46 protein-coding genes are annotated in these 52,069 nt (G+C 57.0%); 15 read left to right on the top strand and 31 right to left on the bottom strand.

What is annotated here, in order from left to right; genetic code table 11:
• Positions 1 to 154: 154 nt before the first annotated feature.
• Positions 155 to 403, top strand: coding sequence for a hypothetical protein (locus BLV85_RS01055; RefSeq protein WP_090411194.1), 249 nt, complete (start codon positions 155 to 157; stop codon positions 401 to 403).
• 77 nt (positions 404 to 480) lie between these two features.
• Here BLV85_RS01055 and BLV85_RS01050 read toward each other — a convergent pair whose 3' ends face one another.
• Entirely contained in the window at positions 481 to 768 is a 288-nt protein-coding gene (locus BLV85_RS01050) for a PepSY domain-containing protein (RefSeq protein ID WP_090411192.1), read from the bottom strand.
• 156 nt (positions 769 to 924) lie between these two features.
• Here BLV85_RS01050 and BLV85_RS01045 point away from each other — a divergent pair, with 156 nt between their 5' ends.
• Complete coding sequence (locus BLV85_RS01045; RefSeq protein WP_245725029.1) at positions 925 to 2,460, top strand: protein adenylyltransferase SelO; 1,536 nt, start codon at positions 925 to 927, stop codon at positions 2,458 to 2,460.
• A 1-nt stretch (position 2,461) separates the two neighbouring features.
• Here the strand turns inward: BLV85_RS01045 and BLV85_RS01040 are convergent, their stop codons facing one another.
• The 5 genes from BLV85_RS01040 to BLV85_RS01020 form a co-directional block, all read right to left on the bottom strand.
• The gene (locus BLV85_RS01040) at positions 2,462 to 3,925 is read right to left on the bottom strand and encodes a porin (protein WP_090411233.1); all 1,464 of its coding nucleotides are present in this window, start codon (positions 3,923 to 3,925) and stop codon (positions 2,462 to 2,464) included.
• 188 nt (positions 3,926 to 4,113) lie between these two features.
• Positions 4,114 to 5,592 (bottom strand): potassium/proton antiporter, encoded by a 1,479-nt coding sequence (locus BLV85_RS01035; RefSeq protein ID WP_176973881.1) that lies wholly within the window; start codon positions 5,590 to 5,592, stop codon positions 4,114 to 4,116.
• Positions 5,593 to 5,937: 345 nt separating this feature from the next.
• The gene (locus BLV85_RS01030; RefSeq protein ID WP_176973880.1) at positions 5,938 to 8,052 is read right to left on the bottom strand and encodes an ABC transporter permease; all 2,115 of its coding nucleotides are present in this window, start codon (positions 8,050 to 8,052) and stop codon (positions 5,938 to 5,940) included.
• A gap of 31 nt (positions 8,053 to 8,083) precedes the next feature.
• On the bottom strand, positions 8,084 to 8,830 hold the full coding sequence (locus tag BLV85_RS01025; protein WP_090411186.1) for an ABC transporter ATP-binding protein: 747 nt from the start codon (positions 8,828 to 8,830) through the stop codon (positions 8,084 to 8,086).
• A gap of 454 nt (positions 8,831 to 9,284) precedes the next feature.
• A complete protein-coding gene (locus BLV85_RS01020; protein ID WP_090411184.1) occupies positions 9,285 to 10,793 on the bottom strand; it encodes an alkaline phosphatase PhoX in 1,509 nt (502 codons plus the stop codon).
• Positions 10,794 to 11,107: 314 nt separating this feature from the next.
• On the opposite strand from BLV85_RS01020, the gene BLV85_RS01015 reads away from it, so the two are divergent.
• The 5 genes from BLV85_RS01015 to BLV85_RS00995 all read left to right on the top strand — a co-directional run bounded on the left by BLV85_RS01015 (position 11,108) and on the right by BLV85_RS00995 (position 16,411).
• Positions 11,108 to 11,716 carry a TetR/AcrR family transcriptional regulator gene (locus BLV85_RS01015; protein ID WP_090411182.1) on the top strand — a complete coding sequence of 203 codons (609 nt, stop codon included), beginning with the start codon at positions 11,108 to 11,110 and terminating at the stop codon, positions 11,714 to 11,716.
• Positions 11,713 to 12,864, top strand: a complete 1,152-nt coding sequence (locus BLV85_RS01010) for an efflux RND transporter periplasmic adaptor subunit (protein ID WP_090411229.1) — start codon at positions 11,713 to 11,715, stop codon at positions 12,862 to 12,864. Before BLV85_RS01015 ends, BLV85_RS01010 begins: the two co-directional genes overlap by 4 nt.
• Positions 12,861 to 14,063 carry an ABC transporter permease gene (locus BLV85_RS01005; RefSeq protein WP_090411180.1) on the top strand — a complete coding sequence of 401 codons (1,203 nt, stop codon included), beginning with the start codon at positions 12,861 to 12,863 and terminating at the stop codon, positions 14,061 to 14,063. Before BLV85_RS01010 ends, BLV85_RS01005 begins: the two co-directional genes overlap by 4 nt.
• A gap of 1 nt (position 14,064) precedes the next feature.
• The gene (locus tag BLV85_RS01000; protein ID WP_090411178.1) at positions 14,065 to 14,775 is read left to right on the top strand and encodes an ABC transporter ATP-binding protein; all 711 of its coding nucleotides are present in this window, start codon (positions 14,065 to 14,067) and stop codon (positions 14,773 to 14,775) included.
• A 190-nt stretch (positions 14,776 to 14,965) separates the two neighbouring features.
• Positions 14,966 to 16,411 (top strand): efflux transporter outer membrane subunit, encoded by a 1,446-nt coding sequence (locus BLV85_RS00995; protein WP_245725028.1) that lies wholly within the window; start codon positions 14,966 to 14,968, stop codon positions 16,409 to 16,411.
• A gap of 192 nt (positions 16,412 to 16,603) precedes the next feature.
• Here the strand turns inward: BLV85_RS00995 and BLV85_RS00990 are convergent, their stop codons facing one another.
• The gene (locus BLV85_RS00990) at positions 16,604 to 17,221 is read right to left on the bottom strand and encodes a TetR/AcrR family transcriptional regulator (RefSeq protein ID WP_090411173.1); all 618 of its coding nucleotides are present in this window, start codon (positions 17,219 to 17,221) and stop codon (positions 16,604 to 16,606) included.
• A 69-nt stretch (positions 17,222 to 17,290) separates the two neighbouring features.
• Here BLV85_RS00990 and BLV85_RS00985 point away from each other — a divergent pair, with 69 nt between their 5' ends.
• A complete protein-coding gene (locus BLV85_RS00985; protein ID WP_218132749.1) occupies positions 17,291 to 18,337 on the top strand; it encodes an efflux RND transporter periplasmic adaptor subunit in 1,047 nt (348 codons plus the stop codon).
• 2 nt (positions 18,338 to 18,339) lie between these two features.
• Positions 18,340 to 21,393, top strand: coding sequence for an efflux RND transporter permease subunit (locus BLV85_RS00980; RefSeq protein ID WP_090411171.1), 3,054 nt, complete (start codon positions 18,340 to 18,342; stop codon positions 21,391 to 21,393).
• Positions 21,394 to 21,544: 151 nt separating this feature from the next.
• Here BLV85_RS00980 and BLV85_RS00975 read toward each other — a convergent pair whose 3' ends face one another.
• Positions 21,545 to 23,458, bottom strand: coding sequence for an SWIM zinc finger family protein (locus BLV85_RS00975; protein ID WP_090411170.1), 1,914 nt, complete (start codon positions 23,456 to 23,458; stop codon positions 21,545 to 21,547).
• 137 nt (positions 23,459 to 23,595) lie between these two features.
• On the opposite strand from BLV85_RS00975, the gene BLV85_RS00970 reads away from it, so the two are divergent.
• Entirely contained in the window at positions 23,596 to 23,982 is a 387-nt protein-coding gene (locus tag BLV85_RS00970) for a VOC family protein (protein WP_090411224.1), read from the top strand.
• Between the two features lie 22 nt (positions 23,983 to 24,004).
• Here BLV85_RS00970 and BLV85_RS00965 read toward each other — a convergent pair whose 3' ends face one another.
• Complete coding sequence (locus BLV85_RS00965; RefSeq protein WP_090411168.1) at positions 24,005 to 24,661, bottom strand: thiopurine S-methyltransferase; 657 nt, start codon at positions 24,659 to 24,661, stop codon at positions 24,005 to 24,007.
• A 312-nt stretch (positions 24,662 to 24,973) separates the two neighbouring features.
• Here BLV85_RS00965 and earP point away from each other — a divergent pair, with 312 nt between their 5' ends.
• Both earP and efp read left to right on the top strand, forming a co-directional pair.
• Positions 24,974 to 26,200, top strand: coding sequence for an elongation factor P maturation arginine rhamnosyltransferase EarP (gene earP / locus BLV85_RS00955; RefSeq protein ID WP_342706984.1), 1,227 nt, complete (start codon positions 24,974 to 24,976; stop codon positions 26,198 to 26,200).
• A gap of 108 nt (positions 26,201 to 26,308) precedes the next feature.
• The gene (gene efp / locus BLV85_RS00950) at positions 26,309 to 26,866 is read left to right on the top strand and encodes an elongation factor P (RefSeq protein WP_090411164.1); all 558 of its coding nucleotides are present in this window, start codon (positions 26,309 to 26,311) and stop codon (positions 26,864 to 26,866) included.
• 369 nt (positions 26,867 to 27,235) lie between these two features.
• Here the strand turns inward: efp and msrB are convergent, their stop codons facing one another.
• Positions 27,236 to 27,754, bottom strand: coding sequence for a peptide-methionine (R)-S-oxide reductase MsrB (gene msrB / locus BLV85_RS00945; protein WP_090411162.1), 519 nt, complete (start codon positions 27,752 to 27,754; stop codon positions 27,236 to 27,238).
• A 354-nt stretch (positions 27,755 to 28,108) separates the two neighbouring features.
• Here msrB and BLV85_RS00940 point away from each other — a divergent pair, with 354 nt between their 5' ends.
• Positions 28,109 to 29,608: a carboxypeptidase M32 gene (locus BLV85_RS00940; RefSeq protein ID WP_090411160.1), complete on the top strand. Its 1,500-nt coding sequence runs from the start codon at positions 28,109 to 28,111 to the stop codon at positions 29,606 to 29,608.
• Between the two features lie 50 nt (positions 29,609 to 29,658).
• On the opposite strand, the gene BLV85_RS00935 is transcribed toward BLV85_RS00940, so the two are convergent.
• The 21 genes from BLV85_RS00935 to BLV85_RS15400 all read right to left on the bottom strand — a co-directional run bounded on the left by BLV85_RS00935 (position 29,659) and on the right by BLV85_RS15400 (position 50,014).
• A complete protein-coding gene (locus BLV85_RS00935; protein ID WP_090411158.1) occupies positions 29,659 to 33,408 on the bottom strand; it encodes an AAA family ATPase in 3,750 nt (1,249 codons plus the stop codon).
• A gap of 11 nt (positions 33,409 to 33,419) precedes the next feature.
• A complete protein-coding gene (locus BLV85_RS00930) occupies positions 33,420 to 34,712 on the bottom strand; it encodes an exonuclease SbcCD subunit D C-terminal domain-containing protein (RefSeq protein ID WP_090411156.1) in 1,293 nt (430 codons plus the stop codon).
• 100 nt (positions 34,713 to 34,812) lie between these two features.
• Positions 34,813 to 35,049, bottom strand: a complete 237-nt coding sequence (locus tag BLV85_RS00925; RefSeq protein WP_090411154.1) for a restriction endonuclease subunit S domain-containing protein — start codon at positions 35,047 to 35,049, stop codon at positions 34,813 to 34,815.
• A complete protein-coding gene (locus tag BLV85_RS00920; RefSeq protein WP_090411152.1) occupies positions 35,046 to 35,624 on the bottom strand; it encodes a transposase in 579 nt (192 codons plus the stop codon). The genes BLV85_RS00925 and BLV85_RS00920 overlap by 4 nt, the downstream gene beginning before the upstream one ends.
• Positions 35,621 to 35,833 carry a hypothetical protein gene (locus BLV85_RS00915; protein ID WP_090411150.1) on the bottom strand — a complete coding sequence of 71 codons (213 nt, stop codon included), beginning with the start codon at positions 35,831 to 35,833 and terminating at the stop codon, positions 35,621 to 35,623. Before BLV85_RS00915 ends, BLV85_RS00920 begins: the two co-directional genes overlap by 4 nt.
• Positions 35,834 to 35,858: 25 nt before the next feature.
• On the bottom strand, positions 35,859 to 36,926 hold the full coding sequence (locus BLV85_RS00910) for a Fic family protein (protein WP_090411148.1): 1,068 nt from the start codon (positions 36,924 to 36,926) through the stop codon (positions 35,859 to 35,861).
• Positions 36,927 to 37,528: 602 nt separating this feature from the next.
• The gene (locus BLV85_RS00900; RefSeq protein ID WP_090411144.1) at positions 37,529 to 37,786 is read right to left on the bottom strand and encodes a hypothetical protein; all 258 of its coding nucleotides are present in this window, start codon (positions 37,784 to 37,786) and stop codon (positions 37,529 to 37,531) included.
• A gap of 8 nt (positions 37,787 to 37,794) precedes the next feature.
• Positions 37,795 to 37,980, bottom strand: a complete 186-nt coding sequence (locus BLV85_RS00895; protein WP_090411142.1) for a hypothetical protein — start codon at positions 37,978 to 37,980, stop codon at positions 37,795 to 37,797.
• A gap of 4 nt (positions 37,981 to 37,984) precedes the next feature.
• Positions 37,985 to 38,158, bottom strand: a complete 174-nt coding sequence (locus BLV85_RS15035; RefSeq protein ID WP_176973879.1) for a hypothetical protein — start codon at positions 38,156 to 38,158, stop codon at positions 37,985 to 37,987.
• 279 nt (positions 38,159 to 38,437) lie between these two features.
• On the bottom strand, positions 38,438 to 38,560 hold the full coding sequence (locus tag BLV85_RS15770; RefSeq protein ID WP_281245699.1) for a hypothetical protein: 123 nt from the start codon (positions 38,558 to 38,560) through the stop codon (positions 38,438 to 38,440).
• Between the two features lies 1 nt (position 38,561).
• Positions 38,562 to 39,023 carry a transposase gene (locus BLV85_RS00885; protein ID WP_218132748.1) on the bottom strand — a complete coding sequence of 154 codons (462 nt, stop codon included), beginning with the start codon at positions 39,021 to 39,023 and terminating at the stop codon, positions 38,562 to 38,564.
• A 40-nt stretch (positions 39,024 to 39,063) separates the two neighbouring features.
• Positions 39,064 to 40,092, bottom strand: coding sequence for a Fic family protein (locus tag BLV85_RS00880; RefSeq protein ID WP_090411140.1), 1,029 nt, complete (start codon positions 40,090 to 40,092; stop codon positions 39,064 to 39,066).
• Positions 40,089 to 41,978 (bottom strand): ATP-dependent nuclease, encoded by a 1,890-nt coding sequence (locus BLV85_RS00875; protein WP_090411138.1) that lies wholly within the window; start codon positions 41,976 to 41,978, stop codon positions 40,089 to 40,091. The genes BLV85_RS00880 and BLV85_RS00875 overlap by 4 nt, the downstream gene beginning before the upstream one ends.
• Positions 41,979 to 41,986: 8 nt before the next feature.
• The gene (locus BLV85_RS00870) at positions 41,987 to 43,741 is read right to left on the bottom strand and encodes a restriction endonuclease subunit S (RefSeq protein ID WP_090411136.1); all 1,755 of its coding nucleotides are present in this window, start codon (positions 43,739 to 43,741) and stop codon (positions 41,987 to 41,989) included.
• 216 nt (positions 43,742 to 43,957) lie between these two features.
• Positions 43,958 to 45,070: a PDDEXK nuclease domain-containing protein gene (locus BLV85_RS00865; RefSeq protein WP_090411133.1), complete on the bottom strand. Its 1,113-nt coding sequence runs from the start codon at positions 45,068 to 45,070 to the stop codon at positions 43,958 to 43,960.
• Positions 45,067 to 46,533, bottom strand: a complete 1,467-nt coding sequence (locus BLV85_RS00860; RefSeq protein ID WP_090411220.1) for a type I restriction-modification system subunit M — start codon at positions 46,531 to 46,533, stop codon at positions 45,067 to 45,069. The genes BLV85_RS00865 and BLV85_RS00860 overlap by 4 nt, the downstream gene beginning before the upstream one ends.
• Before the next feature lie 51 nt (positions 46,534 to 46,584).
• A complete protein-coding gene (locus BLV85_RS00855; protein ID WP_090411131.1) occupies positions 46,585 to 46,872 on the bottom strand; it encodes a GIY-YIG nuclease family protein in 288 nt (95 codons plus the stop codon).
• A 1-nt stretch (position 46,873) separates the two neighbouring features.
• Entirely contained in the window at positions 46,874 to 49,324 is a 2,451-nt protein-coding gene (gene hsdR / locus BLV85_RS00850; protein WP_090411129.1) for an EcoAI/FtnUII family type I restriction enzme subunit R, read from the bottom strand.
• The gene (locus BLV85_RS00845) at positions 49,321 to 49,536 is read right to left on the bottom strand and encodes a helix-turn-helix domain-containing protein (protein WP_245725027.1); all 216 of its coding nucleotides are present in this window, start codon (positions 49,534 to 49,536) and stop codon (positions 49,321 to 49,323) included. Before BLV85_RS00845 ends, hsdR begins: the two co-directional genes overlap by 4 nt.
• Positions 49,527 to 49,784 carry a hypothetical protein gene (locus BLV85_RS00840; RefSeq protein WP_176973878.1) on the bottom strand — a complete coding sequence of 86 codons (258 nt, stop codon included), beginning with the start codon at positions 49,782 to 49,784 and terminating at the stop codon, positions 49,527 to 49,529. The genes BLV85_RS00845 and BLV85_RS00840 overlap by 10 nt, the downstream gene beginning before the upstream one ends.
• Positions 49,781 to 50,014, bottom strand: a complete 234-nt coding sequence (locus BLV85_RS15400) for a nucleotidyltransferase family protein (protein WP_090411127.1) — start codon at positions 50,012 to 50,014, stop codon at positions 49,781 to 49,783. The genes BLV85_RS00840 and BLV85_RS15400 overlap by 4 nt, the downstream gene beginning before the upstream one ends.
• A gap of 578 nt (positions 50,015 to 50,592) precedes the next feature.
• On the opposite strand from BLV85_RS15400, the gene BLV85_RS15765 reads away from it, so the two are divergent.
• Both BLV85_RS15765 and BLV85_RS00825 read left to right on the top strand, forming a co-directional pair.
• On the top strand, positions 50,593 to 50,718 hold the full coding sequence (locus tag BLV85_RS15765; RefSeq protein WP_281245698.1) for a DUF4172 domain-containing protein: 126 nt from the start codon (positions 50,593 to 50,595) through the stop codon (positions 50,716 to 50,718).
• Between the two features lie 122 nt (positions 50,719 to 50,840).
• The gene (locus BLV85_RS00825) at positions 50,841 to 51,974 is read left to right on the top strand and encodes a Fic family protein (RefSeq protein WP_245725026.1); all 1,134 of its coding nucleotides are present in this window, start codon (positions 50,841 to 50,843) and stop codon (positions 51,972 to 51,974) included.
• The last annotated feature ends 95 nt before the right edge of the window (positions 51,975 to 52,069 follow it).

The raw sequence follows: 52,069 nt of genomic DNA, 5'->3' as shown, positions 1-52,069 counted from the left end.
GGAAACGAAAGCAGCCCGGCCCTGGATGGAAGTCGGAGGGGTCCATAAGACCGCTTGAGGTGGAGGGACAACACAACCCCCGCCGAGGAAAGGGACCCTGCTTTGTTCACGCAACCGAAGGGCGAAGAGGAAAAAGGGGACGCTACCCTTTTTCTTGGGTATTGTGTCAGCGGTCATCGTCGATATCTTTCGCTTGATTGTCTACAGCATGGCCTTCATGGCCAGTCATTTTGCCGTTTCCCGTGAACTGGCCGCACCCGTGATCGTCGGCTCGCTCTGTGCCTTCATCGGGGCGTTTGCTGGCAAGCGGATACTGCACAAGATTACGCTGCACACTGTGCGGCAGGTGGTGGCGGGTGCTATGTTTGTGATCGGATCAGGGTTGATGCTCGGTATCGTCTGATGAACAACCGGTCTGGCTGAACCCACTGGCTGCCAGCCAGTGGGCAAGTGTCGTTTAGATTGGATGGGCTGGAGCGCTCAATCATCCTCGATTTCGATCAAGGTGCCGTCTTCTTCAACTTCGATCTCGATTTTTCTACCGTCGGGCATTCTTACCTTGGCTTCGTAAACAATGATTTTTTTCTTTTTGGTTTCACGCTCGATCTTTTCAATGGTGCCGCCTTGCGCATGCTGCGTGATGGTTTGCTGCACTTTTTCCGGGACTTGAGACCATTCGACTTTCTTGTTACCGAACGGGCCAGCCAGGCTGGCCGTGACAAAGAGTGCTGTGATCAATGAAACCAGCAGGCGTAGTTTGATGTCCATCTTGACTCTCCTGTTAAGATTGCAGAGCAAAAATGCTGGTGAGCAAATCGAATACCGTCGACATTCTGGTATCCGCGATCTATCCTACGCAATAGGAAAAGATCATGCAACATCAGCGGGTTGGAATATATTGCCGGACACGCCGCATTCCTTGAAATGGATTCAAAACAATTCCCTAGCCAGATGAAAAACCATACCGAAACTTGTTCTGTTGCGCTGCCACCTGCGCCCGCTTTGTTCCGATTCGATAATTCCTATGCGCGTCTGCCTGATCGCTTCTACGCACGCCTGCATCCTACCCCGGTACAGCATCCACGCCTGATCAAGCTCAATCGATCGTTGGCCGAGGCACTCGGTATCGATCTGGCCCGGGTCGATGATGCGACTGCGGCGGCAATCTTTTCCGGCAACCGCATCCCGCCGGGTGCGGAGCCGATCGCGATGGCTTATGCCGGTCACCAGTTCGGCCATTTGGTGCCACAACTGGGTGACGGGCGGGCGATCTTGCTGGGTGAGGTGATCGGGGCCGATCATAAACGCTGGGATCTGCACTTGAAAGGATCTGGGCAAACGCCTTTCTCGCGCCGCGGCGACGGCCGCGCCGCGCTCGGGCCGGTCATGCGCGAATACCTCATCAGCGATGCGATGCATGCGCTTGGCATCCCCACCACGCGCAGCTTGGCCATTGTCGCCAGCGGTGAGCCGGTCTACCGTGAGACGGTGCTGCCAGGCGCGATTCTGACGCGCGTCGCTGCAAGCCATATTCGAATAGGAACCTTCCAGTATTTTGCGCTGCGCGACGATACCGAGGGGCTGAAACTATTGGCCGACTATGCGATTGAGCGTCACTATCCCGAAATCAAAGCCGCATCGAATCCCTATAGCGCCTTACTGGAAAGAGTGCTGGAAGCGCAAGCGATGCTGGTCGCTCGCTGGATGCAGATCGGCTTTATCCATGGTGTCATGAATACCGACAATATGACGATCTCGGGCGAGACCATCGATTACGGCCCATGCGCATTCATCGACAGCTACGATCCGGACAAGGTTTTCAGCTCGATCGACACCTATGGCCGTTATGCATTCGGCAATCAGCCCCGCATTGCACAATGGAATCTGGCCCGCCTGGCCGAGTGCCTGCTGCCGTTGCTGCACGATCAGCAAGACCAGGCGCTTGCGCTTGCCCAGGCACTCATCGGCCGTTACCCAGACCGCTATGCATGGCACTGGCTCGACGGCATGCGCCGCAAGCTGGGACTGTTCACTGCCCAGGATCAGGACCAGGCGCTGATCAGCGCACTGCTGGCGCTCATGCACCGCCACCAGGCCGATTACACGAACACCTTCCGGGCTTTGTGCGACAAGGTGGAAAAACCCGCTGCGCAGGGGCTGTTGCCCGATACGCCCGATTTCACTGACTGGCTGGCACAATGGCAAGCCCGCCTGGCCCAGGAAGCGATCGATCCCGCGCAGCGCGCCGACGCGATGCGGCAAGTCAATCCGGCTTATATTCCGCGCAATCACCGTGTCGAGCAGGCGTTGCAGGCCGCGATCGAGCAGCAGGACTTTTCAAGATTCGAGGTGCTGCTCGAAGTGCTCAGCCGGCCTTATGACGAGCAGCCGCAATGGCGCGAGTACCGGTTGCCGCCCAAACCGGAGGAATGCGTGCAGCGCACTTTTTGCGGCACCTGATTCAGAACGAGATATCCCATTGCAGCCTGACTCTTTGTTCGGATTGTTCGATCAGAAGGAGCGGGTCTTCGACTGACAAATGGCTGAAATCCAGGGTCAGCTTGTTGGCATGGCCGCTGAAGAACCAGTTGATCGCGGCGGATATTTCCCGTTGCTGGTCTTTGGGCCGTTCGATATCCGGATCGACAAACGCATAGCGCAATGCCAGCTCGAGCTGCTTGGGCACGGCTGGGATCGAATAATGTGGGAAGTAGCCCGCCTGGACATAAGCACCCAGAAGGTGAGTTGATTTTATGGGATCATCGCTGGCTTTGAGCGTATCGATCACCTGTTTCCAATGCAGTTCGTTTTGCAGTGAAAATCCCCGCCATTTGAGGCGGAATTCCTGCATGGCCTGGTTGATCCGGAACTGGCCAGCCTGACCGATGCCAAATCCCGGCAAGGCACGGCAGCTTGTCTTGTCGGTTTCGAAGGCAGTACACTTGCTGCGATTGGTGGCGGCGGCAAAGGCCAGACTGGCCGCCGGTTTCTCATGAAATTCAAGATCCGACTGCGAAAAATCCAGCGCTTCTCCAAGAAAATTCCATTGCAACCTGCCTGCATACATCAGGTTGTTGTCATCATTGCTGCGTTCTCCGACACCCAGGCCAGTGAACACGCCCGCAGCATAGTTGAAATCGTACCATCGGCCAGGAAAGACCCGCCCAAGAAGTTGCAGGCCTTGTTGCCGGTCGACGGTGAAGATGTCGTTGACGATCGAGCGGTTGGCAAATTGCTGCCGGCCAGAGGAAGTCACCCGTTCATCATTCCATATGACCTTGCCGCGGCCGATGCGCAGTTGGGCCCAGGGAAACCGGGCGATATCCAGATAAAAATCACGCAGCACCGGTTGGCTCCAGTCGTACTGCATGGTGTATCCGAGCCACGGTCTGAAAGCGTGTCCATTTAATCGGAAACGTGCGCGGCGGACCATGAAAGCCGCCTGGTCTCGCTGCAAATCCTGCAGCGAGCGGGGATCGGTATCGAACGGGTTGACATAGCGAAACTGCAGCCGGTTCTGGACGCGAAGCGCAAAATTGCCATCCTCGGTACTGAACATCAGCCCCCGGTCGCTGTAGCTGGCGGAGACAGGGCGCTTGCTGGCAGATTGGGCAGTTGTGGAGCTAATCGGGGGTTCGGCTTTTTGCGTCTGGGCGGCCGGCATATCTACCGGCGGTGCGGTAACCGCAGTGGATTCCAATTGCTCGAGTCGCTGTAATTTTTCATCCAGGGCCTTGAGCTTGGCGTCCAGTCGATTTTCGATTGTCAGCAGCTCCTGCTTTTTTCTTTCGAGGCTTTCCAGAGACGGTGAGGTATTCAGCCTTATCCTGTTGTGGCCGGGCTCGGTGACGATTTGTCTGCTGTCCGGATCATAGTACAGCGCTACATTGTGGCCATCATCGGCCAGGACATATGATGTATGCATACAGCATGCCAAGCTGAACAAGATGCCCTGCAATACCGATCCTGTTGCAGTCGTGGCATGCTTTGCACAACAGTGTGCTATCAACTTTATCGTGTAGTTCATCATATGGATCCAGGGCATGATTTGCAGCTGCTTGCTGATTCATGCCTGGAGCCCCTTTTGTTAACGATCAATCGCAGGTTTCAGACTCAATGCTGAGGCAATTTGAGACCTACCAGGCTGATATCTGTGCCCTTGATTTCGCGGACCACGATTTCCGCATGGCCAAGGCTTACCTTGTCGCCGACGATCGGGGGGCGGCGCAATTCGGACGTCAGCCAATGGCCGAGCGTCTGGTCCGGTTCCTCCGGCAGTGGCAAATCGTAGAAACCGCACACTTGCTCCATCGTGATGCGCCCATCGAGCACAAAATCGCCGAACACTCGCCGCCAGTTCTGGCTATCGGCCTTCTCCGGCAGGATCAGATCCATGCGACGCGCGAGCCAGGCCAGCGTCGAGCCCTGCAGCAACAGTGAGGTGACAACCACGACAAACGCGGCATTGAAGAGCGCTTCCGCTCCCGTGACGCCTGCCATTAACGGGAAGATGGCCAGCACAATCGGCACCGCGCCTCGCAGACCGACCCAGGCGATAAAGGCGAATTCCTTGGCCGTAAAGTGAAAGGGCAGCAAGCACAGCCAGACAGACAGTGGGCGCGCGACCAGCATCAGGAACAAGGCGATGCCGAGTGCAGGCACCAGGTCGGCCACAATTTCATTGGGTGTGACCAACAGGCCGAGAATCAGAAACATGCAGGCCTGTGCCAGCCAGGCGAAACCATCCATGGCCGAGAGTGCCTGCCGAACCGCTTTCCGGCCCTGGTTGCCGACAATCACCCCGAAAATATAAGCTGCCAGAAATCCGGAGCCCTCCAGCCAGGTGGTCAGGCCGAACACACCGATTCCCGCCGACATCAGCAAGAGTGCCAGGATTCCGGAACCGCTGTCGAGCAGACTGCGCAGACTGTTCATCAGCGCCGCGATGGCGTAGCCCGCCCCGGCGCCCAGCAGCCCGCCAACCACGAACTGAGTGGCGAAATTGCCGAGTGTATCCAGCCAGTCCATCGTTTCGCTGCCGTCGTGCATGACCAGGGTCAGGCTGATGAAGGTGAGCGTCAGAAATACCGCCATCGGGTCGTTCATGCCGGACTCGATTTCGAGCGTGGCCGCGACCCGCTCATTGAGCCGCAATCCGGAGGACTTCAGCAATGAAAATACCACGGCGGCATCGGTCGAGCCGACAATGGCCCCCATCAGCAAGGCCAGCGGCCAGTCCAGATTCAGTAGCCAGATACCCGCCACGGCTGTAAACCCGGCAGATAAAATTACCCCCAACGTTGCGAGCAGCAGTGACGGTCTGAGACCGGTGCGGAAAGTGGAAAATTCGGTGCGCAAGCCGCCATCGAGCAGAATCACCGCCAGGGCGATGTTGCCCACCCAGAAGCTCAGGCTGAAATCATCAAAAACGATACCACCGGGACCGTCGGCACCTGCCAGGGTACCTACCAGCAAAAAGACCAGCAGAAACGGGAAACCGATTCGGGATGAAATAATGCCACCCAATACCGCTACAAAAACCAGGGTGGCAGCGGCCATCAGGGGTAAAGCGAGAAAATCCAGCGAGAGCATGATCCTCCTAGTCTGTTGAAAATGGGGAAAACAAGCGTTTCCGACGTGAAAGGCTTGCTCAGGGATGTTTCGGTACGGACTGATCCTGGATTGGGCCGGGTCCGGGGCATATAGCATCCATATGGTCCCAGACAAATTCTATCCGAACCTGGTGCATTATTATGCGACATTATTGCGGTGCGTTTTATGCCGTGTCAGCGGCGATGACCGTCAGCCTGAGTATTTACCCCAATCCATCCACAGTTACAGTTCGGGAAGGGCAAAACAGTGGCTATCGCGGCAAACAATCTGAATGCATTCGGTATCACTTCAGTATAGCGTACTTGCCAGAATTGCCGACAGCTCCTATTCGTAATGCAAAGATTCGGCAGATGACACCCGGTTGGCAACCAGGGCCGGGTACAATGCGGCCAGCGTGCAGGCCAGCAGGGCCAGGCCGCTGATCGCCAGTGACGCGCTGGGAGAGAGAACCAGCGTGTACTCAAACAGTGTAAACCGATCCAGAAAAGCCACGCTGACCGCACCGACCGTATGCCCCAGAACCAGGGCTAGCAAGGCACCGACCGTGCCGATCACGGCCCCTTCGACCAGCAACAGGCGTACGATCTGCGCACGCGAGATGCCGAGCGTGCGCAGCACGGCGAATTCACGCTCACGGGCGTGGACCTGAATCAGCATGGTGTTGGTCACGCCGATGGTTGCCAGCAGTACCGTCATCGCCAGCACGAAGTCGAAAATCAGAAAATCGCGGCCAATTTCGCGTATCTGCCAATAGGCCTGGAACGCACCGCGCCGATCCAGTACATAGGGATACAGGGCTTGCAATGCGTCCTCGGACACCCAGCTGCCATCGCGTTTGCGTACCACCAGATAGTCGCCCAGCGTGTGCTCCAGGTTGTCCGCAAACAGCGGATTGCCATCCGAGAACAGGGCATAGGACTTAATGTCCACATACTGCCCGTCATAGGCGTAGTAGCCGACCTCATCGGTTACCTCGATGACCTTGAAACGGTGTTGGGCCGCGCCGGTGTCCACCACCAGCCGATCCCCCGCAGTCACATCGAAACGCGCGGCCAGGGTCCGCGACAAGATTACCCCGCCGGGCAACAAGAGCGGTTTGCCCTGGGCGTGGCGCAGGGGATTGATATCCATTGCCGCGACCAAACGTACCGGCAATTCTCCCCCCGCCTTGTGCGACAGGCGCAGCGGCAGCAGCCCGTGCCGGGCCAAGGCACGCGCAAAGGTTTGCGGGTCGGGTACTGCGCTGGGCACCCGCTTCAAGAAAACATTCGGATACAACGCTGCTTCAGCCCAGGTGTGGATCTCATGTTTCAGGGCGCGGGTGATGTCATGCAAGGCGGTGAGCAGCGCAAACACAAGGGTCACCGCAGCGACCGTGAATACCAGCTTGTGACTGGTCAAGGCCATGCGTTTACCCGCCAGCTGTGCATCCAGTGGCGACACGATGCGCAGACCGGCCTCAACCAGGCGGATCGCACCGCGCAACAAAGGCCGCACCCACCACAGTGCAAGCATTGCCACCCCGACCACGACCACGGCTTCGACCAGGAAGAACTGCACCACTGACAGCCAGGATTGTACGAAAGGGCGCACGGCCAGCCAGCTTGCGCCCAGCACGGCGGGCAGCAACCACGCGAACCCTGCCGGCTGGCGCTGCCTCAGCGCCGTTTTCGTCAGAAAACGCGGCTGCAGGATATCGACCACCGGCAAACGCCAGAGCCAGCGCACCGGACCGATCACGCCCAGCAAAGCAATCAGCACCCCCAGATTGCCAATGGCAAACAGCTCCAGCCAGGGAATCACGAGCTCGGCCGAAGGCGTGCGCCCGGTGGTGGATATGCCTGCGCCCAGCAAACCGAGCGCGGCCGGCAAAGCCAGCGCCAGCCCGAGCGCGGTGCCGAGGACGCCCATTATCAGCACTTCCATTATGAGTGACCCGGCCACGTTGTGCCGCGCCTCTCCCAGGCAGCGCAGCAGGCTCAGTTCGCGCGCGCGGGAGGCCACCGAGAAGCGCATGGTGTAGAAAACGATCACTGCGCCGACCGCAAAGGCCAGCACAGCCGACAAGCGCACCGCCAGGCGCATGGCCTGATAGTCCGCCTCCCCACGTGGCGGGGGCGGCGCCGCCACTGACAGCCCCTCGCGCACAGCGCCCTGCTGGGTTGGCACAAGGCTTCGCGCCGCTCGCGGTGCCTCGCTGGCACGCTCTATCCAGACCTGCGGCTGGTGTTCTTCGCCGGTTGCCGGGTCCAGCGCAAGCGGGCCAAGATCCAGCGTCTGCATCCTTGGCAGGGGGGATTCGCTGCTGTTCGCATCCACGATCAGGATGGTCGCGATGACCAGCATCGCCAGGGCAATGCCGAGCACTGTCGCGGCAGCGACCGTGGGGTGGCGGCGCAGGCTGCGCAAGGCCAGATAAACAGCCAGGCGCCCGTTCATCGCTTTCCCCTGTGGTGCAGTGCGTTTGTCCTCATATCCCCAAAGCCAGCAGGCGCGCGTGAATCGGTGCCGGAGCATCTGCCTGCCCCTTGTGCAGCAGTTCAGACGCAATGATCCCATCCTTCAGAAAACATACCCGGTCTGCCCAGGCTGCATGCTCGGGGCTGTGCGTCACCATCAACACCCCGCTGCCCTGGCGGCGCGCAGTGTCACGCAGAATACGCATGATCGAGCGGCCCACCTGCGGGTTGACGTTGCCGGTCGGTTCGTCGGCGAGCAGCAGATCCGGCCCATGCACCAGGGCGCGTGCGATCGAGACCAGCTGCATTTCTCCCCCGGAAAGTTGAAACGGCAGGTGATCCCGGCGCTCGCTCATCCCCACCAGGGCGAGCATTTCACGCACTCTTTTGCCGTCCCTATGGCGCCTATCACGGTCGATCAAGAGTGGCAAGCCGACATTTTCGGCCACGGTCAATGTTGGGATAAGATTGAAAAACTGGAATACCTGGCCGATCCGTTTTCTGCGCAAAAGGGTGCGTGCGCGCTCGTCACGATAATCAATCCTATCGCCAGCGACCGTCACCGTCCCACTTTGCGGGGCATCGATTCCGCACAGGCAATTGAGCAAGGTGGTCTTGCCCGACCCGCTCGGCCCCATGATCGCGACCATTTCGCCTTGCGCCACATGCAAGCTCAAGCCGCGCAAAACTTCAATCGACTGCCGGCCCAGGCGATAACCCTTGACCAAAGCATCAACATGTAACAAGGCTGCGTGCATGGGTAATATGATAGGAAGTCAGTTCAGACAGCAGGCAAAGGCGCGCAGCGCCCGCCGCAAATACAAATCTTGAAAGCGCTGTACTCACCAAGCCGGTGGCAACCGAGTGCCATCCAAGCCTTACACCATAGGAAAGTACTGAAGATTGAATGGGTTGTCAAACGCAAGCACGCCGAGCTTAGGAGCCGTGAAGGAATAAGTGTGACAATTGGGCGCGTCTGGCGTCATTCGTTTGCGCTGTCGCGGCGGACGGGTGTTGGATGGTGTGAAAAGGTGATGCGGGATGGGCACAACCGGGTGGGTGCATTCAAGGCCGATTGATTGACAACCAACCCCCGGCATTGCACCGGGGGTTGTTGCGGAGGCTACCAGACAATTTTCAGCGGGATGGACTTCATGTGCCGTGCTGAAATTGGAAACAGCCTAGGGTTTGATGTGAGGATACCCGGCGTGATCAGGCTTGGGCATTGAGCTTGATGGGGCGATGATCATTGCGGAAGATGGCGAAGGTTGCGCCGAACGACATGACATTGACAAACATGAAGCGGCCATCGGGCGAGAAGCAAGCGCCTGCAAACTCGCTGGTGTTGTAGTTGTTTCTGGCGAAGGGGAACAGATTGCCCTGTTGGTCGACGCCAACCACGAATTGCTCGCCAGAACCGTCTTCACACAGGTAGAGTGCGCCATCTGGGCCGACGGTAATGTTGTCCGGCCTGTCCAGTACCCCTTGATCTGTTGATTCAACCAGCAATGTGACGGTTTCCTGCTTCGGATTGTAGGCCCATACTTGGCCGCGACCGATGTCTCCGCCGCTGGTGGCGACAAAATAAACCAGTCCGTCGCTGTTGCTGTACCACATCCCTTCGCCGCGCGCGAATACCGCCGCACCTTTGGCCTGGCCCTCGAAGCGCAGGGTATCGGCCGCTGGATTGACATCCTCCAGCTTGACCCATTTGACAGGCAGGGGCTGGCCGAGGAAGGATTGCACGTTGCGGCGGGTATCGACACTGTCATGAGCGTTCAGTACTGGCAGAACCGATCCGTCGCAAACCGCATTGGTCTGGGCATCGATTACCATGGCATAGAGTTCACCGCCCTGCTGCAAATCGCCGAAATGGCGGGGCTGTCTGACATGTGGCACAAAGCGGTAAAACAGGCTGTCGCCACGGTCTTCTGTTTGGTAGATATAGCCGGTTCTGGGATCGCAGGCGACTGCTTCATGGTTGAAACGGCCCATATCGATCAGTGGTATTGGATCGACCGCCTGCCCGAGCAGGGCGGGAACTTCGAAATTGTAGCCATGCATTTTGGTATTGGCAGCAGCTGACAAAGTTGACACATCTTCCTCGCAGCTGATCCAGGAGCCCCATGGTGTCGGACCGCCAGCGCAGTTCCTGATGGTGCCGCCGAGCGAAATGTAGTCCATGACCAATTGGCCCTGGCGATCGATGATCAGCGTGCTGGTGCCGCCGCCGCCCTGACCTTCCGGCAAATTGAACGGATCGTAGACTTTTCCATTGGGGGGCTGACAGCCGGTTCGGTTGCCGTATTTGTTTTGGCCTCTGCTGAGCTCATGGTTGCGCACCAGCACATAATCGCCATTCTGGCCCATAAAACAGGCCATGCCGTCATGGTCACCCGGTACGATCGAGCCATCACCCATTATTTGACCGGTGATCGAAAGCGCCGTATAGGAAAAATTTTCTGGTAATTCCAGCAAGTGCGCCTGACTCAAATTGCCTACCACCGTATCGGTCAAATCGGCAGCATTGAGCGGCAATTTTGGAACGATCGGCCCGAAGCCCTGGCTTACGCCATTGGCGATGCACACCCCCGGTGTTGGCTGACCGAAAATGCCCTGCGGAAAACTTCTTGCGTAAAGATTGCCCAATGGCGCTACTGCGGTGCCCGCTGTCGCGGCGGATAGCATTGCCAGGAATTTGCGTCGATTCAAAGCAGTCATATATATGCTCCTGTTGGTTTCGTTGGATATCCTTAATTCAGGATCACAAAGCAGTGTGGCCAGCCTGTACCGGCGGCGCACGCTTGGCCCAGACATGCGAATTGAACGGCAATGCCTGTTCGTCGCAACTGGATCAGGCTCGAAGGTTAAACAGGCAAGATGACGTGTTAATGACGGTTGTATGAAGGTTGGGCGATGGGCGTGATCAGGTCAGCGGTCTGTATCGCCATCAAATACCAAGAAGAAAATCTGCTTGCAGTTGTTATTTTACATGATAAGATAGTAACTAATTACTATCTTTAGGGGGTATTGTTTTGGACATTCACACTAAGCATCTTTCCGCCGACGAGCGCCGGGCCGTAACCGTCGAAGCCGTGGTCGAACTTGCCGCTTCGCAAAATCCGAGTGAAATTACAACCTCGGCTATCGCCAAGCATATGAAATTGACCCAGGGTGCCTTGTTTCGTCATTTCCCGACCAAGGATGCCATTTGGCAGGCGGTTATGGCATGGGTGGCAGAACGCCTGCTGACACGTATCGATCAGGCTGCGGCTGGAATTGATTCGCCATTGGCGGCAATGGAGGCCATGTTTATGAGTCATGTCGAGTTTGTCGTCGCACATCCAGGCGTACCCAGGATGATGTTAAGTGAATTGCAACGTGCAGAGCCGACTCCTGCCAAACGGATGGTGCAAACGCTGATTCAACGTTATGGTGAGCGCTTGCATGTACTCATTGAGCAGGGCAAGGCTTGTGGTGAATTGTCTGCCACCCTGGATACTGAAGCGGCAGTCACCTTGTTTATCGGAAGCATCCAGGGTTTGGTCATGCAGTCACTGTTGGCGGGTGATGTACACCAAATGCGCCATATTGCGCCCAGGGTTTTCTCGATTTACCAATGTGGTATCGGTTACCGGCCATGAAGCGGCAGCCATTGCAACGGCGTACCTTGGCAGTACTTGTGGTAATCATTCCATTGTTTGCCCTATTCGTATATGTCGCTCTAAGTTCTGGCCCATTGGCGCCGGTATCGGTGACTGTTGAAACAGTCAAGGCACGATCGATACATCCGGTTCTTTTTGGCATCGGCACCATCGAGGCGCGCTACACCTATAAAATCGGCCCTATTACTACTGGCCGTATCCAAAGCCTGGCGGTGCATGTCGGCGACCGGGTGACGGCCGGGCAAGTGCTCGGTGAGATGGATCCAGTTGATTTTGAAGCGCGTATTCGCTCGCGGGAAGCAACGCTTAAGCATGCGCAGGCGATATTGCGCGAGGCCAGGGCCCGGCAGGCCTACGCACAGACCCAGGCGCATCGCTATGAGCAATTGCTGGCGGCTCGCTCGACCAGTGAGGAAATTGCTTCCACCAAACGGCAGGAATTACAGATTGCCAATGCGGCGTTGTCGGCTGCACAGGAAGATCTCAGCCGGGCCCAGGCTGACCTTGCGGCAACGGTTGTGCAACGGGAAAATCTACGTTTCGTTGCACCGGCCGAGGGCTTGGTGGCAGTGCGTGACGCCGATCCCGGCACGACGGTGGCAGCAGGGCGGGCTGTACTGGAAATAATCGATCCAAAGAGCTTATGGATCCATACACGCTTCGATCAGATCAGTGCTTCAGGCCTCACGGCTGGCCTGCCGGCGCACATCGCCTTACGCTCTCGGAGCGGCCAATCGTTGACCGGACATGTTTTCCGGGTAGAACCACGGGCCGATGCGGTGACAGAGGAGATGCTTGCCAAAGTGGTTTTTGATTCTCAGCCTTTGTTATTGCCGCCGGTGGGCGAATTGGCCGAAGTTACGATTGATTTGCCCGCTCTTCCTCTTGCTCCAGTGATTCCCAATGCCGCTGTCCATCATCATGATGGCAGGATAGGGGTTTGGCGAATCGAAGCTGGGGCGCTGCGCTTTACCCCTGTCAGGCTAGGGGCTGCCGACCTCTCTGGCCAGGTGCAAGTTCTTGTCGGGCTGAAGGCAGGTGACCAGGTGGTGGTATACAGTGAGCAGGCATTGCATGCATATAGCCGCTTCCGCTTGGTCGAACATATTCCTGGATTGGCACAATGATCAGTCTCGCCGGACGCGATATTCTGCACGCCTGGGGCAAATTCATTTTCACCGGTATAGGTCTTGGGCTGCTGATTGGTGTGACCTTGACCATGGCTGGCGTTTATCGAGGCATGGTGGACGATGGCAAAGTGTTGCTGGACAACAGCGGCGCCGATCTGTGGGTAGTGCAAAAGAATACACTTGGACCCTATGCGGAGTCTTCCAGCCTTTACGATGATAGCTATCGCGGCATTCTTGCCCTGCCGGGTGTCGCGCAGGCTGCCAATGTCACTTATTTGACCATGCAAATTCGTCAAGGCGAGAACGATGTTCGAGCAATGGTAGTCGGTATTGCGCCTGGTGGCGCGGGCATACCCGGGTGGCCACCCTATCTTGTGGCCGGACGCCAGATCACCCGTAGCCACTACGAAGCGGTAGCTGATATGGCTACAGGTTTCAAGTTGGATGATCGCATCCAGATTCGACGCAATGACTATACCGTGGTGGGATTAACCCGGCGGATGGTATCCTCCAGTGGTGATCCGATGGTATTCATTCCCCTCAAGGATGCACAGGAGGCACAGTTTCTCAAGGATAACGATGCTATTCTGCAGAATCGCCGCCGCATCGCTGAAAATCCAGCCTTTAACCGCCCAGCCATACCCGACTTACTGGATACGGTAATCACTTCGCAAAGCAGCAATCCCTATGTCAATGCCGTATTGGTAAGACTCAAGCCTGGTTATGCCGCAGATGAAGTCGTCGAAGTGATCCAACGCTGGAAACGCTTGACTGCCTATACCAGGTCGCAAATGGAAGATATTCTTATCGGTAAGCTGATCGCCACTTCTGCTCAGCAGATCGGGATGTTTCTGGTGATTCTCGCAGTTGTCAGCGCAGCAATCATTGCGTTCATTATCTATACCCTGACCTTGGGGAAAATCCGCGAGATTGCAGTGCTCAAGCTTATCGGCACCAAAAATCGCACCATCGCCGGCATGATCATGCAAGAGGCGCTGGGATTGGGTGTCATCGGCTTCGTGGTGGGCAAGATCTCCGCTACTTTCTGGGCATTAATCTTTCCAAAATATGTGCTGCTCGAACTGCGAGATGCGTTCAGCGGTTTTATTGTACTCATGATCATCTGTGTGCTTGCCAGCATTATTGCTATCCACGCCGCGCTCAAGGTCGATCCCGCCGAAGCCATAGGAGGTTGAGATGGAAGGTGGCGGCATCCGTATCGAAGGTTTGCACAAGCGCTACGGCAAGGGTGAAACAGCGGTCGATGCACTCAAGCAAGTCGACATGCGGGTCGCACCGGGCGAAGTGGTGGGATTGATCGGACCTTCGGGTTCGGGCAAGAGCACCCTGCTCAAGTGCCTGGGTGCAGTGATTGAGCCCACTGCCGGACGCATGATTCTGGGCAATGAGGTAATCTATGACAACGGCTGGAAAATCACGGATCTGCGCGCGCTGCGCCGTGACAAGATCGGGTTCGTGTTCCAGGCGCCTTACTTGATTCCGTTTCTCGACGTTACCGATAACGTTGCCCTGCTGCCGATGCTGGCCGGCGTACCCAATGATGTGGCGCGTACAAAAGCAATGGCATTGCTGCAGGCGCTCGATATTCAACACCGGGCCCAGGCAATGCCATCAGAACTCTCGGGCGGGGAACAGCAACGCGTGGCCATTGCCCGCGGTCTGATCAATCGTCCACCAGTGATTCTGGCTGACGAGCCAACAGCGCCGCTCGACAGCGAACGTGCCTTGGCAGTCGTGCGGATTCTGAATGATATGGCGCGTCAGTTCGAGACCGCCATTGTTGTCGTCACCCATGACGAGAAAATTATCCCCACTTTTAAGCGTATCTACCATATTCGTGACGGAATAACTCACGAAGAAATTGGCGAAGGCCGGGAATTCGATTGAGTGGATAATCAAGGAGCTTTCGATGAAGAACCAGCATTTCGCTGAGAAACCTTACGGCACGCCAGCCGCTCAAGCTATTGTAGGAAACAACAGTCAGAATATAAGCTCAGCATGTGCGTATTCTCTGAGTATGACAAGTAGTTGCATCATCGATCGCAGGCGTAGCGACAGCCTATCCGTTCGTGTATTCATGACACTGCTTCTTGTTGGATTACTGGCTGGCTGTGCTGTCGGGCCCGATTTCAAACGTCCTGCCACACCCGATACTGCACATTACACGGCGACCAGTTTTCCGATGCAAACCGCTTCCGCACCGATTTTCCTTGGAGAGGCCCAGCGTTTCAGCGAAGGCATGAGCGTGCGCGCGCAGTGGTGGCGTGGCTTCGGTTCACTCAAACTAGACACACTTATCGAACAGGCTATGGTAGCCAATCCAACCCTGCTTTCTGCGCAAGCTACTTTGCGGCAGGCGCAAGAGGTTTATGCGGCACGGGCGGGATTGGCGCGCTATCCTCAAATCGATGCAAGCTTGAGTGGGCAGCGCCAGCGTTTTAATCCTGGTTCATTGGGTCTACCCGAGGATGCACGGGAATTCAGCCTGTTTAACGCTGGCATCGGTGTGCATTACCAGCTCGATTTAGCCGGTGCGAACCGGCATGCACTGACGGCCCTGGCAGCCCGTATCGATTATCAACGCTATCAGCTGCATGGCGCACAACTGGCGCTAGTGGCCAATCTCATCACCACTGCCGTTACCCAGGCCAAGTTGGCTGCTCAAGTCGAGGCGATGGAGACGATATTGCAAGTTGAAATGGAGCAGCTCAAGCTCGAGCAAAAGCGGAAGGCGTTGGGGGCAGCTTCACCAGACGAAGTGCTGGCGTTACGAACCCAAGTTGAACAAACTCGCGCCACTTTGCTACCGCTGCGCCTGCAATTTGAGCAGAGTCGGCACTTGCTCGCGGTGCTGGCTGGCCGGGTACCCGGGGCGAAGGAAATGCCCCAATTCACATTGGCGGATTTTACTTTGCCGAGCGAATTACCGCGGGTCGTTCCTTCCGGGCTAGTTCGCCAGCGTCCCGATATACAGGCGGCGGAAGCATTATTGCAAGCGGCCAATGCCGAATATGGCGTGGCGATTGCTAAATTCTATCCACAAATCAACTTGAGTGCTAACCTCGGCTCACAGGCATTGACCACAGCCGCTCTATTCGGCCCTGGCACGTTAATCTGGAATTTCCTTGGGCAACTGACTCAACCTCTCTTCAACCCTGGCTTGTCGGCAGAAAAGCGTGCAGCCTTGGCTGCATTCGATGCGGCTGCAGCTAATTACCAAAACGTTGTGCTCGAATCCCTGCGCAATGTAGCCGATATTCTGCGCGCGTTGCAGTATGACGCCCAACAATTGGTAGCGCTGGCAACCGCCGATACCACTGCGCAGGAATCCATGGAATCGATGCGCAGACAATACATGCTTGGCGCTGCCAGCTATGTGCAACTGCTTGTTGCTACGCAACAGATGCAACAGAACAAAATCAACTTGATTGCTGCGCAAGCCCAACGCCTTCTCGATAGTGTTGCCCTGTATCAGGCGATAGGTGTGGAATCAGACGGCGATGGGGCTAATTTCATTCACTGACTATGTCACAGGAATCCTGAATACTTTTAATCCTGAAAAGAGTGGTTGAAATTTATCGATCGTAGTCGATTTGCGCGTGTAATCGGTAAGAATTCCGTCGTCATGGTATCTCTGGGTTGCCGCGCCGCTTGCGCACCATAAAGCCAGCGATCAATTATCACGGACTCAGATATTCCCGGCGCTGATCATGCCTCAATGCAGCTGCAAGAATGCAGCCACCACCCAATCGACATGCTGCGCGATATTCTGGCTGTCGCGCTGGCTGGGTTCACCATAGAGGGCGCGGACGAGGTCGAGGCCCATCAGCATGCCGAGCAGGAGTTCCGCGCTTCTTTCCGGCTGGCTGAAATTTGCCAGTCCTGACTGGTGGGCGCGCCGCATCCAGTCTGTCAGTTTGTCCAGGGTGGTCTGGGGACCGCTGCGATAGATTTTTCGCATTGCGTCGGCCGGGAATTCGGTCGCGCCGCGCAGGGCGCGCATGAAGTCGAGATGTTCCTCGCTCAGGAGAAAGGTCAGCAGGCGGGTGCCGAAGGCCGTGAGCGCCGCCTGCGCATTGCTCTGGCTGTCCGGCGCAATGGAAAGGCTGGCTGCCATATGATCGGCTTGCTGGCTGATGACTGCATCGATCAGCGCTTCGCGGTTGGCGTAGCGGCGATAGACGGTTACCTTGGATACTTCGGCCAGCCGGGCGACCGCTTCCACCGATATGCCCCCGGGCCCATGTCTGAACAACAGCATGCGTGCGGCTGCAAAAATGGCCTGGTCCTTGCTGTGATCGACTGGCCGCCCTGCCCGTTCGTTTGTCGACATTGTTTGTGCCCGTGAATTATTGTACGATTGCGTTCAATAATATCATGCCCCTTTCCAGGGCTCACTCCCATGTTGAATTTAACCATACTGTTGTTGCTGGCCATGCTGATGCTCGGCGGGTGCGCCCAAAGCGATGTCGATCCGCTGACACAGAAACAGCCACCCTGGGTGAAGACCGTTGCCCTCCAGCCGGATGGCCAGCCGCTCCGCGTTTATTCCGGTACGGTACGGGCGCGTCATGAGATTCCGCTCGCCTTCCAGGTTGGTGGCCGCATTCTGGCCCGCCATGTCGATGCCGGGCAGCACGTGACGGCCGGACAATTGCTGTTCAGTCTCGATCCGCGCGATCTCGATCAAGCGGCGCGGGCCGCTGCGGCCGAGCTGGCCGCTACCGATGCCGCGCTGGCGACAGCGGCCAGTGAACTCAAGCGTCATCGCCAGCTGGTCGCACGGGATTTCATCAGCCTGCAGGCACTGGAGCGTTTTGAGCTCGCGGCGCGTGATGCCGCCAGCCGCCGCGCTGCCGCACAGGCCCACCTTGCCCAGGCCCGCAATGCGCGTGCTTATGCCGAGCTGCGGGCTGCGCAGGCTGGCGTGCTGATCGAGGTCAGTGGTGAACCCGGCCAGGTCATCAGCCCTGGCGAAGCAGTGGCCATGCTGGCGCAAGCAGGTGAGCGCGAAATCGAGGTTTTTCTGCCTGATGGCAGCCAACCGCCCGCTACGGGCCATGTACATCTGGCCAACGGTGACGCCGTCCGGCTTGCATTGCGCGAAGTTGCCGGTGCTGCCGATCCGGTCAGCCGCAGCTGGCGTGCCCGTTACCGTGTGATGGGCATGGAGGCCGGTTTTCCGTTGGGAAAAGTTGTCCAGGTTGCCCTGCAGGATGAGGCAAGCGAAACCGGTGTGCTGGCCGTGCCCCTGGGCGCGCTGGATGAGCGCAGCGATGGTGCGCGTATTTGGCGAGTGCTCGAAGGCCGCGCCCAGCCGGTGCCGGTTGAAGTGGTGGCGCTCACCGCCGAGCAGGCGCGGATCCGGGCCGATTTGCCAGCCGGTACAAGAATTATCGCGCTTGGCACGCATTTGCTGACGCCCGGCATGCCGGTCAGGGCGCGCTGACAATGAATTTTCCCAATCTTTCCGCCCTGGCGGTGCGCGAGCGCGCGGTCACGCTGTTTTTTATCCTGCTGTCGGTGCTGGCCGGCATTTATGCCTTCCTATCGCTCGGCCGCGCCGAGGATCCGGCTTTTACGGTGCGGGTGATGGTGGTTTCCGCCATCTGGCCGGGAGCGACCACCGAGCAGCTGCAGCTGCAGGTGGTCGACCGCCTGGAAAAGCGTATCCAGGAAGTCGAAAATCTCTATCGCATCGAAACCACCATCCGTCCCGGGCGGGCCGACCTGCAGGTCGAGTTTCATGACTACACGCCCAGCGCGCTGATTCCCGAATTGCTCTACCAGGTACGCAAGCGCATGCAGGATGAAGCGCCCAGCTTGCCCCAAGGGGTGATCGGGCCGATCATCAACGATGATTTCTCGGATGTCTATTTTTCTCTGATAGCGCTGACCGCGCCGGGGTTGCCGCTGCGGGCGCTGACGCGTGAGGCCGAGGCGATTCGCGACCGCCTGCAACGGGTCGAAGGCATTCAGAAAGCACTCATTCTGGGCGAGCGCAGCGAGCGCGTGTTTGTCGAGTTCGATCTGGCACGCTTGGCGAATCTTGGCATTTCGCCGCAGGTGATTTTCGATGCCATCGAGGCTAACAATCAGCTGATGCCGGCTGGCTTTCTCGATCTGGCCGGCCCGCGCGCATATTTGCGGGTCGATGCCGATCTGTCCGATCCGGAGCGGCTGGCAGCGGTGCCGATCCGTGCCGGCGAGCGCTTGCTGCAGCTGTCCGATCTGGCGACTATCCGCCATGGTGTGGAGGATCCGCCCAGCTATCTGGTGCGCGCCCATGGCCAGGATGCGGTGCTGCTGGGGGTCGTGATGCGCAAAGGGGAAAACGGCCTCGACTTCGGCGACCGTCTGGCAGCGTTCATCGCGCGCGAGCAAAACCGCCTGCCGCTGGGCATGAACCTGCTGCCATTGACCAACCAAATGGATGCGATTATGGCGGCGGTCAACCTGTTTCAGGTGAAGTTTCTGGTCGCGGTGGCGGTGGTGATGGGGGTGAGCATTCTCGCCATCGGCCTGAAGGCCGGGCTGGTGGTGGGCATTGCCATTCCGATCACGCTCGGGCTGACTTTCCTGTTGATGAAAATGGCCGGCATCAATCTCGATCGCATCACGCTCGGCGCCCTGATCATCGCGCTCGGCCTGCTGGTGGACGATGCGATCATCGCCATCGAGATGATGATCGTCAAGATGGAAGAAGGCTGGGACCGGGTGCGGGCGGCCGGTTATGCCTGGAATATCACCGCCGCGCCGATGCTGTTTGGCACACTGGTGACCGTTGCCGGCTTTGTGCCGATCGGTTTCGCGCAGTCGGGTGTCGGCGAATATGCGGGCAACATCTTCTGGGTGCTGGCTTTCGCGCTGATCCTTTCCTGGCTGGTGGCCGTGACGTTCACGCCGTATCTCGGGGTGAAATTGCTGCCCGACTTCAAGGTCCACGCGCACGCCAATGAATCGTTATATGCCACCCGGCCGTACCGGTGGCTGCGCGCGCTCATCACGGCCTGTGTGCGGCACCGCAAGACGGTGGTGGCAACCACTGTGGTGCTGCTGGGGCTGAGCATTGCCGGCATGGCCTTGCTGGTGCAAAAGCAGTTCTTCCCGGGTTCCGACCGGCCTGAGGTGCTGGTCGATATCTATCTGCCGCAAGGCAGCGCGATTGGCGCGACCGATGCCACCGCCAGAAAAATTGAAGCCATTCTGGCCGCCATGCCTGAAGTCAAGACGCTGTCGAGCTTTATCGGTGCCGGTGCCCCGCGCTTCTTCATCTCCGCCAATCCGGAACTGCCCAATCCGGCTTTTGCCAAGATCATTGCAATCGGGGAGGATGCCGATGCCCGCGACCAAATCATGGCGCAACTGCAGCGACATATCGACGCGGGCGAATTTCCCGAGGCCCGGGTGCGCGTGACTCAGCTGCTGTTCGGACCGCCTGTGATCTGGCCGGTGAGCTTTCGCATCATCGGCCCCGATCCGGCTACACTGCGCGAGATCGCGCACCAGGTGCGCCGGGTGATCGCGGCGCACCCGAACACGCTCGATCCCCATCTTGAATGGGACGAGCGCGCCCCGGTATGGCAGCTGGTGATGGATCCCGAACAGCTGCGGCTGATGGGACTCACGCCGCGCGACGTCGCCCAGCAATTGCAATTCCAGCTCGATGGGGTGCCGGTGACCGCGCTGCGCCAGGATATCCGTACCGTGGAAGTGCGCGCCCGTGGCCAGCGCGATGTCATGCCCTTGCCTTATGATCTGGAAATCAGGACCCAGGACGGGCGCAAGGTTGCCCTGGCGCAACTGGGCCAGTTGGCAGTGCATTATGAAGAGCCCGTGATCAAGCGCTACAACCGCGAGCGCTCGCTGGCCGTGCTGGCCGATGTGCAGGGCGCACAGGCGCCGGATGTGACCATGGCGATCTGGCGGCAGCTGGACACGGTGCGCAGCCAATTGCCCGAGGATTACCGCATCGACATCGCCGGTTCCGTGGAGGAATCCGGCAAGGCCGATGCCTCGATCCAGAAACTGCAGCCGTTGATGGTTGCCCTGATGCTGATCTTCATCATGCTGCAGATGCGTGCCTTCTCGGGCACTTTCATTGTGGTGGCGACTGCTCCCCTGGGGCTGATCGGTGCGGTGGCGGCGTTGTTGCTGTTCGATCAGCCATTCGGCTTTGTTGCTCTGCTGGGTTTGATTGGCCTGGCGGGAATCCTGATGCGCAACACCATGATCCTGACCCAGCAGGTGCAGGACAACTTCGCGGCAGGCATGGAAGCCTGGCCGGCAGTCGTTGAAGCAGCTGTCCGGCGGGCGAGGCCCGTAGTGCTGACCGCCCTGGCCGCCGCCTTCGCTTTCATCCCGCTGACCCTGGACAGCTTCTGGGGGCCGCTCGCCTACGTGCTCATCGGTGGCGTGCTGGTGGGCACCGTCATTACCCTGCTGTTCGTCCCGGCGTTGTATGCACTCTGGTTCCGGTTGGGGAAAACAGCGGCCGATATCTGAAGCGCTCTGCCCAAGCGGGACCGCGAAGCCATCCAGTGCTGGCAGAGCGCGGTGCGCTCGCGCACCTTCAAATTTTGACCCTCATCAGCCAGCTCCATAAGCCTCTCAGCCAGCATTGGTGTTCATTTGTGTGCATTCGTGGTTCCCGCATTTAGCTTTTTTCCAGCATATCCAATACTTCCATCAGACGCCGCTTGGCTTTATGTTCTGTGCGCAGGCGTGTAATCAATCCTTTCCAGTTCTCCGGTTGATGGGTTTCTTGGTAAACCGCGCGCATCTGCCGCAAGTAGGTGGCTGCTTCTTGATATGCCTTGGGTTTGGTCTGGCCGATCAAGCGGTCAACGATCGATTGCCAGATCTGCAGCGAAATGGCGGGGTGGCTTGCTTTGACGGCTTGAGCCAGTACCTGATCAATTCCCCAGCTTCGATACTGGGTCTTGATCAATGGCTGGTAATGCGCGATGGCATCGTCATGACGCTCTTCAAGTAGGGTGATTTCGATCAATGTATTATGGTCCGGGAAGCTTCCGGATCTCAGATTGCCGGATTTGGGAGCTGCCGCTTCGGGTTCCGGAAGCGGCCAGGTGATCTGGATTTGATCGCCGATGATGGGGCGCTGGCCGGTCTGTAGAAAGCCGAGAATTCCATCCCGTACTGCGGGCCATGAATTGGCCTTGGTAGCGGCCTTGCGAAGTTTGACGTAATTCTCTTTCGAGGGCTGAGCAAAGAAACTCTCGGCCCAATAGGCTGCTGCCAGATCGAATTGCCCTGTTTCCTCGGCCAGCTGCCTCAGTTGCTGTTGTAGGCCCCTGGCAATGCCAGGCGCATCGCGGATGGTTTTGTTGAACCCATGTATGCACCATTGCCGGGCCCGGTCTTGCTCTCCGGTTTCAAGCAATGTCTCGACCAGGGCCTGGTAATCCTTAGTGCGATCTGCTTCCTGCTCCAGAAGCGGGATAAGCTGTTGTTGCTGCCCGCTTCTGGCGTAGGCATCACATAGCAAACTGACGAATTGTTTGCGATGATAAGTTGTCTGAAAATCTTCCGGCCGTGGCTGCGTTTGCGCTAATTGCTTTTCAAGTGCGGTGGCAACTTCATGCCAGTGCACTTCCGTGTAGCGGCTATCGTTCAGAATTTCATCCGTGTTTGTCAGCAAGTCGAATTCATCTTCGAGCCCATGCCTGATCAACCACAGTAATTGCTCCGATGGCGTCAGCGAGGTCAGGGGCAACGCTTGCAGGACAACATCCAAGCAAGCGGCAATGGCCATGGCTGTTTCGCCTTCGTCCTGGGATTGCTCGACCTGCTCTTTCCCTTCTTCCCAGAGTACTTCGCCCAGCGTCAGCACTGCATCGGGATATCCGCTGTCAAGCAGCATCTGGAACTGCTGTTCGATGGGGGAATAGTCGGGGAGATCCCCCCTTCCTCTCCAGGAATCGAACCATGCTTCTTCGGCGGTCAGCTTTAAAATATCTTTCCGTAATGCCCGGATGACTTTATCAATATGCCCTGTCTCCAGCTGCGCAGCATCGCGGATTTGACGGGCAACGCCTGGATGCTTGTTTGCTAGATCAATGACCAGCGCCAGTAACGCCTCGCGGCTTTTTCCGGATAGGAAGGATGCAATGTCAGCCATTCTGTTCTGGGTATCTTTTTCGGAAATGAGGTACGTATCGGGATTATTATTGTCCGCCCCTGCCCATTCTTCGCTGTCGTCAAACAACAAGATGAATAAGTCATCTTGTGGATCGAGCAAGGGAATTGCCTTGTTTTGCTGCTGCCGCGCGATAGCCGCCAGCAGAACTGCTATCACATGTTTGCAGGGGCCCCAGCCATCATAGGGACAGCTGCAGTCAAAATGAAGCTCGCCGCCATCCTGACGGCTGACCGAGGTCGCATACCGATCGCTGCCCGAGACCCAGGCAGCCAGTGCGCCATTTTCGGTGCGCGATAACTGCGAAACATGCTTCACGTAATCTTCGCCGCGATGGTAGATTTTGCTGCCGGCCCATTCAAGAAGCTCTTGGCGGGTCAGGCCTTCCAGGGTATTTTTAATGGTGCACATTTTTCTTAATCTGTCTCATACTGATTCTCAACTGGATGCATGAAGCTCAGGATAGTTTCTCGTCCATTTTTATGGTACCAGGCACTGCCAAATGATAAAGGTATTTTGTTTGCTGCTAACATTTTATGGGCGTTCCGATGCAACTTGAAATAGGAAAAATCCTGCATGCCAGCTTGCTGGTTGCCGATCTGGAGCGGTCGCTGGCATTTTATAACGGGGTACTGGGGCTGGAAGTGGATGATGCCCGGCCCGGCCTTGGCTATCCCGGCGCTTGGCTGCAGCTGGCCGGCCATCAGCAGATTCATTTGCTACAATTGCCGAATCCCGATCCATGCGAGGGGCGGCCCGCACAGGGTGGGCGGGACCGGCATGTCGCGCTGGCGGTAAATTCGATAGAGATCCTGGAAGCACGGCTTTGCGCGCATGGGACCCCCTGCAGCCTCAGCCAATCCGGCCGCCGCGCGCTGTTTTGCCGCGATCCGGATGGCAATGCACTCGAATTTGTCGAAACCCAAACCGGATAATGACTTTTGAACGGTGGTATTTTCAGCGCAGAGTCAGCAGGAAGATGCTTTCGCGCATTTGACTCAACCCGCGTTCACGAAAGCGCGGGTTGTGCGCGAGCACATCCAGTTCCGCCAATAACCGTATTTCAGCATGTGGCTGGTAGAGTGCCGCGACTTCGCCAGGCGTGACCGCAAACGGTGGCCCGGCCATTTCCGCCTGGGGATAATCGAATGCAATCAGCAGGATCTGGGTGCCAGGCGGCAGAATCTGCAGCAGATAGCTGGCATAGCGCTGGCGCATCGCAGGCGGGAGCGCCACCAGCGAGGCGCGGTCGTAAACCGCTTGCACGCTGGCAAGATCTTCCCTGCCGAGATCGAAAAAATTGCCACAGCGAATATCGATATCATCCACCCGGTAATGCACAAAGCTGTCATCGCGCATCCGCTCCGGGACGAGCGCCTGTTCGCTGAAGAACGCCTGTACCGCGAGATCGCTCAATTCCACGCCGAGCACTTTCTGCCGCTGATTGCGCAGCCACAGCATGTCGCGGCTTTTGCCGCACAAGGGGACAAAGACTTCGCCGCCTTGCGGCAGATTCAGCTCATGCCAGTATTGGCGCAGATATGGGTTGATGTCGTCTTGATGAAAGCCGATGTCTCCTTGCTGCCAGCGTGTTAACCAATAGTCCTGTTCCATGTCCAATTTCCAGTTTGCATTCAGTGAATGATGATCGAACCGATCACCGTTGCTTAGGTCTCATGTGATTGTATAGGGCGCGCAAGCGCATCCTGCATTTTTAAACAGTTTCGTTTGTTAGGCCTGGTTTCATCATTTTTGTTTCCGGCCACAGGTTTGTGCAGTAATCTTTTCAATTTCTTCAAGTGACAAGCATTTGTTTTCTCCACCACGATTGATTGCCGCCGGATCCGGGTCTTGCCGCCGCAATCGGCAGACCGGATATCTTCCGTCGAATCGGGCTGGCAATCAAACGGATAGACCAAAAACTTCATGATGCGCTGGGATATTTTCTGCCATGTCATCGACAATTACGGCGATATTGGTGTGTGCTGGCGGCTGTCGCGCCAGCTGGCGGCGGAACATGGCATCAGTGTGCGCCTGTGGGTGGATGATTTGGCCAGCTTGCAACCCCTTTGTCCGGCAGTCGATACCCGTCTGGCGGTGCAACATTGCCAGGGCGTGGAGCTGAGGAAATGGGTCGAACCCTGGCCCGATGTGGAACCGGCCGAGGTGGTGATCGAGGCATTCGGCTGCGAGTTGCCGCAGCGCTATGTCGAGGCCATGGCGATTCCCCGGCCTTGTCAGCCAGACCAATGCTCCGAGGACAAGACAACCAAGCGCGTCTGGATCAATCTGGAATATCTGTCGGCGGAATCATGGGTGGAGGGCTGCCATGGCCTGGCTTCACCCCATCCACGCTTGCCATTGACCAAATATTTCTTTTTTCCCGGCTTCAGCGCGGCGACCGGCGGACTGTTGCGCGAGGCCGGCCTGCTGGCGCAGCGCGCTGCGCGCCAGCGTCAGCCAGCGACCGGCTGGCGTCAGCTCGGCCTGCCCGAACCGGAAACCGGCCAAACCACGGTTTCGCTGTTTTGTTATGACCATGCGCCCATCAGCGCCTTGCTGGCGGCGTGGGCGGCGGCCAGCATGCCGGTGCGCTGCCTGTTGCCAATGGGCAAGGCGCTTGCGCAGGCGGCGGGCTGGGCTGGCAAAACTGCGCTCAAGGCAGGCGATCGCGTGATGCGCGGCAACCTGACCCTGCAAGTCATCCCCTTTCTGACGCAGGCCGATTATGACCACCTGTTGTGGTTGTGCGATTGCAACTTCGTGCGCGGCGAGGATTCGTTCGTGCGCGCGCAGTGGGCCGCCCGGCCGCTGGTCTGGCAGATTTATCCGCAAGCGGACAACGCGCATCAGGTCAAGCTGGAAGCCTTTCTGGCGCGCTATTGCCAGGGGCTGTCAAATGATGATGCGGCCGCAGTGCGCCGTTTTCATGGCTGCTGGAATGGCGGCGGGCGGCTGCTGGATTGGGACGGTTTCTGGTGGCGGCGCGCACGCCTGCAGGCCCATGCCCAGGCCTGGGCCACACAGCTTGCGCAGGCTGCCGATCTTGCCTCCAACCTGGTCGATTTTTGTATGAACCAGCAGGCGCCCGATCAGTCAAATGATTCAACCATGCAGGGTGCAGGTACCCTGGGCCAAACGGCATATGATTGATAACTAAGATGTTATTTGTTTGCAATCCGTGCAGGCAGACCGCCGAAAATTGGATTTTTGACGGGGGTCAAGCTATAATGCATGTCATTTTTTACCCCAAGATATCAGATGAAAACAGCTCAGGAACTTCGTGTAGGTAACGTATTCATGCTCGGCAAGGACCCCATGGTGGTGCTGAAAACCGAATTCAGCAAATCGGGCCGCAATGCCTCCGTCGTGAAAATGAAATTCAAGAATCTGCTGACCGACTCGCCCAGCGAAGCGGTATACAAGGCGGATGACAAGTTCGACGTGGTCTTGCTGGACAAGAAGGAAGTCAGCTATTCCTACTATGCCAATCCCATGTATGTATTCATGGATGACGAATACAACCAGTATGAAGTCGAAACCGACACCATGGGGGATGCGCTCGACTTCTTGGAAGATGGCATGCCCTGCGAAGTGGTGTTTTACAACGACAAACCCATCTCAGTGGAACTGCCCAACTCGGTGGTGCGCGAAATCACCTATACCGAGCCCGCCGTCAAAGGCGACACCTCCGGCAAGGTTATGAAGCCCGCCAAAATCATCAGCGGCTTCGAACTGCAGGTCCCACTGTTCTGTGAAATCGGCGACAAGATCGAAATCGATACCCGCACACGGGAATACCGCAGCCGAGCCAAGTAATGACAACCTGTCACCAGGAAGACAAGGGAGCTGCCAGGCTCCTTTGTCGTCTCTGGGGATGCTCAATGACGAATTGGCAATAACCAAAATCCCATGATAATGGTTCGGCATTACCACCCATTTGTCCAATTCGATTTCATCGCGAATGATTGCCGTTTTCCGCCATTCATCCGCAACAATCTGCCCCAACTCGTTCAATTGCATTTTTCCGTCCACGATATCCCCGAATAGACATTCCCGGTTCTGGATGCACAGGGCCACGAAATACGCACCCGCTTGAGAATAATCGTATCCCTTCAGACGGATCGAACGGCGCCGGTTTTTGTTATGGAACATGCAGGCTGCAAGTCGTGCGCCAGCAGGGATGTTTCAGCCTCTGAGCGCGGGTAATGATTCTTCCTTGGGCACAAATTTGAGTGCGATGCCGTTGTTGCACCAGCGTTCCCCGCGTGGCGGTGGGCCATCGTTGAAGACATGGCCTTGATGTCCGCCGCAGCGCACGCAATGGTATTCCGTGCGTGGCTTGATCATTTTGAAGTCGATCCGGGTCGCGACATGTCCGGCAATCGGCTGGGTAAAACTCGGCCAGCCTGTCCAGCTTTCGTATTTGTTCCGGCTTTCAAACAAGGGCAGATAGCAGGCGGCGCAGATGAAGGTGCCTTCCCGTTCTTCATAAACCAGGTTGCTGGATTCCGGGCGTTCGGTGGCTGCTTCGAACAGTATTTCATAGGCCCTGGGCGACAGCAGTGCACGCCATGCCTCGCGTGGTTTGTCCAGGGGGGTGATCGGGCTGGCTGCTTCTCCCACAACTTGTGCCCGCAGGCATCCGGGTAGCAGCGGCATCATGCCGGCTACGGCGAGTGTTCGTAACAGAGTGCGTCGTTTCATAAAAGCTTCTCCAAATTTATCAGGGGTGATCGCAGGCGGCTTGCGATGGCGCCTATCAGCGCACGCCGGATGCGCATAGGCTGAACACCATCATCAAAACCGATCGGCCGTTGTTGCTGATCGGGGGGTAGACAATCGCTGATTGTAACCCTGCTACTGCCGAAAGAGTCCCGGCGACAATGGCCGATGAGTGTTTGAGCAATCTTCGGTTAGCTATTTTAGTTGGGTTGGCAACAGCCTGGGGCGGGAAGGTGCTCGGATCTGGGTATTTGCCGCCTCGGTTTGACACACTCCTGGCTTTCTTATACTTTTTCCTTTCCCTCTATTCCCATATTTCAAAAGGACCATGCTTTTATGCACCCCGCTCTCCAGTCTTTGAAGGCCCGTTTTGCCGAACTTGATGATTTGCGGCGGACAGTGTCCGTGCTTCATTGGGATATGTCCACCCATATGCCCCAGGATGGGACAGGGTCGCGCGGCCGTATGATTGCCGCGGTCGAGAAGATCGCCCATGAGAAACTGATCGAACCGGCTGTCGGCGAGTTGCTGGAGACCGCATCGGGATTGCCCGCTGCAACCTTGGCGGCCGAGGATCGGGCATTCCTGCGCCTGGCACAGCGGCAGTTTGCCCGCGCCTCGAAAATACCGCCTGCTTTCAAGGCCGAATTTCTTCATCATATGACGGAAACTTATGATGTCTGGGTGCATGCGCGCAAGGCGAATGATTTCAACGCCGTGGCCCCCTTTCTGGAAAAAACGGTCATGTATTCACGGGCGGTCTCGGATTATTTCAATTCGGGCGAGACTGCCTGGGTTCACCCGATGGACCCGCATATCGAAGATGCCGACCCCGGCATGACGACTGCGGGCCTCAGGACGCTGTTTGCCGCGCTGCGGCGGGAGTTGGTGCCCTTGGTGAAGGAATTGTCGTCTCGTGAACAGCCGCGGACCGATTTTCTGTCGCGGGTCTATTCCAAGCCGCGGCAAATGGAATTTCTGAACTGGCTGGCCAGGCATCTCGGCTATGATTTCAATCGCGGGCGCCAGGATCTGACCTATCACCCGTTCATGACCAAGCTGGGCGCCGGGGATGTCCGCATTACGACCCGGGTTGACGAGACCAATCTTTGTGATGGGCTTTTCAGCACCATTCACGAGTCCGGCCATGCCTTTTACGAGCTGGGCATTGCCCCGGGTCTGGAGGGAACCATTCTGGGTTACGGCGTTTCCGCCGGCATTCACGAGAGCCAGAGCCGGTTGTGGGAGAATCTGGTGGGCCGCTCGCGTGAATTCTGGACATATTTTTATCCTCACCTGCAGGCCCATTTTGCCGATGCGCTGCAGGATGTCTCGCTGGATGAATTCCATCGCGGCATCAATCGCGTGCAGCCTTCATTGATCCGGACCGAGGCCGATGAAGTGACCTACAATCTGCATGTCATGATCCGCTTCGATCTGGAAGCGCAGCTGCTGGAAGGTTCGCTCAAGGCCAAGGATCTGCCCGCTGCCTGGAACGACCGCTACGAATCCGATCTCGGTGTGCGGCCGGCGTCCGACGCTCAAGGCTGCCTGCAGGATGTGCATTGGTTTTATGGCAGCGTGGGTGGCATGTTCCAGGGCTATACGATCGGCAACCTCTTCAGCGCGCAGTGCTTCGATGCCGCGCTCAAGGCGCATCCGGACATACCGGAGGCGATCTCGCGTGGGGATTTCAGCACCCTGCATGCGTGGCTGAAAGAAAACATCTATCGGCATGGTTCAAGTCTGTTCCCGCAGGAGCTGATCCGGCAGTTGACCGGTCAGGATCTGTCGCCGGCGCCCTTTCTGGCATACTTGGGGCGGAAATATTCATAGGAACCATGCCACCGGGACAAGGCGCCGGTAGTGCGGCCTTGCTCCCGTGGTTATGATGCAGCCGCACTGTCGGCTTGCTTGCGCCTGCTGTCTGCCTGTGGCCCGTCTTCTTCTCGGATAGCTTGCCCGCAACCGGGCCCCGCTATCCAGCTTCTGCCGCCCGCTTGCGGGATGACCTGAATCCGGGTGCCGATCCGCTCCTTGAGTGCCGGTACATGCGAGATAACCCCGATCAGTTTGCCATCCTGCTGCAGTCCGGCTAGCGTTTCCAGCGCGGTGTCCAGGGCGTCATCATCCAGGGTGCCGAAGCCTTCATCGAGGAACAGCGAATCCACCCGGATATTTTTGCTGGCCATGTGGGACAGCCCCAGCGCCAGCGCCAGGCTGACGATAAAGCTTTCGCCACCGGACAGATTCTTGGTGGTCCGGATTTCGCCTGCCTGGTAGTTGTCGATCACATTCAGCTCCAGCGGTTGGGTGTCGTCGCGGATCAATAAATAGCGATCGGTCATTTTCTGCAACTGGCGGTTGGCGTGGCCGACCATCATTTCAAAGGTCAGCCCCTGGGCAAAATTGCGGTATTTCTTGCCGTCGGCGGAGCCGATCAGCTCGTGCAGCAGCGTCCAGCGCGTGCATTCGCGTTGCTGGGCCTCGATGGCTTGCAGGCGCGCCTGCTGCTGTTGCTGCAGGGTGTCATTGTCCTTGAGCTGCTGCCGGATAGCGCCGATTTCCTGCTGCAACGCCCGTTGGGCGGCAGTCAGCGTTGTCACGGCCTGTTTGAGGTGATCCAGGGGCTCTGCGGTGAGCTGCCTTTGCTGCTCGGCCTTCAGGATCTGGGTTTTTTCTTGTTCCTTCGAGCTGATTTCGGTGTTTTCATCCGACAGCTTCTGGGCCTGCTGGGCCAGCTGCCTGCGTTCGCTTTCGGGCAGACAGGCGGAACGGTAATGGTCCTCGCCGCTAAATCCGGCCAATTTCAGCTGCGCCTGGAAAGCCTCGGCGGCTGATTCCAGTTGTATTCCCCGGTTGCGAAGCGCTGTCTCCAGTTCCTCGATTTTGGCCTTCAGTTGGCTGAGCGCCTGCTGGGCTGCGGATAATTTCTGGCGAGCGCTATCCAGTCCCCTGTCGGCGGATTCAACCGCATCGGCCAGACGCTGCTCTTCCTCACTGGTTTTGTTGTCCCCAAGCAGCGCCTGCCGTTCATGCTGAAGGGTCTCCTGATCACGCAGCAGTTCAGCCAGCAGCGCCTGTTGTTTGTTGATTTCCTGGCCGGTCTTGAGGATCTGCTCAGCCCGGTGGTCCAGCTGTATTTTGAGGGTGATGATTTTTTGTTCGAGCTCGGCTTTTTGCTTGTTTCTGCTGAGCCACTGCTCACGCCGCAGGGCTAGTTGCGCCAAGACCGCATCGATGGTTTCGGCAGAGAGTGCAGTCATCCCGTAGCGGTTGATCTCTTGCTGCAGTCCATCCAGCGATGCTTGCTGCTGGGTCTGGTATGCTGCTGCTTCCTTTGCGAGCCGCTGCTGTAATTGCTCGGCAAACTCTTGCTTGTGCGCGGCCGCCAGAGCTTCACGCTCTTGTTTCACCACAGCCTTCCTGGCTTTCTCGACGGCAGCGCGCAGTTTGGCCAATTCCGTTTCGATGGCATCGGCTGCTTCCAATATGCCGGTCGCCTGGGCAAGCTGACGGCCATTCTCTGCCTGAAGCTGCTTGAGCTTCTCTGCCAGTCCGGGATCGCTGGCTGCCAGTTTCGGGCCGCTATCCAATGCGGTGCAGTGGTCATGTATCACTTGGCTGGCTTCACGCATTTTTACGGCGTGTTCCTGCTGGGCGCAGGCCGTTTGCTCGAGATCCTTGTCCACCTGCGCCAGCCTGATCCTTGAGCCGGAGATCTCCTCCGTTCCCGCCTTGAGTTCGCTTCTTGCCGCGGCGAGACGTTGCTGGGTCTCATCCGGGAGGGGCACATTGCCTTCGGCAAACGGGTGCTCCCGGGCGCCACACAGCGGGCAGGGCTCGCCATCTCGCAGCTGGCTGCGGGCTTGTTCGAGCGCCTCGATGCGTTGGAGCAGTGTCAGCTGGGTTTCAAGCAGCCCCACTTCCTTTTCAAGCGCGGCCTGCTTTTCGCTTTGGTGCGCGAGCATCTGCTTCAGGGCTGCGGCCTCCTGTTTGAGCGCGGCTTGCCGGTTGTCAAGCTGGCTGCTGGCCTGCTTCGATTTCTCCACGGATTCGGCAGCCGCAAGCGTTTTGCCGATCAGGTCTTGTTGCGCTGTCAGTGCCGACTGGTGCTTCCGCCATGCGGCGACCGCCTGTCCGTCCAGGATTTTCAGAAGCGCGGATTGCTTTCCAGCCAGTGCCGCCTGGCTTTCCTGCAACGCGCGTTGTGCCGTGTCGAGGCCGCGCGTCTGTGCCTGCCAGATAGTTATGGCTTCCTTGCGCTGGGCTTGCGCCTGGGTTGCCTCCTGCTGTTTGCTCGCCAGCTGCCCGGAAAGCGCTTTCAACGCATCGAACCGGCTGCGCAACCCGGCGAGATGCTCCACCAGCTTTTCATCCGCCTGGGATGCCGTGAGCAGGCTCTGCAGCGCTTCGCAGGCCTTGCGCTGATCGTGCAGCGCCTGTGCATCGCCGGCCTGCTTTGCCCGAAGGGTTTCAAGAACGGACACAAGCGCCGTGATGGACTCACGCGCTGCTTTGATGGGGGCATTTTTCTCGGTGATTTTCAGATCCAGCTCGCGCACCTTGCGGATGACGGGCAGCGCCGCTTGCTGGGCCGCTTTTCTGGCCGAGAGTTGTTCAGCAGCGGTTTTCATGGCCGCTTCCGCCAGCCCGGCGGCCGTGGTGTGGCCGGCCAGGGCTTGCTGGCATTCACCGAGCAAGGCCTGGTCTGCGTTTTGTGCCTTGCGGGTGGCAGTCAATGCCGCATGCTCGGCGGAAAGTTCGAGTGCCTGGTTGGCCAGCCGCAGCCGTTCCTGTTGGGACGCAAAGGCTTCAACCCTGGCCTGCCATGCGGTCCTGGCCTGGCCAAGCACCTTCAACTCGGCTTGCAGGCGGTCCATGCCTTCGATCCATGCGACGGCCTGGGTTTTTTGGTGAAGCTGCTGTGTGAGTGCCGCCTCCTGCTGACCCTTCTGCTCCAGGCTGGCTGCCAGTTGCTGTGCCATTTCCGGAGCCAGCGGCTGCATGCCCGCCAGCTCGGCCCGCAATCTGTCGAGCTGTTTGTGTTCCTCGGCGCGGCGCTCGTGAACGCGCATGGAGATTTGGCTGTAGATCTCGGTGCCGGTGATCTGTTCCAGGATCGGCGCGCGCTCGTCGGGCGCCGCTTGCAGGAAGGCGGCGAAGCCGCCCTGGGCCAGCAGCATGGAACGGGTGAAACGCTCAAAATCCATGCCGATGGCGGCCTCGATCTGTTCGGCCACGCCTCTGAGCTTGGTCTCGAAAATCTCACCCGAATCGGCATTGGCCAGCTCGTGCCTCGGTACCTGCAGTTCCCCGTTCGGCTTTTTCCTGGCCCGGCGCTGGCTCCAATGTGAGCGGAAACGCCCGGTCTGCGTTTCAAACGTCACCTCGGCAAAGCATTCGCCAGTCTGGCGGGACATGATCTCGTTCGTGCCTTTGTTGATCTTGTTGAGGCGGGGCGTGCGGCCGTAGAGGGCGAGGCAGATGGCATCGAGGAGGGTTGTTTTCCCAGCCCCGGTTGGCCCGGTGATGGCGAAAATACCATCGGCGGCATAAGCCGGGTGTGTCAGGTCGATCGTCCATTCGCCGGCCAGCGAATTCAGGTTCCTGAAGCGTATTTGCAGTATTCTCATCGGGCGCCTTGCTATTCCGCCTGCCTATCGTCTTCGCCGAGCGAGGCAAGTATCTCCTGATGGGCATGCAGCAATGCCGGCCACTGCGCTGGGGGCACCTGATGGGCAGCCAGGCAGCGTTCGAATACCTCGTTCGTGCTCAGATCATCGAGCGTTTGCTGGTCATGCATCTGCCCCAGCACGCGCTCGATGATGCGGTTGTTTTTCACCCGCAGAATTTCCATGCCGGTGCCGTCGATGGCGGCATCCAGGCGCACGCGCAGATCGCCCATGACCTCCAGGCCTTGGTAAATAATTTCGAGCCACGTCCGGGAATCGGCGGCCGACAGTTCGAGAATGCGGCTTGAAATATCGGGCCAGTCTCCCTGGATGCGCTCGAGTTTCTGGAATACCGGGACATCGATCAGGCTGATTGCTGGGTGCCGGTGCGCAGACGGCGCGCATTCGGGCAGAGAGTGCGTGCCGCTCACCGCTTGCGCACCGGAGGGTGCCTGAAAATCCACGATCACGACGCTTTTCTGCTGAGTGGCTTCGTCAAACCCCATCGGCAGCGGCGAGCCGCTGTAACGCATGGTTTCGGAGCCCCCTACTTTTTGCGGCACATGCAGATGGCCGAGCGCCAAGTAATCGAAAGCGTCAGGAAAGATGCCAGCGGAAACATGGGCCAACGAGCCGATATAGAGCTCGCGCACCCCATCGCCATCGACGGTTTGTCCGCCAGCCGTGAACAGGTGGCCCATGGCCACGATCGGGATGGCGGCATTAATCTCGGCCCGTTTTTTCATGGCCACGGCAGCGACGGCGGCATAGTGGGCGCGGATGCCATCGATCAGCTTGCGTTCCTTGTCCTCGATCGTCTCGCCGGCTTCCGCCACGCGGATGTCCCGGTCGCGCAAATAGGGCACGGCGCAGACGATCAGTTCCGGCGCACCGTTCGCATCGGCGAGCACGCAGACTTCGTCCTCTGGATCCTCCGACGCATGGCCCACCACGTGAACATCGAGCGCCTTGAGCAATTCCCTGGGCGCATTGAGAAACGAGGGCGAATCATGATTGCCGGCGATGACCACCACATGCCGGCAGGATGAAGCAGCCATCCGGCACAGGAAGCGGTAATAGAGCGCCTGGGCGCGATGGCTCGGGGCGCTGGTGTCAAAAACATCGCCTGCCACCAGCAGGACATCGATTGCATGCTGCTGAATCGTCTCCACCAGCCAGGCCAGAAATGCCTCGAATTCTTCATACCGCTTTCTGCCATAGAGCGCGCGGCCGAGATGCCAATCGGAGGTGTGAAGGAGTTTCATTTATGAATATGTACTATTTTATATTTCTTCGTGGTGCATGCCATGCAATTCACATGCATTTGTCGGCAGTGTTTCTCGCGCGCAGGATATGCCATGAGCGCTATTTTACAGGGTTTGCTTGATCGGTACTTGCCGGCGTTTCTGCGAAGATGCGGGTGCCGGTGTTGCAAGTTCGCTTTTCAAGCCGTTCCTTTGCACGCCGCCGGTTGTTTTCGATTAGATCCTCATAGGTGGGGAGGGTATCCGCACTATACTTCTGCTCGATGATGCCCGGTATTGGTAACTTCAAAGACAGGCGCTTGGCATGACCCAGATGGTCCTGCGCAGCCCCGCTCATGCCTCCCGTTCGTCAAAATTCTTCTTGATTGCCACGTCCAGTTGTGCGGCATTGGGATTTTCCCGATCCATCTCCCACCGCGCGGGGTTGTCGATGATGTATTGCCGTATGCGGTTCAGTTCATCTTCGTTGCGGATGATGTGTTCCCAATAATTGCGCTGCCATAACCGGGCACCGGGCGTGCCGTGCATTTCGTTGATACGTTTTGTCATGGCCGATTTGAATGATCGCATGACTGTTGGAATCGATCCGGATATCGGCTGCCCGAATCGTTCCACCGTAGGGGCACGGCATGCCGTGCCCCTACCATCGATCACCACAATGCCATGGATGTGATTTGGCATAACAACCAATTCGTCGATCTCTATGCGTGGAAAATGGATGGGGATTGCATCCCAACATTGGCGCACGATATTCCCCACATCATTCATCTGCATTGCGCCATCGGCGATTTTGCCACACAGACAATGCCTGTTATGCGTGCAGAGGGTGACGAAATAGGCCCCATTCTGTGAATAATCGTAACCAGGCAGACGGATTGATCGGCGGTGATGCTTGCCTGGGTGGTATGTCATATTCCCAGTTCCTCAAAATCGAAATCCTCGCCCTCTTCTTCTTTTGGCGCCACGCTGACATAACGGCCGGGGGTAAGGCTCCAATCGATCAGATTGCCTGTATCCTCCGGGCCGCAGGACAGATTGGACACTGGCTCCAGCAGGCGGAATGGCACTTCTTTGTGGTGTTTGACGACGGTTTGTTTGCCGATCCAATTCAATGTAGGCATTCGTGTTTCCGAGTGTTTTTCTATTCTATTCTGGTGTTGGTGGTCTTTGGTCGAGGCCGATCCACTTGGCCCCGCGCCCCTTGCCCGTCGGCGCGATCAGCCCTTCGGTCTTCATCGCCCGCAGCACCAGCCGCACCATGTCGCGGCTGATACCGGGGCAGGCTTGTTCAATTTCCGAGATCGAGAACGGCAGGCTGCGCTTGAGGATTTCGGCTCGCACCCGGTTGCCCTTTGCCCCGCGTCCGCGTGTGAGGGTGCCTACCCGTTCCTCAAATTCCTTGTAGGCGCGCAGCAAGGCGCCCCAAAAGTAGTCGAGCCAGGGGGTACTGTCGTGAGCGGCCTCGTGCCAGCTCTTGGAGCTGGCTGCCAGCGTTTCGTAGTAGCTCTCTTTCGATTCCTCGAAGATGCGTTCCAGGCTGATGAAGCGGCCTACGGCATAGTCGAAGTGATAGAGCAGTTGCAGGGTGAGCAGTCGCGCCATGCGTCCGTTGCCGTCTGGGAAGGGATGGATACACAGGAAGTCGAGGATTGCCAGCGGTACGAGCACCAGTGGATCGGCCAGATGCTGATCCAGCGCGGCGCGGTAGCGTGCAACCAGGTCTGCTATCGCCATCGGTGTGAGATGCGCGGCGACGGGTCGGAAGCGGATGCGCAAGCGCCCGTCCGGATGCCGTTCGACGATGTCGTTGTTGGTGGCCTTCCAGTGACCCCCCGGTTGCGGCAGATAGCGGTACAGGATGCTGTGCAGCTGGCGCACCGTGCCCTCGGAGAAAGGCATCTGTTCGCCGTTTTCGTGAATCAAAGCCAGAGCGTCGCGATAGCCGGCAACTTCCTGCTCGGAACGGCTCTTGGGCGCGTCGTTCTTGAGCACCAGCGATTTCAGTCGGCTTGTGGGAACGACAACGCCTTCGAGACGGTTGGATGACTCGGTCGAATCGATTACGGCAACCTGCCGCAGATCGCTCAGCACCTCGGGCGATTGGGCGACGTAAAGCCGCTGCTTGCCCCGGTATTCCCCGAGCGCGCGCAGGGTCGTCAGCTGCTGGGCGTCAAAGCGCAGTTTGGCGAGATAGTCGGGAGAGAGTGAGTGCATCGGTGCGGCGCGAGTCTGTAAATAGGGTAATCATAATCCATAATAGGGTATTGTGATACGCCGTTACCCCAATAACCTGTAAATTACCCCATTTGTGATCGTTTCCTGTCAACCCAGCTTTCGAGTCACTTGCAAACTGAAACGATGAAAACCTTGGTTTGCATCCTGACGGTGGCGAAGCACCGCCCTCGCCTTCCCGTATAGGAATCCGCTCTGAATCTATGGAGCCAGACGCAATAGATGCCAGTTTTCCATCAATAATCATGATTTTTACAAGCAAATGAGCCATGTTTTGGCTTTAGGGTGCTCCTAAAATAACGCTGCTATTGATTTGATCTTGTATCCCATGGCCCGGTAGCCTCGCTGGCGTTTGTCCCACATGCGGGCAAGCTGGAAAAGGACATATCCAGGGGATGGCGGCCGCCGCTGGAATGCCGAGTTCCAGGCAGGATTGTATGAAGGCCTTGGCATCCTCTCGCCAGTCGGCTTCGCCTCGCGCCTTGCATCTTTCTCGAATACGTAACAACGTATGCCCAAGTTATTCATTAACGAGCCCTAATAGGGCTTTGAGGTGGGCATTCTCCTTGCGCAGCCGCTGCAGTTCAAAGGGCTTTCTTGGCCTTGGCGATAGAAATATCCTGATTATGCATCACATCCGGACAAACCCAGCGGTCGATGGTGGTCTTGTACGGTTCGAGTACGTCTTTACCCAGGGCGAAGCGTGCATGGAGAAAAGCCTGATTGTTCTTGCTGGCGGTGTACAGATCCTGAATCAGGGCAAGCAGCGCAGGATGGTCGAACTCGGCAAGCTGGCGCTTGAGGTCGATCCAGGTCGGTTTTTTCTTGCTTGATTTTTTCATAAATTCTGCTAATCGCTCTTGATGGCTTGGAAGGCGGAGTTGTCGGCCAGATGCAGATTATCGGGAAAAATGCCCCGCTCAGTGTCGAACGCAATCGAGGTCAGTTCGTGGTAACCGTCATTCAGCAGCGCCGCTTTGATGACGGTTTCAAAGGTGGTTTCGGAGGTTTGTTTTATCCTGCTCCCTTCAGCCATGTCTTCAGTGAGTGCGTGGAGCGTCCGCGCCGGTCATTACTGGCTTGCCGTCCTGCCAGATCACGGCGTACTGGCCCAGACGTCGCTTTTTGTCCAGCGCCTTGGCAACGGCCTGTCGGAGCGTTTCCAATTGCTTTTGGCCTTCCGGAGAGGGCGCTATTTTTTTAGTGGTTTTCATCACTTTTTCAGTTTTGCCATATCAGCTTCAAATTGGATTGGCTTCTATAATCCAGATATAAAACATGGATATGTAATGGCCTGACTCAGATTGTCCTGCGCAGCCCCGCTTCGCTGTAAGTTTGGGTGTATTTTGTCAGATAAAGTCCTGCCGGTTTCACATCTCCAGTTTGAACAAACGGGTAAGGTTTACCATAGAGGTGGGCGGCATCTCGAGGCCTGTGCCGAGATCGGCCACGACTGACATATCCCAATTCATCGGGCCCCTTAGGTTCCCCGCTCATGCCTCCCACTCATCAAAATTCTTCTTGATTGCCACGTCCAGTTGTGCGGCATTGGGATTTTCCCGATCCATCTCCCACCGTGCGGGGTTGTCGATGATGTATTGCCGTATGCGGTTCAATTCATCTTCGTTGCGGATGATGTGTTCCCAATAATTGCGCTGCCATAACCGGGCACCGGGCACCGGGCGTGCCGTGCATTTCGTTGATATGTTTTGTCACGGCCGATTTGAATGATCGCATGACTGTTGGAATCGATCCAGATACCGGCTGCCCGAATTGTTCCACCGTAGGGGCACGGCATGCCGTGCCCCTACCATCGATCACCACAATGCCATGGATGTGATTTGGCATAACAACCAATTCGTCCATCTCTATGCGTGGAAAATGGATGGGGATTGCATCCCAACATTGGCGCACGATATTCCCCTCATCATTCATCTGCATTGCGCCATCGGCGATTTTGCCAAACAGACAATGCCTGTTATGCGTGCAGAGGGTGATGAAATAGGCCCCATTCCGTGAATAATCGTAACCAGGCAGACGGATTGATCGGCGGTGATGCTTGCCTGGGTGGTATGTCATATCCCCAGTTCCTCCTCAAAATAGAAATCCTCGTCCTCTGCTACTTGTCAACATGATTTAGCAGCCAACGCTGGCCTTTGCCGGTCAACCGATAGCGCTGAGTCGGGCTGCGCGGGGAATCAGGTTGCGTGCGCTCGATCCATTCGTCTCGCAGTGCCGGGTTGAGATAGTTATTCCGGAACGTGGGGCGGTGTGACAAACCCAAAGCCTGCATCAAATTGTTGCTGCCGAGCTCGCCGTTTCCAATCGCACGGATCAATGCCGCTACTTGGTCGCTTGCTTGATCACCTACTTGGTCGGTCAATACAGCCTCGTGTATGGCATCGCGCAATGCATTCAGCATGAATTCGATAAACGGCGTGGCATCTGCCTGCTGGTCGGCTGCCGCGAGTACCCGGTAATAATCCTTCTGCCGATCTCGAATCACAGTCTCCACTGGCAGGTAAGCCAGCAGCGGTTTCCAGTTCCGTAGAATCAGGGTTTGCCACAACCGCCCCATCCGCCCGTTGCCGTCGGCGAAGGGGTGAATGAATTCGAACTCGTAGTGAAAGACGCAACTGGCCACCAAGGGATGTTCGTGGGTAGTTGCAAGCCAATCAAGCAGCTCCGCCATCAGTTTGGGTACTCGATCAGCGGGTGGGGCCATATGCACCAATTGTTCTCCCTGAAAAATGCCGACCCCGCCGGATCGATAATGGCCCGTTTCATCCACCAACCCGCGCATCAGCAATTCGTGAGCCGCCAACAGATCCTCCTCAGCACTGGCGTCCCAATCCTTCATGGCTTCGTAGGTCGCAAAGGCGTTACGCACTTCCTGAATTTCGCGGGGGTGCCCCAATACCCGTTTGCCCTCAATCACGGCGGTTACCTGTTCAAGGGTGAGCGTATTGTTCTCGATGGCCAGCGAGGCCTGGATGGTGCGGATGCGGTTCTCCCGGCGCAGGCGCGGTGTCAGGTTCTGTTCGGCCAGCGCGGAGTAACGGCCGATGGTTTCGCTGATCTCGGCGATCAGATTCACAATCGTCGGAGTGATGGTGTAGGGCGGCTGGTAGGTGGGAGGCTTGATCATGGTGCTGCCACCTCTCCTTCCACATCAGCCGGGCATTTTGATTTGATGAAATCGAACATGGGACGGAAGACTTCGAAGCAGTCCGGGGTCAGGGTTGGCACTACTTCCTTGGCAAACCTTACTTTGTGCTTGTCACCTTTGAATTTGATAAGACCGCTCTTGTCATCGGTTCGAAACCAGCTGCCCAACCCGTCATTTCCCCAAAAAATATGCTCGACGCAAAAGTGCGGTTTGGGTCTGATTTTCTCAGTTGGATTGCTTTCGTCCCAAACCTGCTTCCTCAAATCGTTATCCGGAACCGGGAGCAGGAAGGTATGTGCATTCTTTCCTCCAAGTTTTCGACACAGCCCTAGGCTGATGTCGGTTATTTGGAACTCGCCTCCCAAATCACGCCAGTCGTTATAGGCATCATCAAAATCAAACAGGGCAAAAAATTGCTTATCGGGATAGGTAGCGAACACTTCATGGCGCGCAAGCAGTGTCCTGATAAATCCCCGGTCAAATGCATCCTGAATCAGAATTGAAATATCTTCGTCTGGATAAAGTTTTCGGTAGGCGGTATTCAATATGCTGACATCGGAAGGCCCTTCAACAAACAAAATGGGCCTCAGCGACGACCGAATGACATTGTCGATGAGGAGTTTGCTTTCGTCTTCCGAATATTGGATGAAACTGTCCGAGAGCTCATGGATAACTTCCTTCTTGGATCGTTTGAAACAGGAAACAGCAGAGTTTTCAATCTTGAACAGACTAATCGGCTGGTCATCAAGGCTGCATAGTGTTGCAGCGCTATGGCTGCTCATCAGTACATGGTTGTTTTTGGGGGTGGTGTCGGTGATTTCGAAGACCTGTTTGAGGAAGGCGAATTGCCATTCTGGGTGAAGGAAGGAGTCGGGCTCATCGAGCAGGGTGATGCAGTTGCGGTCCTTGAACAGCTCAACGATGGAGTAGATGTATACCGATTGGAACTGGCCGTCACTGAAATGTGCGATGGTGGCGTCCATGCCGCCGGTCAGTTGCAGGGGGATGGTGATCTCGGCCAGCATCCCCAGTGTCTTCAGGTTATCGAACTGGCGGAACAGTTCCTGGGGGCTGAAGTCGGCGAATTCCTGCCGGATTTTGGCGATATCGAAATAGAGGATGTAACGGTCGTCGGCAGAGAAATAGCCCTCGGAGCGTACCGGGCTGCCGGTGGTGGTGGTGTTGATGCAGCCATGGAGCCGGTCGAGAAAGGTTTTGGTGATCCCCTCCGGTTTCCAGTAGCGGTCGGTTTCGTCGTTGAATTCAATGTCAAAACGGGAATCGGCAGCATAGGCGGGACGTTCCAGCACCACCTTCGCTTCTGAGGCCACGGTTTCAATGCCGAGCTTCTGGCAGATGAATTGCCGGGCCTTGCAGGTGTCGGGTTGCATCAGCAGCACGGCCAGCAGTAGCTCCTTGTATTCCGGGCCGACGCCGATGAAATACCGGGCCTCGTTAAAATCGGCGCGTTTGATGCGTTTGCGGAAGGCCTCTTCATACTGCTCGACCAGCTTTGCCACTGTGTCGTTGTGGCCGGAGTAGTAGATCAGCACATTATTCGGTAGCGGCGTCTTACCGATTGTTTTTCGCTCTTTGCCGCCGATGGTCAGCTTTCCGGAGTTCCAGCCGATCTCGGTGGCCTTGCCATCGATCTCGAAGCCGATGCGGTAATTGAAATCGCAGGGGGCTTTGTAACGGTCGAACTCGACGATATGGCGGAAGATCTCGATGAGCGCCTCGAATAGATTGGATTTGCCGGTGCCGTTCTTGCCGACAAAGACATCGATAAAACTGCTGCCATCGAAGCTCAGGGAAAAGTCCCGAAGGTTCTTGTACTGGCCGATGTAGAGTGATGTCAGGCGCATGGCATCTCCTATACCTGAGCCATCGCGGCGTTGAGGAATTCGGTTTGTTTATCGGTGGCGGCGTCAATCTTTTTGTCGAGCGTGTTGCACAGGGCCATCAACTGGTCGATGCGGGCGACGATGCGGTGTTGTTCGGGCAGTGGAGGGATTGCAACAATTACTTGCTTCACTTTGTCTTGGGATATGTTCATTTGGCTATCTGCCATACCAGACTTCATTCTCTCGATTTGTTCAGCTCCATATCCGGTGTTTAAGGCAAGAGCACAATAATCTGGGGAAATCAGATCTCCATAAATCTTGAACCGTATGATTTTGTCGGAAAGCATTATTTTCGGGTGGACAGGTTTTGCGACGCAACAGATTCCTACACGATTCTTTGGGCCTGCGCGGGTAATCAGAATGTCGTTTTCTTCAACCTGGGTATCAGGCCGTGGGGCTAATTTTTCAGGAAGAGCCTTATTTTCGTAAGGCCAAAACTGTAAGGTTTGAACAGCGGTCGTTTTGAGGACACCCCATTCATTGTCTCTCGCTGGTTCACTTTCACATTTAGGACTCCAGCCAGCATCCATATTTAAGATTGTGTTCCCCAGCCTCACCCACTCCCACCCCTGCGGCAGTTCGTAGGGCACTTCCTCCGGCTTGATGGGCGGCAGGGGCTTACTGGATCCCCGCCTGCGCGGGGATGACGAAGAGGAGAGCCGCTGTTTTTCGGCTTCGATTTCTTTCAGCAGTTCGCTGGCGGGCGGGTCGTTGGGATCCTGGGGGACGAGGCGGCCCATGACGGCGAGTTGGAGGATGGCCTTGCGCAGTTCGGCGACGTTTTCCTTGACGGTGTAGAGTTCGCCGAAGTGCTGGGCGAGGAAGTCAAATGGCTCACACGAAGGCACGAAGGCGCGAAGGGCGGGGTCGAGCAGTTGTTTGATGGCGGCGGCGTGAACGGCCAGCCGTTTTTCCTCCCGCTGCTTGCGCAGTTTTTCCAGCGCATCGCAACGGGCCATCAATTGGTCGATGCGGGCGACGATGCGTTGTTGTTCGGGGATGGGAGGGAGCGCCAAGTATAAGTTCTGTAGTGCACCTTTATTCAAATTTTGAATTCCGATACCTTTGCCTTCTTTCTGAGTTTGTTTGCGATAGAGAGGAGTTTGGCAATAATGATGCAGAAAAGTAAAAGTTCTTTCGCAGCTTGCCCGTATTACCCCACAAAATGCTCCAAAAGTGCATTCCCGATCAGCGAAGAATGGAGCTGCTTTTCCTACAAGATGAGGAGAACCGCTCGACATGGCAATCAAGATATCACCTTGTTGTAGCCGTTGATAATCGCTTACCAACTCAACAGGGACATAAAGCGTCTCTAAAAAATTAATCGTTCCATTAATATTGTTTGCCCGAAGTAACTCTATGGTCCCAGGACTGCCCACATCACTGGCTTGGCTTTTTGAGTAGGTTACGCCACGAACTATTTCTGCTACCTCACCCAACCTCACCCACTCCCACCCCGGCGGCAGTTCGTAGGGCACTTCCTCCGGATTGATCGGCGGCAGGGGCTTAGGCTTTTTGATTTTGCCTGCCTTCACCAGCCGCTGTTTTTCGGCCTCGATCTCCTTCAACAGTTCCGAGGCATGCGGATCATTCGAGTCCTGCTCCACCAGCTTGCCCTGCATGGCGAGGGTCAATATCAATTCTCGCAACCGGGCAATGCCATCGGGCGCGGCAAAGGCGGTATCGAAGTGCTGTTCCAGCAGATTGCGGGTGGAGTCGGTCATGATTGGCCCCCGCGCTGAAAGCCTGGGAATAGTGCAGGCACTCCTTGTACAAATTGCGAAGAGAACTGTCCGGCCCATTGTCCAACAGCTTGTTGGATATTTACTTTCGGCGAACCTGGATACCCGTCCCCGCCTTCGCGGGGAGGGACCCTTTGTGCGCGGGTATGACGACTATTTTCAACCCTTCGCGTCTTCGCGTCTTCGCGTGAGAAATTGTTATTCATCGCTGCCCTCCGGGTTGCCGAACTCCGCTTCAAGCTCTTCTATCGACGGCAGACTCGGTTTCAGATTATCCGGCAGGGCGCGGGTCAGCTGGTATTCTGAAACGCCCATGGGTTTGTGAATATCGCTCAGCGCATACTCCACCACGACGCGATCCCGTGTTTTGCAGAGCAGAATACCGATGGTTGGCTCATCCCGGTCGCCGCGCAACTGCTCGTCCACGGCCTTTAGATAAAAATTCAGTTTCCCGGCATACTCCGGCTCAAACTCGCCGGTTTTGAGTTCTATGACGACATAGCAATGTAGCTTGGTGTGATAGAAGAGTAGGTCGAGGAAGAAATCCCGCTCGCCCACCTGTAAACCTTTCTGTCGCCCCACATAGGCGAAACCGGCCCCCAGCTCCAGCAGGAATTTGGTGATATGGTCGGTCAGCGCCTTTTCCAGTTCCCGTTCGTTGTACGCTTTTGTCAGCGTCAGAAAATCAAAATTGTACGGATCTTTAATCAACTGCTGCGCCAAGTCCGACTGCGGAGCCGGAAGTGTTGCTGCAAAATTGGTGACCGCCTTTCCCTCGCGCTCGTACAGGCTACTCTCCATCTGATGAATCAATACGTTCCGGCTCCAATTGTGCTCAATGGTTTGATTCACGTAGTAGAGCGCTTCGGTGACATCCTTGCATTTGGAGACAATCACCACATTGTGCCACCACGGGATCGATACCAATTTGGTCACGAGGTGTGATTGAATTAAATTGTCGGCTAATTGCGTAGCAGGCTGCTTCGCAATTGTGCCACAGCCTGTTGCGCAATTTGTAATCCCCTCGGCATAAAACAGATACCAGCGACGAATCTGTTCAAGATTCCGTAGTGAAAACCCCTTCATGTCCGGAAATTCCGCCATCAGATCGACGCTCAACTGCTTCAGGAACCCGCTGCCCCATCGGGCTGTTTGCTGGCGCTCCACGATGTCCGCGCCCAGCTCCCAATAGAAGGTCAGCAAGGCGCTATTCACCTGCACCGCCGCCTTTACCTGCGCCTGCCGCAACCGCTGTTTAATCTCCTTCAGCCAGTCGCGGTATTCAACCGTTGTCAAATGCAGGTCGCTCATGCCTTGCCGCCCAGGCAGGCCATCAACTCGGCCTTCAAGGCGGCCTGCGCCGCTTCGAGCTGGTGGACGATCTGCTGGTATTCGGCCATCAGTTCCTCCGGATCGCGGTGGTTGACCGCCACCTCGTGGGGGTTCTTGCAGTCCAGGTTGTAGTTGCGCTCAGCCAAGGAACTGGCCAGGACCTTCCAGGCCTGCTCGGTGATCTTGCGGCCGGTACGTTCGGCGCCGCCCCACCAACTCTTTTCGAGGTCGAACTCGGCGATAGTCAGGGGCTTGGAGCGGGAGTAGGACTTGTACCCGTCTGGATAGGGGTGTTCGAAGAACCAGACCTCCTTGGTCGGCCCGCCCTTTTCGAAAAAGAGGATGTTGGTGGCGATGCTGGTGTAGGGGCTGAACACGCCCTTGGGCAGGCGCACGATGGTGTGCAGGTTGAACTCCTCCAGCAGTTCGCGCTTGAGCGTTGTTTTGACGCCTTCACCAAAGAGAAAGCCGTCGGGCAGCACCACGGCCGCCTTGCCGGTGTCGTGTTTGAGCAGATGCATGATCAGCGCCATGAAGAGATCGGCGGTCTCGCGGGTCTGGTATTTCTTGAGGAAGTTTGATTCGATCCCGTCCTCTTCCATGCCGCCGAAGGGCGGGTTGGTGATGATCAGGTCCACCCTATCTTTTGGTGTGTAGCTTTGAAGTTGCTTCGCCAGGGTATTGTCGTGGCGGACGTTGGTGGGCATATCGATGCCGTGCAGCATCATGTTGGTCATGGCCAGCATGTGCGGCAGCGGTTTCTTCTCCACGCCGTAAATAGATTCCTGCAGGCGCTTGCGGTCGTCGGCGGTTTTGACCTGCTTGTTCAGGTGTTCGATGGCGCAGATGAGAAAGCCACCGGTGCCGCAGGCCGGGTCGAGAAGGGTTTGCCCGAGCTGCGGGTCGAGCATGTCGACCATGAACTGGGTGACGGCGCGGGGGGTGTAGTATTCGCCCGCGTTACCGGCCGATTGCAGGTCGGCGAGGATTTTCTCGTAGATGTCGTTGAACAGGTGACGGTCGCCGGACTTGTTGAAGTCCACATCCTCTTCGATGGTGTTGATCACCTGGCGCAGCAGGGTGCCGGATTTCATGTAGTTGTAGGCATCCTCGAACACCGAGCCGACCACTTTGCCATGGGGTGAAACACCGGCGGCGGTGGCCAGTTTCTTGAGCGCCGGGAAGAGGTCGTTGTTGACGAAGTCGATCAGTTCCTCACCGGTCATCCCCTCGGGGTTTTTGGCCCAGCTGGACCAGCGGAAACGGCTGGGCAGCGGCGATTGGTAGCCGGGCACGGTGAGCTGCCACTCCTGTTCCTTGTCGTCGAAGATTTTCAGGAAAATCAGCCAGACCATCTGGCTGATGCGCTGGGCGTCGCCATCGACGCCGACATCCTTGCGCATGATGTCCTGAATGGTTTTGATGAGGGTGGTGAGGGACATATTTTCGATTTTCTCCTTCGTCATTCCCGCGCAGGCGGGAATCCAGAAATTTCAAAGTAATTTTTCGTACAAATCGTTCCAACCTGGGTTTTGTTCTTCGATCAGGCGCAGTTTCCAGGCCCGGTTCCATTTCTTGATCTGCTTTTCGCGGGTGATTGCAGAAATCATGTCTTCATGGTGTTCGAAGTAGACCAGGCGATGCACTGCATATTTGTTTGTAAAGTCTTTCGTCTGATCGTTTTTGTGTTCCCATATCCGTTTGATGAGGTCGCTGGTTACCCCGGTATAAAGGGTGCCGTTTCTTTGGCTTGCGAGGATGTAGACGCAGGGCTGTTTCATTTCACGCACCTGGATTCCCGTCCCCGCCTTCGCGAGGAGGGGCCCTTTGTACGCGGGAATGACGATCGGAAAGGTAAAGCGCATTCTCCAGTTCATGCACCGCTTGCTGGTACTGATCCAGTCCTCCAAATGTGCGGATAATTTCCAGCGGCGTGCCGAATTTGGTAAAAGGGGCAATGGTGAGAATTTGCGTTTCTTCGATGTGGACCATGCCTTCATCGGCGTACTTGTCGAGTAGGGCTTCCAGCACCCGGCGGGCCTGTTCGCCATACTGGGTGAAGTAGTTGCGCTTTTTGACCTGTTCGGCCCGTTCCTTGCGGGTGAGGGGTGGCATATCCCAGGCGACATGACAGACCAGGTCGAAGGGATCAAATGTCTTGCCGGATTGTCGCCCGATCTCCTCGGCGAGGGCCTCGAAGAATACCCCCTGTTCCGCTAGTTCGTCGATGATGGCCTGCTTTTTCTCGGCGTGGTGCCAACGCTGCAGGAAATCGTCGAGTGAGGCGTATTCCTTGGCCAGGGCCTTGCGGGTGTAATCCTTGAGGGATTCGGTGATCAGTTTTCCGCTTGCATCAAAGTACTGGACCCGCTCGGCGGCGACCCTGACTTCGACATTGGCCACCACATAGCGGCGCACACTGCTGTTTTCCTCTTCCGGATCGCGCTCATGGATGCCTATCCACTCCCGGTCTTCGTTGTGTTCCGAATAGATGATGCCATTTCCGTCTTCACTCTCGCCTGAAGCATCCGGTGGCACCGGTGAATCTCCCCCTTTGGGCGTATAGATCTGCACCGGATCACCGTCGAAATCGGGATTGGCGAACTGCTCGGTAGCTTTCTTGAAATCAATGATGGTGAAGTAATATTTGCCGTAATCTTCATTGATGCGGGTGCCACGCCCGATGATTTGCTTGAATTCGGTCATGGACTGGATGTGCTGGTCGAGTACGATCAGCTTGCAGGTCTGGGCATCGACGCCGGTGGTCATCAGTTTGGAGGTGGTGGCGATGACTGGGTATTTGCTCTCGGGGAAGATGAAGTTGTCGAGTTCGGCCTTGCCTTCCTCGTTGTCACCCGTGATGCGCATGACGTATTTGCTATTCTGCGCCACCAGATCGGCGTTTTCATTGACCAGCGCTTGCCGCATCCGCTCGGCATGGTCGATGTTTTCACAGAAGACAATGGTTTTGTCGAAGCGGTTGGTTTGTCTGAGAAACTCGCTGATCTTCTTTGCCACCAGTTGGGTGCGCGGCTCAAGTATCAGGGTCTTGTCGAAATCCTTCTGGTTGTAGATGCGGTCTGCAATCTCGTTGCCGTACTTGTCGACCATTCCTTTGTCTGGCCGCCAACCGGTCACGTCTTTGTCGAGGTCGATGCGCACCACCTTGTAGGGGGCCAGAAAGCCGTCGTCGATTCCTTGCCGGAGGGAGTAGGTGTAGAGGGGATCGCCGAAATAATCGATGTTGGAGACTGCTTTGGTTTCCTTGGGCGTGGCGGTTAGGCCGATCTGAGTGGCTGAGGAAAAGTATTCGAGTATCTCTCGCCAGGCAGAGTCGGCAGCGGCGCTGCCCCGGTGACATTCATCGATGACGATAAGGTCGAAAAAATCCGGGCTGAATTGTTTGTATATGTTTTTTTCTTCCTCGCTGCCGGTTACTGCCTGATAGAGCGAAAGATAAATCTCGTAGGATTTGTTGGCCTGCCGATTCTGTATTTTGGTCATGGCCGAACCGAACGGTTTAAAGTCGTTGGTCATGGTCTGATCGATCAGGATGTTGCGGTCGGCGAGAAACAGGATGCGTTTTTTCGCTTTTGACTTCCAGAGCCGCCAGATGATCTGAAAGGCGGTGAAGGTCTTGCCGGTGCCAGTCGCCATGACTAGCAGAATGCGGTTTTGGCTGCGAGCGATTGCCTCGATGGTTTTGTTGATGGCTAGCAGCTGGTAATAGCGCGGGGTCTTGTCGCTGCCGTCGCTGTAATAATCCTGAGTAACCAGCGTATTCTGCTGGTCGTTTAGTCCCCGATGCTGCACCCACCATTGCCACAGCGTTTCCGCAGCGGGAAATTCATGGAGGGCAAACTCACGCTCTATGATGCCGTCCGGAGCGATCTTATTGTGAAACAGGAAACCATCGCCGTTGGAGCTGAATACAAATGGGACTTGCAGCATCTCGGCATAGCCCAGTGCTTGCTGCATGCCATCGCCGATGCTGTGGTTGTTGTCCTTGGCTTCGATAAGGGCAATTGGGATGTTCGGCTTGAAGAACAGCACGTAATCGACGCGCTTGTGCTTGGCTCGGGCATGGAGCTTGCCGCGAACGATGATGCGCCCCTTGGTGAGAGGGAACTCCTCTCTGACTTGAGTTATGACATCCCAGCCCGCCTGCTCCAGGGCGGGTGTAATGAACTTGGTGCAGATATCGCGCTCGGAGAGTTGCTTCTTGTTCGTCAAATCAGTTTTCCCTGTTCTTTCATTTGTGCACAAAACTGCCAAAACTGACGCTGCGCCAGTTTCGATGGTACTGTCTTGCCGTTTTCCCAGCGGTTGACGGTGGCGAAGCTCACGCCGAGGGCGTGAGCCAGTTCTTCCTGGGAGAGCGCCAGCTGCCGCCGGACGGCCTTGACTGTTTCCGGGAAGTTTTCGGGTTGGCGGATCATGGCCATTGGGAATCTCCTGCTGATTGGACCAGGCGGCGCACCATGCCTTCCCGCATCTGGCCGTCCGGGGCTTGGAGGCCGACCCGGTCACCCTGGGTGAAGCGGGTTATCAGCGTGGTGGCGCGGACCTGGGATATGAGCTTAAGCCGCTCGACGTTCAGCCGGTTGAGAAAGAGAAGATCCTCTTCGTTCAATCGCTTGATCACCCCGACGGTGGGGACGCGACCGACAATTTGGACGCTGCCGGGTCTCATGATTGCGCCTCGTTTTTCAGCGCCTTGAGCAGCGGCAGCAGTTCCGGCACATCATCCTGGATGATGCTCCAAAGGGTGGCATCGAAGGCCGCCAGCACATCGGCATCGCTGCCGCTGCTCGCCGTGTCACGGGCGATGGGACCGAACAAGGCCAGCCAGGTTGCGCCGAAACGGGCCTGCAACTTGGGTTTGCTGCGGCGCAGCAGGTCAAGGACACGTTGTCTGTTCATCGCTCAGCCTCCAAAGGCAGTTTATCTTCCGGTCTTTCTCGCATTCAAAACTACCCGACAATATAGCATCTGCTATGCGGTGTGCAACTCAAAATTTGAGGGAGTGTCGATAGTTTTGAAACCGCTCTGGTATTGGTGGTGGGATGGTACCCCGCATCAAATGACGATTGAAAGTACGCGATACCGGCGTTCTGGCAAGTTACGGAGTCCTGCGTACTGGTGCGAAAAGCGGGGGCTGACAGACCAAGTCTGCGGACATTCGAGCAGGTTTTCCGCCTTGATTAATGGCCGGAATGGCTGCTCAACCTCGTCTGCTTTCCGATGTCAGTTCAATTCCCTAAACGGGAATCGAACCCGCGTCCGTCAGGCCAGTTAGTCGCACCCCATCTTGAGCGCCTGTGCTTGCTCGAACAGCATCATGGGAGGAAGCATAAATGAAACAAACAAAAATTCGCAATATCCAAAACGAGCGCGGTGTTGTTGGGCGGGTAAGCAAAAGCACACCCATTACGGGGTGGCGGAGACAGCCGGGCGGCGAATAACTTGCGCGTGCGGAGATTGCGGGCCATAATCTCCGCATGAATAGCGGCGATTACAAATATATCTGGCAGGCCAGCGACTGGACGAACTGGCGTTTCGATCTGGCGGCGTTGGCTAGGAGGCTGTCCGAGAATAGCGATCGTAGCGAGGGCGAAGCTGGCTGAGCGGGATTTTTCGATCATTTGAGGCGAATAGCTGTTCTATTCAACGAAAAGGATCGGAAAATCCCGCTCAGGCAGGTTCGTCCGCAGTAGATCGGTCTATTCTCGGACAGCCTCCTAGGCCCATGGCTGAGGTCAGTCGCACCCAGGGGCTTTTGATGGGCCGCCTGGCCGACGTGGGCATGGCCCTGCGCGATCAGGCGAGCCTGGCGGCACTGACCGAGGACGTGGTCAAGACTAGCGAGATCGAGGGTGAGCAGCTCAACGTCGAATCCGTGCGCTCGTCCATCGCCTGTAGGCTGGGTGTGGACATAGGCGCCCTGGCGCCGGTCGATCGCCACGTCGAGGGCGTGGTTGAGATGGTGTTCGATGCCACTGCCAACTGTCTTGCGCCGGTGTCGCGGGAGCGGCTGTTCGGTTGGCATGCCGCGCTGTTTCCTGCTGGTTACTCTGGGCTCTCCAAGATCAAGGTTGGCGGCTGGCGCGACGATGCCACCGGCCCGATGCAGGTGGTGTCTGGCCCTATCGGCCGCCAGCGGGTGCATTTCGAGGCGCCGCCTGCCGATCGCTTGGAGGCCGAAGCCCGCTGCTTCCTCGGCTGGGTCAACGGCGCATCGAACGACCCGCCGCTGCTCAAGGCCGGGCTTGGCCACCTGTGGTTCGTCACCCTGCACCCGTTCGACGATGGCAATGGCCGTATCGCCCGGGCCATAGGCGATTTGCTGCTGGCGCGCGCCGATGGCAGCCCGCAACGTTTCTACAGCCTCTCGGCGCAGATTCAGCGCGAACGCAAGGCCTACTACGACATCCTGGAGCGGACCCAGAAGCGATCAATGGACGTCACCGAGTGGCTTGCTTGGTTTCTCGATACCCTCCATCGTGCCGTCGGTCAGGTGCAGCACACGCTCGATGCCGTACTGACCAAGGCGCGATTCTGGCAGTACTGGGCGACCACGCCACTGAACGAGCGACAGGTGAGGTTGCTGAACAAGCTGCTTGACGGCTTCGAAGGCAAGCTCATCACCAGCAAGTGGGCGGCCATCGCCAAGTGTTCGCCAGATACTGCTCTGCGCGACATCAACGATCTACTTGGGCGGGGTGTACTACGGAAAACGGATGCGGGTGGGCGTAGCACCAGCTATGAGCTGAATGATCTCCCTGAGCAGCTGCGCCTCCTAGAAGAACTCAGGATCTCGCATTTTATTTCTCATGATTACACTATCCAAGAGCGGCAACTACCTGATCTGCAGTTTGGTTGAGCTGACCAGCGTTGGGCAGAGAAGGTCCACCGAGGAGCGACATGAATGCTCATCGCCTTGGCGCAGGATGTTAGCAAGACTACTCCAATTAACGT

This window comes from Nitrosomonas halophila (assembly GCF_900107165.1).
Taxonomy (GTDB): Bacteria; Pseudomonadota; Gammaproteobacteria; order Burkholderiales; family Nitrosomonadaceae; genus Nitrosomonas; species Nitrosomonas halophila.
The sequence above is the reverse complement of the archived record's forward strand: the minus strand, read 5'-3'. Positions and strand labels throughout refer to the sequence as shown.

Coding starts and splice junctions, on each gene's coding strand:
- BLV85_RS01050 (WP_090411192.1), bottom strand. CDS start 768: ATGGACATCAAACTACGCCTGCTGGTTTCATTGATCACAGCACTCTTT.
- BLV85_RS01045 (WP_245725029.1), top strand. CDS start 925: ATGGATTCAAAACAATTCCCTAGCCAGATGAAAAACCATACCGAAACT.
- BLV85_RS01040 (WP_090411233.1), bottom strand. CDS start 3,925: ATGCATACATCATATGTCCTGGCCGATGATGGCCACAATGTAGCGCTG.
- BLV85_RS01035 (WP_176973881.1), bottom strand. CDS start 5,592: ATGCTCTCGCTGGATTTTCTCGCTTTACCCCTGATGGCCGCTGCCACC.
- BLV85_RS01030 (WP_176973880.1), bottom strand. CDS start 8,052: ATGAACGGGCGCCTGGCTGTTTATCTGGCCTTGCGCAGCCTGCGCCGC.
- BLV85_RS01025 (WP_090411186.1), bottom strand. CDS start 8,830: ATGCACGCAGCCTTGTTACATGTTGATGCTTTGGTCAAGGGTTATCGC.
- BLV85_RS01020 (WP_090411184.1), bottom strand. CDS start 10,793: ATGACTGCTTTGAATCGACGCAAATTCCTGGCAATGCTATCCGCCGCG.
- BLV85_RS01010 (WP_090411229.1), top strand. CDS start 11,713: ATGAAGCGGCAGCCATTGCAACGGCGTACCTTGGCAGTACTTGTGGTA.
- BLV85_RS01005 (WP_090411180.1), top strand. CDS start 12,861: ATGATCAGTCTCGCCGGACGCGATATTCTGCACGCCTGGGGCAAATTC.
- BLV85_RS01000 (WP_090411178.1), top strand. CDS start 14,065: ATGGAAGGTGGCGGCATCCGTATCGAAGGTTTGCACAAGCGCTACGGC.
- BLV85_RS00995 (WP_245725028.1), top strand. CDS start 14,966: ATGACACTGCTTCTTGTTGGATTACTGGCTGGCTGTGCTGTCGGGCCC.
- BLV85_RS00990 (WP_090411173.1), bottom strand. CDS start 17,221: ATGTCGACAAACGAACGGGCAGGGCGGCCAGTCGATCACAGCAAGGAC.
- BLV85_RS00985 (WP_218132749.1), top strand. CDS start 17,291: ATGTTGAATTTAACCATACTGTTGTTGCTGGCCATGCTGATGCTCGGC.
- BLV85_RS00980 (WP_090411171.1), top strand. CDS start 18,340: ATGAATTTTCCCAATCTTTCCGCCCTGGCGGTGCGCGAGCGCGCGGTC.
- BLV85_RS00975 (WP_090411170.1), bottom strand. CDS start 23,458: ATGTGCACCATTAAAAATACCCTGGAAGGCCTGACCCGCCAAGAGCTT.
- BLV85_RS00970 (WP_090411224.1), top strand. CDS start 23,596: ATGCAACTTGAAATAGGAAAAATCCTGCATGCCAGCTTGCTGGTTGCC.
- BLV85_RS00965 (WP_090411168.1), bottom strand. CDS start 24,661: ATGGAACAGGACTATTGGTTAACACGCTGGCAGCAAGGAGACATCGGC.
- earP (WP_342706984.1), top strand. CDS start 24,974: ATGATGCGCTGGGATATTTTCTGCCATGTCATCGACAATTACGGCGAT.
- efp (WP_090411164.1), top strand. CDS start 26,309: ATGAAAACAGCTCAGGAACTTCGTGTAGGTAACGTATTCATGCTCGGC.
- msrB (WP_090411162.1), bottom strand. CDS start 27,754: ATGAAACGACGCACTCTGTTACGAACACTCGCCGTAGCCGGCATGATG.
- BLV85_RS00940 (WP_090411160.1), top strand. CDS start 28,109: ATGCACCCCGCTCTCCAGTCTTTGAAGGCCCGTTTTGCCGAACTTGAT.
- BLV85_RS00935 (WP_090411158.1), bottom strand. CDS start 33,408: ATGAGAATACTGCAAATACGCTTCAGGAACCTGAATTCGCTGGCCGGC.
- BLV85_RS00930 (WP_090411156.1), bottom strand. CDS start 34,712: ATGAAACTCCTTCACACCTCCGATTGGCATCTCGGCCGCGCGCTCTAT.
- BLV85_RS00925 (WP_090411154.1), bottom strand. CDS start 35,049: ATGAGCGGGGCTGCGCAGGACCATCTGGGTCATGCCAAGCGCCTGTCT.
- BLV85_RS00920 (WP_090411152.1), bottom strand. CDS start 35,624: ATGACATACCACCCAGGCAAGCATCACCGCCGATCAATCCGTCTGCCT.
- BLV85_RS00915 (WP_090411150.1), bottom strand. CDS start 35,833: ATGCCTACATTGAATTGGATCGGCAAACAAACCGTCGTCAAACACCAC.
- BLV85_RS00910 (WP_090411148.1), bottom strand. CDS start 36,926: ATGCACTCACTCTCTCCCGACTATCTCGCCAAACTGCGCTTTGACGCC.
- BLV85_RS00900 (WP_090411144.1), bottom strand. CDS start 37,786: ATGAAAAAATCAAGCAAGAAAAAACCGACCTGGATCGACCTCAAGCGC.
- BLV85_RS00895 (WP_090411142.1), bottom strand. CDS start 37,980: ATGGCTGAAGGGAGCAGGATAAAACAAACCTCCGAAACCACCTTTGAA.
- BLV85_RS15035 (WP_176973879.1), bottom strand. CDS start 38,158: ATGAAAACCACTAAAAAAATAGCGCCCTCTCCGGAAGGCCAAAAGCAA.
- BLV85_RS00885 (WP_218132748.1), bottom strand. CDS start 39,023: ATGACATACCACCCAGGCAAGCATCACCGCCGATCAATCCGTCTGCCT.
- BLV85_RS00880 (WP_090411140.1), bottom strand. CDS start 40,092: ATGATCAAGCCTCCCACCTACCAGCCGCCCTACACCATCACTCCGACG.
- BLV85_RS00875 (WP_090411138.1), bottom strand. CDS start 41,978: ATGCGCCTGACATCACTCTACATCGGCCAGTACAAGAACCTTCGGGAC.
- BLV85_RS00870 (WP_090411136.1), bottom strand. CDS start 43,741: ATGACCGACTCCACCCGCAATCTGCTGGAACAGCACTTCGATACCGCC.
- BLV85_RS00865 (WP_090411133.1), bottom strand. CDS start 45,070: ATGAGCGACCTGCATTTGACAACGGTTGAATACCGCGACTGGCTGAAG.
- BLV85_RS00860 (WP_090411220.1), bottom strand. CDS start 46,533: ATGTCCCTCACCACCCTCATCAAAACCATTCAGGACATCATGCGCAAG.
- BLV85_RS00855 (WP_090411131.1), bottom strand. CDS start 46,872: ATGAAACAGCCCTGCGTCTACATCCTCGCAAGCCAAAGAAACGGCACC.
- BLV85_RS00845 (WP_245725027.1), bottom strand. CDS start 49,536: ATGGCCATGATCCGCCAACCCGAAAACTTCCCGGAAACAGTCAAGGCC.
- BLV85_RS00840 (WP_176973878.1), bottom strand. CDS start 49,784: ATGAGACCCGGCAGCGTCCAAATTGTCGGTCGCGTCCCCACCGTCGGG.
- BLV85_RS15400 (WP_090411127.1), bottom strand. CDS start 50,014: ATGAACAGACAACGTGTCCTTGACCTGCTGCGCCGCAGCAAACCCAAG.
- BLV85_RS15765 (WP_281245698.1), top strand. CDS start 50,593: ATGAATAGCGGCGATTACAAATATATCTGGCAGGCCAGCGACTGGACG.
- BLV85_RS00825 (WP_245725026.1), top strand. CDS start 50,841: ATGGCTGAGGTCAGTCGCACCCAGGGGCTTTTGATGGGCCGCCTGGCC.